Source organism: Tenuifilum sp. 4138str (assembly GCF_041102575.1).
GTDB lineage: Bacteria > Bacteroidota > Bacteroidia > Bacteroidales > Tenuifilaceae > Tenuifilum > Tenuifilum osseticum.
The window spans coordinates 1-57,671 of sequence record NZ_JBGCUE010000011.1; the positions used below are offsets into that span (position 1 = coordinate 1).

At 42.0% G+C, this 57,671-nt stretch carries 40 protein-coding genes (1 of these 40 running past the window's edge); 18 read left to right on the plus strand and 22 right to left on the minus strand.

Translation table 11 applies throughout. From position 1 onward, the window contains the following. Positions 1-268: 268 nt before the first annotated feature. Positions 269-730: an Lrp/AsnC family transcriptional regulator gene (locus tag AB6811_RS10480; protein ID WP_369490412.1), complete on the minus strand. Its 462-nt coding sequence runs from the start codon at positions 728-730 to the stop codon at positions 269-271. Positions 731-918: 188 nt separating this feature from the next. On the opposite strand from AB6811_RS10480, the gene AB6811_RS10485 reads away from it, so the two are divergent. From AB6811_RS10485 to hydA, 6 genes are all read left to right on the plus strand, one after another. After that, entirely contained in the window at positions 919-2,397 is a 1,479-nt protein-coding gene (locus tag AB6811_RS10485) for a pyridoxal-phosphate dependent enzyme (RefSeq protein ID WP_369490413.1), read from the plus strand. Positions 2,398-2,408: 11 nt separating this feature from the next. Beyond that, positions 2,409-3,644, plus strand: coding sequence for a threonine synthase (thrC, locus tag AB6811_RS10490; protein WP_369490414.1), 1,236 nt, complete (start codon positions 2,409-2,411; stop codon positions 3,642-3,644). 107 nt (positions 3,645-3,751) lie between these two features. Further along, on the plus strand, positions 3,752-6,310 hold the full coding sequence (gene xdh, locus AB6811_RS10495) for a selenium-dependent xanthine dehydrogenase (RefSeq protein ID WP_369490415.1): 2,559 nt from the start codon (positions 3,752-3,754) through the stop codon (positions 6,308-6,310). A gap of 25 nt (positions 6,311-6,335) precedes the next feature. Beyond that, positions 6,336-7,601 carry an amidohydrolase family protein gene (locus tag AB6811_RS10500; protein ID WP_369490416.1) on the plus strand — a complete coding sequence of 422 codons (1,266 nt, stop codon included), beginning with the start codon at positions 6,336-6,338 and terminating at the stop codon, positions 7,599-7,601. Positions 7,602-8,475: 874 nt separating this feature from the next. Continuing rightward, positions 8,476-9,099 (plus strand): hypothetical protein, encoded by a 624-nt coding sequence (locus AB6811_RS10505; RefSeq protein ID WP_369490417.1) that lies wholly within the window; start codon positions 8,476-8,478, stop codon positions 9,097-9,099. Between the two features lie 9 nt (positions 9,100-9,108). Further along, on the plus strand, positions 9,109-10,539 hold the full coding sequence (hydA, locus tag AB6811_RS10510) for a dihydropyrimidinase (RefSeq protein WP_369490418.1): 1,431 nt from the start codon (positions 9,109-9,111) through the stop codon (positions 10,537-10,539). A gap of 105 nt (positions 10,540-10,644) precedes the next feature. Here the strand turns inward: hydA and AB6811_RS10515 are convergent, their stop codons facing one another. From AB6811_RS10515 to AB6811_RS10525, 3 genes are all read right to left on the minus strand, one after another. Further along, positions 10,645-11,091 carry a hypothetical protein gene (locus AB6811_RS10515; RefSeq protein ID WP_369490419.1) on the minus strand — a complete coding sequence of 149 codons (447 nt, stop codon included), beginning with the start codon at positions 11,089-11,091 and terminating at the stop codon, positions 10,645-10,647. A gap of 254 nt (positions 11,092-11,345) precedes the next feature. Further along, positions 11,346-12,533 carry a knotted carbamoyltransferase YgeW gene (gene ygeW, locus AB6811_RS10520; RefSeq protein WP_369490420.1) on the minus strand — a complete coding sequence of 396 codons (1,188 nt, stop codon included), beginning with the start codon at positions 12,531-12,533 and terminating at the stop codon, positions 11,346-11,348. Positions 12,534-12,812: 279 nt separating this feature from the next. Next, positions 12,813-14,000 carry a YgeY family selenium metabolism-linked hydrolase gene (locus tag AB6811_RS10525; protein WP_369490421.1) on the minus strand — a complete coding sequence of 396 codons (1,188 nt, stop codon included), beginning with the start codon at positions 13,998-14,000 and terminating at the stop codon, positions 12,813-12,815. A 213-nt stretch (positions 14,001-14,213) separates the two neighbouring features. Between AB6811_RS10525 and AB6811_RS10530 the strand changes: the two genes are divergently transcribed. Beyond that, positions 14,214-15,173: an XdhC family protein gene (locus AB6811_RS10530; RefSeq protein WP_369490422.1), complete on the plus strand. Its 960-nt coding sequence runs from the start codon at positions 14,214-14,216 to the stop codon at positions 15,171-15,173. Positions 15,174-15,175: 2 nt separating this feature from the next. Here AB6811_RS10530 and AB6811_RS10535 read toward each other — a convergent pair whose 3' ends face one another. Beyond that, positions 15,176-15,853 carry a head GIN domain-containing protein gene (locus AB6811_RS10535; protein WP_369490423.1) on the minus strand — a complete coding sequence of 226 codons (678 nt, stop codon included), beginning with the start codon at positions 15,851-15,853 and terminating at the stop codon, positions 15,176-15,178. A 200-nt stretch (positions 15,854-16,053) separates the two neighbouring features. Between AB6811_RS10535 and msrB the strand changes: the two genes are divergently transcribed. After that, positions 16,054-16,440, plus strand: a complete 387-nt coding sequence (gene msrB, locus AB6811_RS10540; protein ID WP_369490424.1) for a peptide-methionine (R)-S-oxide reductase MsrB — start codon at positions 16,054-16,056, stop codon at positions 16,438-16,440. Between the two features lie 3 nt (positions 16,441-16,443). Then, the gene (locus AB6811_RS10545; protein ID WP_369490425.1) at positions 16,444-17,046 is read left to right on the plus strand and encodes an LON peptidase substrate-binding domain-containing protein; all 603 of its coding nucleotides are present in this window, start codon (positions 16,444-16,446) and stop codon (positions 17,044-17,046) included. Here AB6811_RS10545 and AB6811_RS10550 read toward each other — a convergent pair. The 5 genes from AB6811_RS10550 to AB6811_RS10570 form a co-directional block, all read right to left on the minus strand. Next, positions 17,043-18,362 (minus strand): serine hydrolase domain-containing protein, encoded by a 1,320-nt coding sequence (locus AB6811_RS10550; RefSeq protein ID WP_369490426.1) that lies wholly within the window; start codon positions 18,360-18,362, stop codon positions 17,043-17,045. The two genes, AB6811_RS10545 and AB6811_RS10550, sit on opposite strands and share 4 nt — an antisense overlap. 254 nt (positions 18,363-18,616) lie before the next feature. Next, the gene (locus AB6811_RS10555; RefSeq protein ID WP_369490427.1) at positions 18,617-19,657 is read right to left on the minus strand and encodes a threonine aldolase family protein; all 1,041 of its coding nucleotides are present in this window, start codon (positions 19,655-19,657) and stop codon (positions 18,617-18,619) included. Between the two features lie 48 nt (positions 19,658-19,705). Then, the gene (locus AB6811_RS10560) at positions 19,706-22,141 is read right to left on the minus strand and encodes a DUF5916 domain-containing protein (RefSeq protein ID WP_369490428.1); all 2,436 of its coding nucleotides are present in this window, start codon (positions 22,139-22,141) and stop codon (positions 19,706-19,708) included. A gap of 286 nt (positions 22,142-22,427) precedes the next feature. Beyond that, positions 22,428-22,682, minus strand: a complete 255-nt coding sequence (locus tag AB6811_RS10565; RefSeq protein WP_369490429.1) for a hypothetical protein — start codon at positions 22,680-22,682, stop codon at positions 22,428-22,430. Positions 22,683-23,172: 490 nt separating this feature from the next. Next, entirely contained in the window at positions 23,173-24,189 is a 1,017-nt protein-coding gene (locus AB6811_RS10570) for a LacI family DNA-binding transcriptional regulator (RefSeq protein ID WP_369490430.1), read from the minus strand. Between the two features lie 293 nt (positions 24,190-24,482). Here AB6811_RS10570 and AB6811_RS10575 point away from each other — a divergent pair, with 293 nt between their 5' ends. From AB6811_RS10575 to AB6811_RS10600, 6 genes are all read left to right on the plus strand, one after another. Further along, the gene (locus tag AB6811_RS10575) at positions 24,483-27,407 is read left to right on the plus strand and encodes a SusC/RagA family TonB-linked outer membrane protein (RefSeq protein ID WP_369490431.1); all 2,925 of its coding nucleotides are present in this window, start codon (positions 24,483-24,485) and stop codon (positions 27,405-27,407) included. A 20-nt stretch (positions 27,408-27,427) separates the two neighbouring features. Further along, positions 27,428-29,071, plus strand: coding sequence for a RagB/SusD family nutrient uptake outer membrane protein (locus tag AB6811_RS10580; RefSeq protein WP_369490432.1), 1,644 nt, complete (start codon positions 27,428-27,430; stop codon positions 29,069-29,071). Between the two features lie 21 nt (positions 29,072-29,092). Beyond that, positions 29,093-30,145: a SusE domain-containing protein gene (locus AB6811_RS10585; protein ID WP_369490433.1), complete on the plus strand. Its 1,053-nt coding sequence runs from the start codon at positions 29,093-29,095 to the stop codon at positions 30,143-30,145. 15 nt (positions 30,146-30,160) lie between these two features. Further along, positions 30,161-31,684 (plus strand): SusF/SusE family outer membrane protein, encoded by a 1,524-nt coding sequence (locus AB6811_RS10590; RefSeq protein WP_369490434.1) that lies wholly within the window; start codon positions 30,161-30,163, stop codon positions 31,682-31,684. Positions 31,685-31,744: 60 nt separating this feature from the next. Further along, complete coding sequence (locus tag AB6811_RS10595) at positions 31,745-34,537, plus strand: alpha-amylase family glycosyl hydrolase (protein WP_369490435.1); 2,793 nt, start codon at positions 31,745-31,747, stop codon at positions 34,535-34,537. A 122-nt stretch (positions 34,538-34,659) separates the two neighbouring features. Next, on the plus strand, positions 34,660-35,724 hold the full coding sequence (locus AB6811_RS10600) for an acyloxyacyl hydrolase (RefSeq protein ID WP_369490436.1): 1,065 nt from the start codon (positions 34,660-34,662) through the stop codon (positions 35,722-35,724). A gap of 245 nt (positions 35,725-35,969) precedes the next feature. Here AB6811_RS10600 and AB6811_RS10605 read toward each other — a convergent pair whose 3' ends face one another. The 9 genes from AB6811_RS10605 to ligA form a co-directional block, all read right to left on the minus strand. Next, the gene (locus AB6811_RS10605) at positions 35,970-39,272 is read right to left on the minus strand and encodes a DUF8740 domain-containing protein (RefSeq protein ID WP_369490437.1); all 3,303 of its coding nucleotides are present in this window, start codon (positions 39,270-39,272) and stop codon (positions 35,970-35,972) included. A 114-nt stretch (positions 39,273-39,386) separates the two neighbouring features. Next, complete coding sequence (locus AB6811_RS10610; RefSeq protein WP_369490438.1) at positions 39,387-40,214, minus strand: DUF3108 domain-containing protein; 828 nt, start codon at positions 40,212-40,214, stop codon at positions 39,387-39,389. Next, positions 40,204-41,178: a DUF368 domain-containing protein gene (locus AB6811_RS10615; RefSeq protein ID WP_369490439.1), complete on the minus strand. Its 975-nt coding sequence runs from the start codon at positions 41,176-41,178 to the stop codon at positions 40,204-40,206. Before AB6811_RS10615 ends, AB6811_RS10610 begins: the two co-directional genes overlap by 11 nt. 10 nt (positions 41,179-41,188) lie before the next feature. Then, positions 41,189-41,959, minus strand: a complete 771-nt coding sequence (locus AB6811_RS10620) for a phosphosulfolactate synthase (RefSeq protein WP_369490440.1) — start codon at positions 41,957-41,959, stop codon at positions 41,189-41,191. A 122-nt stretch (positions 41,960-42,081) separates the two neighbouring features. Next, on the minus strand, positions 42,082-43,482 hold the full coding sequence (locus AB6811_RS10625) for a tetratricopeptide repeat protein (protein WP_369490441.1): 1,401 nt from the start codon (positions 43,480-43,482) through the stop codon (positions 42,082-42,084). Between the two features lie 202 nt (positions 43,483-43,684). Further along, on the minus strand, positions 43,685-44,671 hold the full coding sequence (locus tag AB6811_RS10630) for a dihydroorotate dehydrogenase-like protein (RefSeq protein ID WP_369490442.1): 987 nt from the start codon (positions 44,669-44,671) through the stop codon (positions 43,685-43,687). A gap of 130 nt (positions 44,672-44,801) precedes the next feature. Next, the gene (gene dapA / locus AB6811_RS10635; RefSeq protein WP_369490443.1) at positions 44,802-45,686 is read right to left on the minus strand and encodes a 4-hydroxy-tetrahydrodipicolinate synthase; all 885 of its coding nucleotides are present in this window, start codon (positions 45,684-45,686) and stop codon (positions 44,802-44,804) included. 10 nt (positions 45,687-45,696) lie between these two features. After that, positions 45,697-46,254, minus strand: a complete 558-nt coding sequence (locus AB6811_RS10640) for a DUF6913 domain-containing protein (RefSeq protein ID WP_369490444.1) — start codon at positions 46,252-46,254, stop codon at positions 45,697-45,699. Positions 46,255-46,322: 68 nt separating this feature from the next. Beyond that, complete coding sequence (ligA, locus tag AB6811_RS10645) at positions 46,323-48,332, minus strand: NAD-dependent DNA ligase LigA (protein ID WP_369490445.1); 2,010 nt, start codon at positions 48,330-48,332, stop codon at positions 46,323-46,325. A 229-nt stretch (positions 48,333-48,561) separates the two neighbouring features. On the opposite strand from ligA, the gene AB6811_RS10650 reads away from it, so the two are divergent. Beyond that, entirely contained in the window at positions 48,562-50,739 is a 2,178-nt protein-coding gene (locus AB6811_RS10650; protein WP_369490446.1) for a RelA/SpoT family protein, read from the plus strand. A 221-nt stretch (positions 50,740-50,960) separates the two neighbouring features. Beyond that, a complete protein-coding gene (locus AB6811_RS10655) occupies positions 50,961-51,578 on the plus strand; it encodes a hypothetical protein (protein ID WP_369490447.1) in 618 nt (205 codons plus the stop codon). Positions 51,579-51,682: 104 nt separating this feature from the next. Here the strand turns inward: AB6811_RS10655 and AB6811_RS10660 are convergent, their stop codons facing one another. Continuing rightward, positions 51,683-53,788, minus strand: a complete 2,106-nt coding sequence (locus AB6811_RS10660; protein ID WP_369490448.1) for a M3 family metallopeptidase — start codon at positions 53,786-53,788, stop codon at positions 51,683-51,685. Positions 53,789-53,861: 73 nt separating this feature from the next. Next, positions 53,862-54,308, minus strand: coding sequence for a MarR family winged helix-turn-helix transcriptional regulator (locus AB6811_RS10665; protein WP_369490449.1), 447 nt, complete (start codon positions 54,306-54,308; stop codon positions 53,862-53,864). A 103-nt stretch (positions 54,309-54,411) separates the two neighbouring features. Between AB6811_RS10665 and AB6811_RS10670 the strand changes: the two genes are divergently transcribed. After that, complete coding sequence (locus AB6811_RS10670; RefSeq protein ID WP_369490450.1) at positions 54,412-56,934, plus strand: M1 family metallopeptidase; 2,523 nt, start codon at positions 54,412-54,414, stop codon at positions 56,932-56,934. Here the strand turns inward: AB6811_RS10670 and AB6811_RS10675 are convergent, their stop codons facing one another. Continuing rightward, positions 56,935-57,671: the 3' portion of a DNA cytosine methyltransferase gene (locus AB6811_RS10675; protein ID WP_369490451.1), read on the minus strand. It continues 418 nt past the right edge of the window; 737 of the gene's 1,155 nt are visible here — the last part of the coding sequence; its start codon lies off the right edge, out of view; its stop codon occupies positions 56,935-56,937.

Consider the following 57,671-nt stretch of genomic DNA (forward strand, 5'->3'; position numbering starts at 1 on the left):
TGCTATTTAAATGCAATTAAAATTATTTTTGCACAATTTGATTTATATTTTTTGCACAATTTGATTTGACGATTATAAAAGGGATAGCTACCGTTCCCAAGCGCCTGTGCTTGCACAAAGAATTGAAAACGACTTTGGAATAAATAAAACAACCCATAGAATAATTGAGGTTTACTCAAGCACCCTAAAATCAAGAGGTTTGCCTAACAGCAAACAGTTATACTCTTAAAAATCAGTATGTAAAAATAGTTCAACTTATAAAGACCGTCTACAACTCATACTTGTAGGTTTGCTTTGATTCGGACATAACAAATGAGCTGTAAAACTGAGTAATATTCTTTATCACTGAAAATTTGTGTATCACAAAGTTATGGTAGTCCTCCATGTCGTTACACTGCACTTTTAGCAGGAAATCCCAGTTGCCGGAAACGTAGTAACACTCCATAACCTCGGGTAGCTTTTTAACTTCATGCTCAAAGGCATCAACCACCTCCTTGGTGTGACTCGAAAGCGATACCGAGATGAAAACCGTAAGCTTTTTTCCTAATGCCTTAGGGTCGAGCAGCGTGATATACCGCTTAATGTAACCATTCTTTTCCAACTTTTTAATTCGCTCATGGATGGGTGTTGTTGAAAGGTGTAGCCTTTCAGAAAGCTCGCGAATGGTAACACGGCTATTGTCCTGCAAAATGTTCAGAAGCTTGCGGTCTATTTCGTCAATATTTCTCATATTTAGTTAAGTTTTAGGTTAAAAAATCAGTAAATTGCAATACTATTTTTCTTATTAGATAGTATTATCTTTTGCAAATATAATATATTTCTATAAAAAACAATATATCTAACAATATTTTCTATATTTTAAGAAATACCTAGAAATTTAAGACAGAGTTATTACTTTTATTGAAAATTTTAAAGGCTATGATTGAAATTATTGATAGAATTACAAACCCCAAGGCACTAGAGAATGCCGTAAAGCGTTTTCGTGAAAAGGGTATTATTCTACCCACCTTTCACCAGCAGCAGAATCCAGATCAAGTTCCCGATAAAATCAAGGTAAACCTAAAAGATGTTGGGTTATGGGAGATAAACCCAGTAAACCTTTTCCGAATCACATGGAAGAACGAGCCAAAGGAAAAAGGAGGATTATTCGGCAAGGTTAATTACATTGAACTACCCAAGGAGCTAACCGGGGTAAATGCCCGAATTATACTACTGCTTGGCAAATGGTTTCCAACAGGTGCGCACAAGGTTGGTGCTGCATACGGATGCCTTGCACCCCGCATTATTACTGGTGGCTTTGACCCTACAACCCAAAAAGCGGTGTGGCCATCAACCGGCAACTACTGCAGGGGCGGAGCATTCGATTCTAAGCTAATGGGGACTGAGTCGGTGGCAATACTACCCGAGGAGATGAGCCGTGAACGCTTTACCTGGCTGCGCGACTATGTGGGATCTGAGGTTATTGCAACCCCCGGTTGCGAGTCGAACGTTAAGGAGATATATGATAAGTGCTGGGAAATTCGTAGAACAAAACCCGATTACGCTATTTTTAACCAGTTCGATGAGTTTGGCAATGCCGCATGGCACTATAATATCACAGGGAAAGCCATTGAGGAGGTATTTAACGAGCTGGGCGGAAAGTCAAATCTTGCCGCGTACGTTTCGGCAACCGGCTCTGCAGGAACCATTGCCGCAGGCGACTACCTGCGAACCTTAGCGCCACACATCAAGGTGGTAGCCTCAGAGGCAAAACAGTGCCCTACCATTCTGATGAATGGCTTTGGTGGCCACCGCATCGAGGGAATTGGCGATAAGCATGTACCCTGGATTCATAATGTTAAGAACACCGATGTTATAACCGCTATCGACGACGAGGATTGCATGCGAATTTTCAGGCTCTTCAATGAACCAGAAGGTGTAAAATACCTTGTAGAATCGGGAGTACCTGTAGAAATTGCCAATAACCTGAAACTTCTGGGTATATCGGGCATTAGCAATATGCTCTCGGCTATTAAAACAGCCAAATTCTTTGAGATGACTTCAGAGGATGTGATATTCACCATAGCAACGGATTCGGCCGATATGTATGGATCGAGGCTTGAGGAGTTAAGGGAGGAACGCGGTAGCTATAGCCAAACCCAAGCCATAAAGGACTTTGAGAAATGTATCCTAGGTGCTACTACCGACTGGATGAGGGAGCTAACCTACCACGACCGCAAAGCCATTCATAACCTGAAATACTTTACCTGGGTTGAACAACAGGGCAAAGAAATTGACGATTTGAACAGGCTCTGGAACGACAGGGAGCTTTGGCCTAAACTCTTTAGCCAGGTTAAACGGTGGGACGAACTTATTGATGAATTTAACGATCGGGTTGGTCTGCTTAAATCGCTATAAATCAATTTTCTATGAACGGAAAGTTCATACTTACCTGCTCGGGCTGTGGCAAAACCTTTGCGCCATCGCCTGAGCTTTACCTTTGCCCGGATTGCAGCAGGAATAATGATACCGTAAACCCACCAAAGGGAGTGCTAAAAGCAGTATACGACTATGAAATCCTGAGTAAACATAAGGAAGAGGTAATCACAGGAAATTTTTGGGATCTAATCCCGCTGCTTAAAAAGGAATCGTTACCCAAGCTAAGAATTGGCGAAACACCATTGTATAGGTTTGATAGAATTGATGGTGAAACGCTTACATTTGAGCTATACCTGAAGGATGATTCGCAAAACCCAACCTTTTCGTTTAAGGATAGGGCATCGGCGGTGGTATCGGCCTATGCCAGGGAAAATGGCATTAGCACAATAGTTGCTGCATCAACCGGAAACGCAGGCTCTTCCCTTGCCGGTATATGTGCTTCGCAGGAGCAAAAAGCCATTATTATTGTGCCCAAGAGCGCACCACATGCTAAGCTCACCCAAATTGTGATGTACGGAGCCACAATTGTTCCGGTAAACGGCACCTACGATATGGCTTTTGACCTTAGCATGGAGGCAACCAAAGAGTTTGGCTGGTATAACCGAAACACAGCCTTTAACCCGCTAACCATTGAGGGGAAAAAGACCGTTTCGTTTGAGCTGTTTAAACAGCTCAGCAGGGCTATACCCGATTATATCTTTGTTCCCGTTGGCGATGGTGTAATTATTTCGGGGGTTTACAAGGGATACGAAGATTTGCTCAAAGTAGGGTTGATTGATCGTATGCCCACCGTTGTTGCAGTTCAGGCAGCCGGCAGCTCAAATCTAATCGAAAATATTGGAAAACCCGATTTTACCATAAAACCCAGCAATACCCTTGCCGACTCCATCTCTGTAGATATTCCACGAAATTTCTTTATGGCTCAATACTACCTGCTCCAATACAAGGGTGAATGGCTCTCAGTAACCGATGATGATATTGTAAATGCTTCAAAGATCCTTGCGCGTAACACTGGAATTTTTGCTGAACCTGCAGCTTCAACAGCCTTTGCTGGAATGCTTTGCTACCAAAAGAATCAAAAATTGCTTTCAAAGCAAAGGGTAGTTGTGTTGCTTACCGGGAGCGGTTTAAAGGACCTCAAAGCCGTTTCATCGGTTATTAATATTCCAAATGCCATTGACCCTACCGTTGATTCGTTGAGGAAAAACGAGTGGATTAAATTTTAGAATTTGAAATCCTTTAGGTATAAGTTAATGGTGTTTTGTGTATAGAATCCTGAAATCTGTTTTGCGACTTCTACCCTATTCCAAAACATTTTACCTTTGTAAATACTATGATACGATTCAACTTAAACGGTAAAACGGTAGAGTATAATGGCGATATAAATCGTTCGTTACTCGAGTATTTGCGGAACGACTTGCACCTAACCGCAGCTAAGGATGGCTGCTCAGGTCAAGGGGTGTGCGGTGCATGCTCGGTAGAGGTTAACGGTAGCATTAAAATGGCTTGCCGCATAAAAATGTCCGACCTAAGTGAGGCTATCGTATACACCCTGGAGGGGCTGCCAAATAATTTCCGCGAAATACTAGCCCACCACTTTGCCACCCAGGGAGCAGTTCAGTGCGGATTCTGCTCGCCTGGTATGATAATGCGTGCCAGAGGGTTATGGTTATCGAACCCAAAAGCAACACGCAGCGATATCATCAGGGCTATCGCGCCAAATCTTTGCAGGTGCACAGGCTATGTCAAAATAATTGATGCCATTCAGCATGCCTTTGCCGAGCTAAATGGCCAAGCTTTGCCAAAGAATAATACAGGAGCCAGGATTGGCGAACGCTATCCAAAATATCAAGCCAAGGAAACAGCCCTAGGCCAAAGGCCTTTTGTTGACGATATGTTTGTTGATGGGATGTTATACGGAGCCTTAAAGTTTTCCGACCATCCACGAGCAAAGGTTTTAAAAATTGATACCTCTAAAGCCTTGTCGGTGCAGGGTGTGGTAAAGGTAATAACCGCAACGGATATTCCGGGTGAACGCTACATTGGGCTGATTTTTCAGGATTGGCCTGTAATGGTTGCCCAGGGCGAGGTTACTCATTACATCGGTGATGTTATAGCCGGAGTGGTGGCAACATCGGAGGATATAGCCAGGTATGCCGCTTCATTAATCGAGGTTGAATACGAGGTATTAGAGCCTGTTACCGATATCCATCAGGCCATAAAACCCGATTCGCCCCAGGTTCATCCAAATCGGTCAAATGTGTTGGAAACATGCACAATTCGGTTTGGTGAAGTTGATAAGGCTTTTGCTGAAGCAGCTTACGTTTCGTCCGATATCTACGAAACCCAGCGTATTGAACATGCATTTCTGGAAACAGAAGCTGCACTTGCCCTACCCAATGGCGATGGCATAAAAGTTTTCAGCCAGGGACAGGGTGTTTACGTTGACCGAAAGCAAATAGCAAAAATCCTAAACCTACCCGAAAGTAAGGTTAATGTGGTTCAGGTTCAAAACGGTGGTGGGTTCGGTGGAAAAGAGGACTTAACTGTTCAGGGCCATGCAGCTCTAATGAGCTATATTACCCAAATGCCCGTAAAGGTTCACCTTACCCGCGATGAAAGCATAAGAATGCACCCCAAGAGGCATCCGGTTTGGATGAAAATGAGCCTTGCCTGCAACTCCGAGGGGAAATTTACTGCTCTTAAACTTGAGGCCATAGGCGATACAGGAGCATATGCATCGGTAGGGACTAAGGTGATGGAGCGTGTGGTTGGACATGCCACGGGTGGCTACACCGTTCCCGCTGTAGATATCTCGGCTAAAACCGTTTATACAAACAATATCCCATGTGGAGCCATGCGTGGTTTTGGTGTTCCACAGGTTACCTTTGCCATTGAAAGCTGTATCGACGACCTTTGCCGTCAGGGTGGTTTTGACCGCTGGCAAATTCGCTACGATAACGCCCTTGAGGAAGGCGCCAAAACTGCAACCGGTCAGGAACTACATGGGGTTGGACTAAAGAAAACCCTTATTGCAGTAAAGGAGCAATTTAAGTCGGCCAAGTATGCAGGCATAGCCTGCGGCCTAAAGAATACCGGTGTTGGTAACGGAATGGTTGACGATAGCGAGGTTATAATCAAGGTTGTTAGCCCAACCAGAGTTGAAATTCACCACGGATGGACGGAAATGGGTCAAGGCGTTCACACCATGGCCATTCAAACGCTTCACCATGAAACCGGTATTGAACCAAGCTGTATAGAGGTGATAGTTGATACCGATGCGGAGATTCCAACTGGTATGACCACTTCGTCAAGGGCTACAGCCCTGGTTGCCAATGCCCTTATCAACGCTTCGCGTCCCCTGAGAGAAGATTTAAAGACGGCCAAACTCGAGAAACTGGTAGGCCGGGTTTACCGTGGTAAATTTGTTTGCGATTGGACATGCAAGCCCGGCGCTAAAACTGATAAACCGGTAATACACTTTGCCTATGGCTATGCCACACAGGTTGCCATTCTTAACGAACAGGGCAAGCTATCGAAAATAATTGCTGCCCACGATGCGGGCAAAATCATGAATCAGATGCTTTTCGAGGGTCAAATTGAGGGTGCTGTGCATATGGGAATGGGATATGCACTAACAGAGGATTTACCCATGGAGAATGGCTTTCCCGTTAGCTTTAAGTTTAAGGATATTGGGATTATCCGCGCCAACCAAATGCCCGAAATTGAAGTTATTGGAATTGAAGAGCCCGACCCAATCGGCCCATTCGGTGCAAAGGGTATTGGCGAAATAGGCATGGTGCCAACCGCTGCAGCCATAGCCAATGCGCTTTGGACTTTTGACGGTGTAAAGCGAACACGCCTACCCATGATGAGGAGCAAGTCAGAATAATGTTTAACCTCCAAATTCTTACCCTATGATTTTACTTTCCAATGCCACCTATATCGACTATCAAACGCTGGAAATCAAGAATTGCGATATACTGGTTACCAAAGGTAATATTGAATTCCATCCACCCAAAACATACAGGGGCAAAGCCACTGAAACCATCAACTGTTCCGGAAAGCTGGTTACGCATTCGTTTATTGTTGGCCATCACCATGCATACTCAGCATTAGCCCGAGGAATGGGTGCACCCAAAAAATCACCTGAAAATTTTTACGAAATCCTTAAATATATTTGGTGGACACTCGATAAATGCCTCACCACCGAAATGGTAGAGTATAGCGGTTTGGTTACCGCTATGGCTTGTGCAAAGGCTGGGGCTACATTTGTTATTGACCACCATGCTTCCCCTTATGCGGTAAAAGGTTCACTTGAGACACTTGCCAAAGCATTTGAAAGGGTTGGCCTATCGCACCTACTCTGCTACGAGATTAGCGACAGGGATGGTGATGAAATTGCCCAACAAGGACTTGAGGAAACCGATAGCTACCTGAAAAACTATCAGGGACTGGTTGGCCTACACGCATCGTTCACCCTAAGCGATAGAACCTTACAGGCAGCAGCAGAACTAACGCAGAAGCACAATTCGGGTGTTCATATCCATGTAGCTGAGGACAAATACGACCAACAACATTGCCATGAAACCTATGGTAAAACTGTGATTGAAAGGCTTAACGACTTTAACTTCCTAAACTCTAGCAAATCGATTCTGGTGCATTGCCTGCACCTTTCCGAAAAGGAACGTAACCTTATTGGTCAATCGCCCTGCTGGGTAGCACAAAACACTGATAGTAACCTGAACAACAACGTTGGTTATTTCAGCAGTAAAAATCTGGGTGAAAATATCATGCTGGGCACTGATGGTATGCACAGCGATATGCTACAAAGCATGAAATCGGCTTACTTTGTTGGCCAAAACCTTGATCCCATGAGCCCTGCGCAAGCATACAAACGACTAAGAAATGCTCACCACTACATAGCCCAAAATGGCTTCAGCGGCGATGGCCCCGATAACCTTGTGGTTCTCGATTACGATTCCCCCACACCCGTTACCGCTGAAAATATTCCTGGACACTTTATTTATGGCATCAATCAGTCGCATATAGAACATGTTATTTCCAATGGAAAACTCATAGTCAAAAGCAGAGCGATAACCACCGTTGATCAGGAAATCATTCTTAAAGAATCGCAAAAATTAGCGCTAGAGCTTTGGAAAAGGATGAGAGGGGAAGGATAAAGGATAAAGGTTTAAGGTTGACCCGTGACCCGACGTGAAATATTGGGATAGACTCCACCAAAGCATTTCTTTATCATGCTAAGCTCACAGAGGCATCTCTTTGCTCATTTTTCCACTTGGCCTTGCATGAGATCCCGCGCACTTCTTGGTGTGATAAATGGAGTTGATGGTTGATTGTCATAAAATAGAACGCATATTACCCTGATTAAATTGATTTACAAAGGTTAAATTAACCAAACACCAAGCACTAACCACTAAGCACTAAACACAATCACCCCTATACACTTCACACTGAACACTGTAAGCTAAGAATATGTACTTTCGGGCGTAATGGACAAAATTCAGGCTATTTTTTAGGTAGTTTGTTCTAATTGACATTTTTCAGGCTTTTTATTTTAATGTTTTTCGAAAGAAGCAAATAGTATTAATAGATTTGTATGTCAGGTAAGCAGAAACAGGCTCTGCTGGAGAGCAACCTGTCAGGAATATCCTGACCGACTGGAATGGTCATAAAGGCTGACACTCGTCAGCCTTTATTTATTGACAATTCCAAGAGCAGATGCCTTCGAAAACTCATTTAATAGTTTTTTTTCAGCTTGACACTTTGCAAAAAAAGCAAATTTTCCATTCAAGGCTTTCAAATTCTCCAAAGTTCGATATTTATTGGAGTTAAACACTATGCCAGCCTGAAAAATGTCTATTAAGCCTACTTTCGCTATACTAAGGATGACAGAAAAGATTGATAACCGATGGTTGATTGTTGCACGTAAAAACTGACAATATAATCATAATTATCATTTTAGTTATCCAACAACATTACCGAGCAATAAATTCCTCTTTTTATGCTTATATTTGCCCTTTAAAACAAATTTAGATGAATCAACAAGTATTGGAATGGATTGGGTATAGCGCTTCGGTAATCATTGCGCTATCAATGACGATGAGTTCGATAGTTAAGTTCCGTTGGATAAATCTAACAGGAGCATTGATGTTCTCAATTTACGGTTTTCTGATTGGAGCATGGCCTGTGGGCATTTTAAACGGTTTTATTGTGCTTACCGATGCTTACTACCTTTTTCAAATCTATTCGAAAAAAGAGGTGTTTGAGATACTTGAGGTTCGCCCCGAGAACCGTTACCTGATGCGTTTCCTTGATTTTCATCAAAAGGATATACATCGTTTCTTTCCTGGTTTTGTCTATACCCCCACTGAAAATACAGTTAGTTTCCTCATACTGCGTAACATGGCAATTGCGGGGGTATTCATTGCCCAACGCAACGAAACAAAAGCGCTTGAGGTAGAGCTTGATTACGTTTTACCTGAATACCGCGACTTTAAGAATGGCAAGTTTGTTTACTACTGGCTTAGCCAGAAATTTACCGAAACCGGATATACCCGGGTGTGGGCAAAGGCATGCAATAAGAGCCACAAAAAATACTTGCAACATTTGGGCTTTACTGAATCGGGCGGTAACCATTTTCTGAAAATACTTGAATAAGAGTAGGAATTGAGAATATTAATTACAAACGGTAGGATTGTAACATCGGTTGGCGAGCAAATTGCCGACCTGTTGGTTGTTGATGGGAAGATAGCGGCCATTGGTAACCAGTTAGAAGCTAATGCTGAAACCACAATCAACGCACAGGGTATGCTAGTGCTGCCTGGGGGTATCGACCCACATGTTCATTTGCACCTACCTACACCCGCCGGTTTTTCATCGGACGACTTTCATTCGGGCAGCATTGCTGCCCTTATGGGCGGAACAACAACCATTATCGATTTTGTGACCCCATCACGGGGTCAATCAATGGTTGAAGCGCTAAAAGCACGAATGGATGAGGCTGCTTGCTCGCTAGTTGATTACACATTTCATGTGAGCCCTATTGAATGGAATAAAAATACTCCCAAAGAGATTGAGGAATGCATTGAAATGGGATTTCCATCGTTTAAAGTTTACATGGCCTATAAAAGTTCCGTTGGAATTGATGACAATGCCTTATACCATGTAATGCATACAGTGGCTCAGAATGGTGGTATGGTTACTGCTCACTGTGAGATGGGTGATGATATCGATACTTTAAGAGATTTTTATGCCAGTCAGGGTCTTACAGCCCCAAAGTACCACATGCTCTCGCGTCCACCTCGATTTGAAGCATTAGCTGTTAAACGTGCTATCGATCTTGCCGATCAAACCCAGTGCCCCCTTTACATTGTTCACGTTTCGGCGGCTGAATCGGTTAAACATATTATTCAAGCCCAAAAAAGTGGCCAACCGCTTTATGCCGAAACCTGCCCTCAGTATCTTCTACTCGATGAAGCCCTGTACGATTCCACTTTGCCCGAAGCAATAAAGTATGTTATAAGCCCACCGCTCAGGCAAAGTATTGACAGAGATACCCTCTGGAATGCCATCAATAATGGAAATATACTAACGGTTGGAACTGATCATTGCCCTTTCAGTCTTGAGCAAAAGATGGTGGGCAAGGACGATTTCCGCAAAATACCAAACGGAGCAGGCGGGATTGAACATAGGCTTGCGCTACTATACACTTTTGGTGCATTAACCGGTAAGCTAAGCCTTAGCAAATTGGTTGATGTTTTTGCAACACAACCGGCTAAAATATTTGGACTATACCCTCAAAAGGGTGAACTTGCCATTGGTGCCGATGCCGATATTGTGATTTGGAATCCAAACGTAAAAGGCTCAATTTCTTCAAGTAAACATCACTCAAAGTCCGACATAAGCATTTATGAAGGCTTTGAGACTACTGGTGAGGTTGCTTTTGTAATCAAAAGCGGAATTATTGCAGTTTATAACGGAAAATTGAGCAAAAATCTGCCCAGCGGTCAGTTACTTAAACGCCGGTCGACGAAAACAACAGGCCACTACTACAAAAGAATGGATAATTCAGGTTCCTACAATTGTGGTAGGGTTTGAAACAGGTTAATTAAAGCCAAGTTATAAGATACTCATCAAACTCAGCACCTTTGCTTTCCTCCTTAACTAAGTTAACCTGAACCCCATACACCTTGCATTTTCTCACTAGGGTATCGAGCAACCCCACCTGAATATGCGTGTTAAATAGTTGGGTTTTTCCATTTGAATGGACTTATCAGTGTGTGAAACTATTTCCCAACCTCTCCGTTTAGGATCTTTTACACCTTTCTGCGCTAGCAAAACCAACGCTTTCAATACATCCAACGGCTTACTTTCGGTATTAACCATGTTGGTTTCAAGCATTAGACTGTAGGTTGATTCACCAATCCGGCGGCCAATTTTAATTAGGTTAAATTGTCCCAGCTTCTTTTCAATCCAGCTACATAGCTCCACGTAAACCTTGAATGGAATTTTGTTGGTAGGTTTCGACAGGTCATAACCACTAACTATCTGAAATAAATCGGGGTAATCGGCTTTTTTATCCTGATAACAGCTAATTATATCATTGATAGCCCATGCATCAATGAATATCTCCTCAATCAACTCTTTCATTTTTATATCTTTTTATCACAATAAAAATAATACATGGCATAGTTTAATACCAACATTCACATCATTTTTAGAAATTATAAACAATAATTAATTAGTCTTTAGAATATTCAAACAAATGATTAGTCAAAAGTATAATTCTAAAAGATATACCTGAAGGGAAAGGCATTTTTAGCATAACATTTATTCTGTTAAAATACATAATAAAGCAAAAAAAAGCAGCACCTTAAGGTGCTGCTTAAATATAAAATGGGTTACTACTTTATAACTCTTGGTGTGTTCCTTTCAATAAGTTTCATTAGAATATCAGCGGGATTTTGGAACCTATTGGTAAGCATCAGAGCAGCAATAATATACGGTTTGAAACCCGCTTCCTGGTAAGTTTTAATGCGGTAACGCTCAAAGGTTTCCTTACTTACCTCACCCTGAATGCACGATTCGCCCGAAATATCGGCTGGTAGGCAGTGCATGTAAAGAGCATCAGAATTCCTTGTTACCTTGCGAACCTGCTCATTGTACTCCCAATCCTTGTACTTGGCATTGTTAGCCAGGCAAACCTGCTCGAGCTCTTTAAGGCCATTCTTATCGCCATTCATAAGCAGCTGAGTGCGTTGCTGCATGATGTGGAATGGCGCCCAGCTTTTTGGGTAAACAATATCGGCATCGCGCATGGCATCGGTCATGCTGTGGCTAACCTTAAAGCTACCTCCGCTTTGAGTGGCATTTTTTCTGGCAATTTCAACAATTTCAGGAATAAGGTCGTAGCCCTCTGGGTAGGCTAACTCCACATTCATGCCAAAACGGGTCATCAGAGCAATAATACCCTGTGGAACCGATAGTGGTTTGCCATAGCTGGGCGAGTATGCCCAGCTCATCACAATCTTTTTGCCACGCAAAGCATCCAGTGAACCATACTCATTGGCAAGGTGAAGCAGGTCAGCCATCGACTGGGTTGGGTGATCCATATCGCATTGCAGGTTCACAATACCAGGCCTAACAGGCAAAACCCCCTTAGTAAAACCTTCATCGAGTGCTTCGCCAACCTGGCGCATATACTTGTTTCCTTCACCCAGGAACATGTCATCGCGAATACCAATGAAATCGGAAAGGAACGAAATCATGTTAGCGGTTTCACGAACGGTTTCGCCGTGCGAAATCTGCGATTTCTCCTCATCCAACTCCTGAACTGCAAGTCCCAACAGGTTTGCAGCCGAAGCAAACGAAAAACGAGTTCTTGTGGACTTATCCCTAAAGTTTGAAATAGCCAGGCCTGAATCGAATATGCGGGGTGAAATGTTTTCCTTACGCATCTCTTTAAGAATGGACGCAACCTGTAGCACAACCTTAAGGTCGTCGTCGCTCTTCTCCCATGTGAGTAAAAAATCTTTACCGCTAAGGTCTGATTTGTAGTGATTTAACTCCGCTATTTTCTTGATTAAATCCATATTTCAAAGTTTTTATTCGGTTTTAACTATGTTAGCTAATTAGGCGTTGGTAACAAATTTAAAATGAAGTTACAGCTTATTTTGTAAATCAACAATCGAAAAACCTGAATCAATGTCGTTTGGATAATAAGTCGGACTCTCCCTTTGTCATCCTGAGCGAAACAAAGGATCTCGATTTATCTATTGTTTTGAGATGTTTCGCTCCGCTCAACATGACAATTAACCTTAACTAAACGACTTTGATTCCTGATTCACAATTCAATTTTTGCAATACGAATCCTAAATCTCATATGCGAAGGCGGCATAAAAGGCAGCAGCTGCCACCAAATCGCTAATGGGAACCTTCTCATTGGGAGCATGAGCTAACACCTCATTGCCTGGGCCAAAACCAATTGTAGGAATTTTATAGGTTCCACAGGTCATAATACCATTTGTGGAAAAGGTCCACTTATCAACCTTTGGAGCATTGCCAAAAAGCTTCTGGTAGGTGCTTACGCCTTTCTGCACAATCTCACTGTCCTCAGGCATTTTCCACGTTGGGTAGTATTTTTCCATGCCGTATTCCAGTCCTGTATAAGCCTTCTCGCTATAGTTTAGCACTTCCACCTTGGCATTCATGCCTTTAATCAGCTCTTCAATCTCGGCAACAGCGCTCTCCTTGGTTTCGCCCCAGGTAAGGCGACGGTCGAGGTGAATGCGGGCATAGTCGGAAACTGCGCATAGCGAAGGACTACTGGAGGTGAACTCCGTAACAGTGATGCTTCCCTTTCCCAGAAACTCATCGAATTTTAGTCGTTCGTTTAGTTTTTCTACCTCCAAGGCCACCTTTGAGGCCATGTAAATGGCATTTTTCCCTCTTTCGGGTGCTGAGCCATGAGCGGAAACACCGTAAAAATGAACCTGCATTTCCATTCTACCGCGGTGACCCCTGTAAATATTGAGGTTTGTAGGTTCAGTGCTTATAACAAAATCGGGTCTTATTTTATCCTCCTCCACAATGTACTTCCAGCAAAGTCCGTCGCAATCCTCTTCCATCACGCTACCTACAAAGTATATGGTTAAATCCCTGTTAAAGCCAAGTTCCTTAAGTATTTTGCCAGCCGTCACAAATGCAGCAGGGCCACCTTTCTGGTCAACTGTTCCGCGACCATGTACATACCCATCGCGAATTTCGCCTCCCAAGGGATCGAACTCCCAGTTATCCTTATTGCCAATATCAACCGTATCCATGTGGCCATCGATGGCAAGAATACGTTTTCCGTTTCCAATACGACCAATTACATTCCCAAGCCCATCGATAAAAACCTCGTCAAATCCAGCCTCTTCCATTTGCTTCTTTAGCTCCAGCTGCACGTCGCGCTCCTGCGCACTCAAGGATTTAATCTGAACCAATCGGGACAGATTACGTGCAGTATAATCGGCATATTTCTCCGATAACTCCTTTATCTTACTATATACGTCGCTCATTTTACTTAGATTTTAGTACTCAAAATTATTTTTAATTCTACACATTAAAGCATTGAGTATTGATAATTTTTGTGATACCAATTAAATATAGATATTTTTTCTACATATTACAAAATTATTATACCATTAATCTTCGATATAACTAAATTGAAAGATATTTTTGCCTAAAAAATTCCTTACAGAATATCTTAATAAATTTACAAAAAATTTAACATGGGTATGATTTGGCAATTTATACACTCAAAAATTCAGCAGAATATTGACGTTTACCTAATTACCGTTGCCGAAACACAGGGAAGCAGTCCAGGCAAGGTTGGGTTTAAAATGGCTGTTGCCGCCGATGGTAGCCTTTACGGCTCAATAGGTGGAGGTGTAATGGAGTTTAACCTGGTAGAAATGGCACGCAAGAACCTGGCACAGGGAAATAAACAAAACTTCTTGAAGCGGCAGGTTCACTCACACGATGCAGCTGAAGATAAATCGGGGATGATATGTTCCGGGGAGCAAACACAAATCTTCAGCCTTTTCTCAAAAGCCGATTCAGAGCTTTTAGCTAAGGTTATTGAGCTTGAAAGCGAAAACCGTCCGGGAAAAATAGTTTTATCATCCAGTGGCGCGGAGGTATACGAGGGTGAATCGCATATTGGTATTAAAGGAATTGAGTTTCAAAAAAGCGATTCAAGCTTCCGCTACAGCGAGCCTTTAGGGGTAAAAGAAACTGTTTACATATTTGGTGCCGGTCATATAAGCGTTCCGCTTTCGCAAATTCTCGGTCTGCTTGACTTTAGGGTTGAACTGTTCGATAACAGGCAGGGGTTAACCACCTTTGAGGGTAATACCTGGGCCCACAAAAAACAGATTGTTGACTACAAGCAGGTATCACACCTTTTACCTGGAAACAATAGAAGTTACGTTGTGATAATGACCTTTGGGCATAAGTTCGACGAGATAGTACTAAAGCAGCTAATCGGTAAGCCTTTGAAGTACATTGGTATGATAGGCAGCAAAAGCAAGGTGAAAACCATATTTGAGAGCCTTATTGCGGAAGGTTATGGCAAGGAGAATGTGGAAAGGGTTTGCTCACCCATTGGATTACCCATTGGTGGACAAACCCCTGCAGAGATTGCTGTGAGCATTGCTGCCCAAATAGTTGAATGGCGCAACAAACGTTAAATTTACTGCTCAATAATGGTGGCGCCAACCAGTGTTTTAATCTTTTTCTGTTCAGGACTTCCGGTATAGGTTAGGCTCCCACCGGTGCTAACATTAGCTTCAAGGACCTTTGATGCGTAAACCTTAGCGCTAGCACCTGTATTTACTTTTACATATGTTTTTAGAGCAATTAGGTCTATTGCCGTTAAAACTCCTCCGGTGTTAACTTTTGCCTCATAGCTGCTTACGCTGCCCCTTATGCGTAGGATTGAACCCTGTCCAACAGTTAAATCGGCAGTCTCAGCCAATACTGCGCCATCAAACTCGGAGCTGGTATTAATGTTAATTGAAATATTAGTTGCTTTGAGGGTATCCTGAAGGCTTACTGCAGCCGCTGCCGATACCGATATCTCTCTTAACTCCCTGTAGGTTAAGTAAACAGTGGCGTTTACCCTATCATAAAGTTTTCCTTTGAGTTTCACCTCAAGTGTATTGCCATTTACATCTAGCGCAATGTCCGATGCAGGAATGCCTTGTGTTTCAACCTTGGCATTAAGGGAATCGCCTTTAACAAGAAATACCTTAAATTCACCCCACACCCGAAGTTTATTGAACTCCTTTAACGAGTAAACTGCGGTTTGCTGTGCATAACCTATTGCCGAAACCAGTAAAACACTCAGGGCTAGAAATATTTTTTTCATAGTTATTTGTTTTAATCCATTTTGTCAAAAATAGCAATCAAATTCCATTCCAAATAGCAATTAACCTTTTTTATCGGTCGAACAAAAGGAGACTATTTATTGTTTTTATCAAAAGACTAAACAAAGTGAAAGCTTACATATCAATATTGATTACACTAATTTCATTAAGCGCTTGCGCTCAAAACATTAAGGATAGTACGATGAAAAGTGATGATTTACGTAATAAATTAACCGATATACAGTTTTACGTAACCCAGCAAAAGGGAACTGAAAGGCCATTTACTGGCGAGTACTGGAATCATTTTGAACCGGGTTTATATGTATGCGTTTGCTGTGGGGCTGAGCTTTTCCAGAGCGACACAAAATTTCATTCCAGCTGCGGGTGGCCAAGTTTCTTTGATAGCAAGTTTTTAGATAATATAAAGTTTCAGAAAGATTTAAGCCATGGTATGGTGCGAACCGAAGTGCTTTGCAAAAATTGCGGTGCACACCTGGGGCATGTATTCAACGATGGCCCAGAGCCAACCGGTATTAGGTACTGCATCAACTCGGCTTCGTTAAAATTTGTACCTAATAAAAAAGAATAGTTCATGGGCAGCACCACAAAATATATGGCAATGTTTCCACTTCCGGTGTTTCTTCTACCAGGTGAGGAAATTCCGTTGCGTATCTTTGAACCCCGTTACAAGCAGTTGATTAATGAATGCAATGAAACTGGCGACACTTTTGGCATACCATACGTGAGTAACGACAATATTAAATCCTACGGTAGCGAGGTTGAACTGGTTAACATTGTAGCCAAGAATAGCCTAGGTGAGATGGTTATTCTTATTAAGGCAATCGCAAACTTTCACCTTTTAAACCTAAAGGAGAAACTACCCAATAAACTTTATGGTGGTGGAATAATTGAGTATATTGACGATAGGTTCACTACAACCAATCCAGAGCTGGTAGTACTTGTTAAGAAGCTGAACCTTAACCTTGACCCTGTAATGGGATCGCTTATTACTGAGGACTCAGTAAACCTTATGAATGTTGCAAAGGCCATACAACTCGATTCTGACGAAAAATTCGCATTTTACTCCCTACGAAACGAGAAGCAAATGGTTAACTACCTGATAAAAAGGTTAAAGTTCATTGAGCATATTCAATTGCAGGAAAAATTGCTGGAAAATAATTTTAGCCTAAACTAATATTTTCCTTTATCTACATTCAGCAGGTTATGGTCTGGAATGGATTTAATATACTTGTTAAAAATCCTCATTAAGGATCTATCGACAACATAAGGGAAACGGGCACCTTTCCAGTGACTCTGATTGGAAGTAAATGTTAAGGTGTAGCCATCGGGGCGCGAAATAACAAGTGCCGATGTGCCTGCCATGGAACCTGAGCGCCATAGCGTTCCATCCTTCCTAACCCAACGCCAACCCAACGGCTGAAACTTCCCATTGTATGTTTCCTTCATGATATCGACAGACTGCTTTGAGAGAATGTCAGGAAAATCGGTTCTGCCATCAACAGCCATTACAAACCGGGTTAAGCTAATGGGCGAAATCACCCAGCCTCCGGCTGCACCCAGTGCACGCACATCGTTTCCGCCCCTCGATTTTAGAACACTCTGCTTTGAGCCATCAAAGGAAATTACCTTTTCAGCCTCTGGCACCTCGTAGTATCTAGCTTCGTTATCGTACTTTAAACTATCCCAGTTATTGGCCAAATGGGCATCGTAAATATTTAATGGTTTAAAAATTTCATTCTTTACATAGCTCTCATAATCCATTCCCGAGGCCTTTTCAATTACCCTTTGCAGTATTACAAATCCAATATTACTATATGAGCTACGGCTTCCGGGCTGAAAGTGAAGTCGTTTTGATAGGGCAAATACAATATAGTCATCAACATCCAAAGGTAAATCCTTATGAAGCTCGCGAGCAATAACATCTTTAATAAAAAGGTGATCGCCCCACCGGGGAGTCCATCCGCCCGAGTGATTTAGAAGGTTATGAACGGTTATCTCCTCTACCCTCTTATCCTTATAGCTCAGGAACTTTTCATCGTTTAGAATACCATCAGGGCCAAAAACCCTGTCATTAAGCCTCAGCTTACCCTCCTCAACAAGTTTCATAACTGCTGTAGCCGTTATAAGTTTGGAAACGCTAGCCACACGCATAGTATGGTAAGGCTGCATAGCCAGGCCTTCCTCTTTATTAGCCATGCCAAAACCACGTGCGTAAATAATCTTACCCTTATGGGCTATGCAAAAGGTTGCACCAACCAAATCCCATTTGTTCACAAACTGCTCAAACTGGCGATTGATAGATGAATACTCATTGGTGTTTGTAAGAGCATTGTTTACACTCAGCAAATCAACCTTTGCGTATTTTGATGACTCAGCAATTGGTAAAGCCAGAGTCCTATTATTTTTTTTCAGGTAGATACTAAAGGAAAGAGCTAAGAAAACAATCAGAATTGCCGAAAGCAGGATTATCAATTTCCTTTTGTTAACCATTACTATTTATATGAAACTTTGCGCTGCGAAGATATAAAAAACATATTAGTTGATGGTTGACAGTTGATAGTTGATGGTTGACAGTTGATGGTTGGCAGTTGATAGTTAAAGGTTGAAATTGATAAAAATCAATCCTCATTGCTCATATATAAATGATTACCACATGTTTGGAGTTTGCATAACACCAATCACTATACACCAAACGCTAAACACGAAACACTCCCCCCCCTGATCACAGAACTCCCAATGCTTTACTATCGCTTAACAGTTCGCATAAGCTCTTCAAGTAGCTCGCAAAACCGGTCAATATCCTGTTCGGTAGTGTCCCATGAGGTCATCCAACGCACCTCGGAACGATCCTCGTCCCAAACATAAAAGAAGTATTCACTTTGAAGGGGATGGATGAGTTCAGGTGGAACGATTGCAAAAACTGCGTTGGCCTGAACAGGCTGTGTGATTGTAACACCCTGTATAGCCGAAACCTTTTTGGCGAGCAGCTGAGCCATAGCATTTGCATGACGAGCGGTTGAGTCCCACTGACCATCCTCAAGGTAGGCTAGGAACTGGGCCGATATATATCTCATTTTCGAGGCCAACTGTAAGCCCTGCTTGCGGGTGTACATGAAATCATGCGCTAACTGTTGATTGAAAAAGACAATGGCCTCGCCATACATCATGCCATTCTTGGTTCCTCCAAAGGAGAGAACATCAACGCCTGCATCGCGTGTAAATTCCCTGAAACCCTTCCCGAGCGATACAGCAGCATTTGCCAAACGAGCACCATCCATATGCAAAAGCATGTTATGGGAGTGAGCAAAATCGGCCAGGGTCTTTATCTCATCAACGGTATAAACAGTTCCAAGCTCACTAACCTGCGATATAGAAATAACTTTAGGTTGAGAGTGATGTTGAAAACCGAAACCGTGCATATGCTTTTTAATACCGTCAATGGTTAACTTACCGTTTACGGTTGGAACGCTTAACAGCTTACACCCGGTAAACCTTTCAGGTGCACCACACTCATCTACGTTGATATGGGCAGTTTCAGCGCAAATTATGGCATTGTGGGGTTGGGTTACAGCCTTTAGTCCAAGAACATTAGCCGCAGAGCCAATGAACACAAAGAAAACCTCAATATCGTTGCCAAAAATCTGCTTGAATCTATCAATTGCTTTCTGCGTAATTGGATCATCACCATAAGCAATGGTGTGACCATGATTTACATCGTTAATTGCTTCAAGAATCCTAGGGTGTACACCCGAATTATTATCGCTAGCAAATCCTCGTGAAAACATAATGTAGATTTTTTCGGTAAAGTTAACTTTTTTATGGGTTAGCAGCCATTACGATTTGAATTTTCGGATCATTTGGTAATCAATATAGTATAGAATTTTGATGGAAAAACTATTATTCTGTGGACTATTCCAAATCCCTTCAATGTTTTTAAAATAGCGGTACTGGGGATTATCTAACAGCTCTTCGGCCTGATTTTTCCATGCAAAAACCAGTTCGCTACCCGGTGCAAAGTGCCATTGGTAAAACATATCGATATTGAAAAGGTTATAGTTGCGGTTTTCCGGATTGGTTATTGAATTGGTTTGCTCTAGCAAGCCGTCATTTTTTAAGGTAAAAAACTCATTGTACTTGAAATGCCTTATGTAGTGGCGAGCCCTTATGCTTAGGAACGATTTAGCTGTAAATGCAAACTGAATACTTAATGTATTTGTAATAGTAACCAGTTTACGGCTACCAAAAAATATGTTAGAACCATCGTAATCGTAGTATCCAATGTTGTTGCGTTCCGACTGATATGCCCAGCTGTAGATGGTTAAGAGTTTATCGGAAAATCTTATTCGAGGGCTAATGCTGTACATGTAACCCTTTTGATTGTACATATCGGCGTACCAAAACGAGAATCTATGATCCAGTGCAAATGTCTTGCGATAATCGGGTGAACCCCACCATTGCAACCATAAAACATGAGGTGTTAGAAATTTGCGACCCTCAACCCTTGGTTCATAGTAATCATAACCATAACGGGGATTATACGATGCATTAAAACCTCCAGTAAAGTTGTTGGTGTTCGTAAACTTTGCCTGAAACTCTATTTCTTGGCTCTGGAAAACTTTAGGATTGTATAACCGGCTGTTTGAGAACTCAAGACGAGCCTCCAGGTTCAACAACTTCCAGAATGGCTCAAAAACTTTATAAACAAGGGCCGCTCCTGAAGAAATCTCATTGGGGCTACGCAGATAACCTAAATCATTTGGGTTATAGTGCTCACTCTCAATGTTTGCCCAAATATACCCCTGAATATTTCCACTAATTTTTGAAATTGACAGGTTAGTCTTGAATCCATGCTGAACAGAATCGATAAAACGTTGGCTTAGTGCCCCAACCCCACTAATGCCAAAGGATTGCTTTTTATTTTTTAGATTAAACTCCGTAGCAGTAACATTTGAAGTAAAGCTATCGACAGGTCGGTAAACATTGGTATTTATTAAGCTTACATACGAGTTATTCGGTAAATTCTGGTCGAGTACGGTAATGTTATAGTTGGTGAAACCCTGTGTTAATAGCTTTCTCCTATTACCTGAAACAGTATCGAGTATTTCAGCATAGGTATTTTCAGTCATGGCATTGAAAAAACCAAAACCAAGGCCATTGGCAAAACGCCCCGATAGCTTACTGGCATTAACCATTTTGGTCTCAAGTGGATTCTTATCAACAATCTCGTTTGTTTTCAGCGAATCGTAAGCTGTATCGTAAAAGGCAGGGGTTCCGCCTATACGTCGGGAGTAGAAAATGCCTGCCTTCCCAAAAAGTTCAGTTCCCTCAGTAAAGAACTGACGGGCCTCATCGTACTTAACCTCAAAAGGGGTAAGGTTTAGCACCTTATCGTCGGAACGGACCTGGCCAAAATCAGGAATGAGGGTTACATCAAGGGTGAAACTCTGGGCCAAGCCCAACTTTAAGTCCATGCCACCCGAAACTCTTGAGTCCAATCCCTTTGTACCTGCATACTGGTCAACATAACCGGAAATATAGGGCAGAAACGACAAACGAAGTGGTGGTTTCACCCCCGAAATCCCTTTAAGAATGCCAGACTGGGTTATAAAACCCGCTTGAGTTTTGTCAACAAAGTTCCAGGTGCTTACTTCATTTTTACGCTTGATTAACCGTGAAAAATTGATTCCCCATACCTGATTAATATTCTTTGAGAATCGTAAAGCACTGTAAGGTATTTTCATCTCAACGATCCAGCCCAAGCTATCGAAACCTACAGCACTTTCCCAAACCGCATTCCAGTTCCTATCGCTTTGGTTTGAGGTAATTTTAATATCGGTTTGAACGCCCGAAGCCGAAACAGTGAACTGTAAATAGTTTACTCCATCGTTATATGTACTCAGGTAAACACTGAAAGCATCGGAACGCAACCTATCGCTGTTATCGCGCTGCCCAAGTTCCCTGAAAATGCTATCGGGAGAGGTATCGTAAAGTCGGGCTCCAATGTATATGGCAAAATCGTCGTATAGTACACTAACCTCTGTCTGTTGGAATGCCTTTAGCCCATTGTATGGCTCATAAATGGTAAAATTGTTGGCAAAGTCGGATTTGCCCCAAACATTTTCATCGAGCCTACCATTAATATAAATGTGTTCAGTAGCCCTAATGGCATAAATTTCACGTGTAATCCTTAACGAGTCCTTATTACGACCTCCTAAAGCAATATTTCCCACTATAAAAGAAAGGGAAAAAAGCAAAATCCACCTTTTCATTCGTAAAAAAATCCCAGTTTGTTTCTTACATGTAAGAGTATAAAAGGTAAAAATGGTTTAAGTCATTACAAAAAAAATACCCCATAATGGGGTATTGCTATTAGGAGTATCAATGTTGTTTAGTTAAAGTTATTTGTCATGTTGCGCGCAAGCGAAACATGACGCTGCCGTGTTGAGTCCCGATTTATAGGGATAGACTTCACCGAAGCATCTCATTGCTCTTTTCTCTACAATCCTTTGAAGAGATCCCTCGACTTTGCTCGGCATGACAAAAACCCTATCTTCCTTACTGCTCCCTTGTCATGCTGAGTCCCGATATTTCGGGATAGACTTTGTCGAAGCATCTCTTTGTATTTTCATTCCTTATGTTAATGAAATTCCTCAACCCAAAAGGAATGATATTAGCAGAGGCATAAAAGCCTGACCCGGCAATGGGTCGGGGGTGGAACGTGGCGGTGGGCCTAGTAAGCGATACCATATGAGCCACGCTGCAGGTGTGGCGAATTGTATCGCGTGGCAGTTCCACCCGTGGGGTACCCATCGGGTCGGGCTTTTCAGCCTTGATTTTCTTTGGTTCTTTCTTGTATCAAGACAAGAAAGAACATGTAAACCGCTCTTTGCCATGCTACTTTGGTGCGATGCAAAGTTACAGGGTCGTGCTTAGGAAAAGGTATTGCGTGCATCGCAATACATGTGGGAGTAGCCATGGAGTTACAAATATTTAGCCCCTACGGGGCTGGAAGCGTAGTTTGTGAAACTATTGTCATGTTGAGCACAAGCGAAACGTCGCATGGGGTCGATTAGAGATCCTTCGCTATGCTCAGGATGACAAATGAAGTCATTCGTGTAAGTTACTCGATGTTCGTTGTTCATGAAGCTATTGTCATGTTGAACTATAAGAAACGTCTCATGAGGCCGATTAGAGATCCTTCGCTCCCCGCTAGGGCGGGACAGGCCGCTCAGGATGACAGTCATGTATATTTTTGTTAACTATACGACATTGATTAGGTGTATTACTAAGTAAATGGGTTTTACTTTACTCTGGATGATTCCCTTACAATAAGTTGAGTTTTGAGTATTTCAGTGACAGGAGGTTCAGGTTTTGACTGGGTAATCCTACGGATAAGCTGCTCCATGGCCTTTTTACCCATCTCAAATCCGGGTTGGTTAACAGTGGTAAGAGTGGGCTCAACCATCAGTGAAGTTTGATCGTCGCCAAAACCAACAACAGCAATATCAGTTGGAATCTTATACCCGTTACGCAGTAACACCTTCATGGCTCCTGCAGCTGTAAAGTCATTTACAGTGAAAATTGAGTCGAACTTTAACCCGCTATCAATAAGCTTTTGGGTTTCAACAAGGGCCGATTGAAAGGTGTCGCATGGAATAATGAGTCGCTCGTCAATAACTACCCCATTGTCGCGCATGGCTTTTAAATAACCGTTAAGGCGATTTTGACCAATCAACCTGTTTTGCGGTCCTGCAAAATGAACAATTTTACGACGGCCCTGAACAATGAGGTGTTCAGTAGCCTGGTAAGCGCCATCAAAATCATCAATAATTATCTTATCGGCCAGGATTTCATCAACAGCCCTGTCGAAAAAGACAATGGGGATACCCTCCTCCTCAAACCTATGGAAGTGGTCGTAGTTAGCCGTTTCCTTTGATACCGAAACTAAAATACCATCAATAATGCCATTTAGGAAAGTATCGCATGCAGCTACCTCGCGGTTATAGTCCTCAACAGATTGACTAATCATAACGCTGTAACCATGTTCGTTAGCCACCTCTTCAATACCACTGATAACCGATGAAAAAAAGTAGTGCACAATTTCAGGAATAATAACCCCAATTACGTTGCTACGCTGATTGCGAAGGCTGAGGGCAATAATGTTAGGTTTGTAGTTGTACTTTGCGGCAAGCTCGTTAACCAACCGCTTGGTTTCCTGGCTGATGTCGGGGTGGTCCTTTAGGGCACGCGAAACGGTTGATGGGCTAATTCCCAACTCGCGGGCAATGTCCTTGATGGTAACCTGGCTCGATTTCATTTTCAAAGCATTTGAACTAATTGATAAATAGGTTGTTATTTACTTATTGCTATTGTTACATTCCTAACAAATATACTACTAAAAACAAGCAATAAAAGCCACTCGCCCAATGTAATATTTTTTTATCAAAATACAAACGTTTGCGGTATCGTTTGCATGTTTTTTTGGTTCAAAATCGCTAAAAATCACATAAGGTAGAGTTAACATTTAATAACTTTCAGGTGGAAAATTTTAACCTAACCATAAACATAATTTATATGAAAAACAAAAGTTTTTTGAGATCTATGTTTGTCATGTTGACCCTTTTAATCTATCAAGGGTTAGCATTTGGACAAGGCCTAACGGTGACAGGAACCGTTACCGATGCGGCCACAAAAGAACCCCTGCCAGGGGTATCGGTATTTGTTAAAGGTACTACAATTGGAACAACTACCGATCTTGCTGGTAAATATTCCATTAAACCACAATCGGCTAACGATGTGTTGGTTTTCAGTTTCGTTGGGTACGAAACATTTGAAGCACCAATTAACGGTCGTTCAACAATAGATGTTGAACTAGTTGTATCCACAAAGGTGATTGATGAAGTTGTGGTAATTGGCTACGGTACCGTAAAGAAAACTGACTTAACCGCCTCGGTAGCATCGGTTAGCTCCAAAGATTTTAACAAGGGTGCTATTACCTCGCCCCAGGAATTACTTGTTGGTAAGGCTGCTGGTGTTGTGATTACCACAAGCAGTGGTGCGCCAGGAAGCGGAGCCACCATTAGGATTCGTGGAGGATCATCTCTCAACGCATCAAACGATCCATTGCTAATTATTGATGGTGTACCCATTGATAATAACAATGTTTCAGGTAGTAGCAACCTGCTTTCATTCTTGAATCCAAACGATATTGAAACAGTAACCATACTTAAGGATGCTGCTTCGGCTTCAATTTATGGTTCAAGGGCATCAAACGGTGTAATTCTTATCACTACTAAGAAAGCAAAAGAAGGATCACCTTTCAGGGTTTCGTACAACGTTAACACCTCTCTTTCCAGTGCAATCAAATTCATCGACGTATATTCAGGTGATGAGATAAGGCAGATTGCTTACGCCAATCGTGATCTCTACGGTGCCGATAAGTTACTGCTTCTGGGTTCTGAAAATACAAACTGGCAGAAAGAACTTTTCAGGACTGCCTTTTCGCAGGACCATAGTATTGCTGTAAGTGGTTCTACTAAGTTTTTGCCCTACCAAGCAACAATAGGTTACACAAACCAGAGCGGTATCATGAAGAATACCGACATGCAGCGTGCAACCGGTTCAATTACTTTAAATCCATCGTTCCTAAATAACACCCTAAACATTACTGTTAACGCTAAGGGTATGTCGACCAAGCATAATTTTGGCGATGAGGGCGCGCTTGGTTCAGCCTTGAACATGGACCCCACACAACCCATATACGATGGCAATGAACTATCAAAGGGATACTACCAGTGGGAAAACTATGGTGCTAACCTTGGAACTCCAAACCCCGTTCAACAGCTAATGGATGTTGATAATAAATCCGATGTAGTTCGCTTCATGGGTAACTTCCAGGTCAACTATAAGCTTCCATTTATTGAAGGATTACAGGCCAACTTAAATATGGCTACCGACTACAATAAGGGGGAAGGACACAACAATAGGCCTTACTATTCACCTAACACCCTTCGTGGTCAGTACCTTGGTAGGCTAAACGATTACAGCAGTACTAATAAGAATAACCTGTTAGACTTTTACCTTAACTATAATACTGAGCTAGGATTCCTGAGTAGCAAACTTGATGCTACCGCCGGTTACTCATGGCAGCATTTTGAGAGAGAGGGTGACTCGTTCACACGAAGCCAGCTAGTTACCCCTTCATGGCCATATAAGGAAGAAAAGAGTTCATACATCACTGAGAATTACCTTGTTTCTTTCTTTGGTCGCGTTAACTACTCAATCCTTGACAGATACTTACTAACTGCAACCGTTCGTTACGACGGTTCATCGCGTTTTGCCGAAGGAAACCGTTGGGGTTTATTCCCATCAGCAGCTTTTGCATGGAAAATCAAGGAAGAGTCGTTCCTGAAAAATGTTGACCTAATCTCTGACTTAAAATTCCGTTTAAGCTGGGGTGTAACCGGTCAACAGGATATTTTCAATGATTACCCTGCACAGGCTAGGTATATCGCTTCATCTGAAGGATCATACTACCCAATTGATGGCGAATTCCGTCCAACTTTAAGACCAAACGCCTACGACCCCGATATTAAATGGGAAGAAACAACTACTCAGAACGTTGGTATCGACTTTGGTTTCATGAATAACAGAATCAATGGTTCATTTGATCTCTACAAACGCGAAACTAAAGATATGCTCAATGTAGTTGATATACCTAGCGGTAGCAACTTCTCAAACGTTCTTCTAACAAACGTAGGTAGTCTTGAAAATAAAGGTTTTGAAGTAGCCCTAAACGTTGTTCCTGTATCAACAAAGGACATGAACCTGACCATCGGTTTCAACCTAACCTACAATAAGAACAAGATTACCAAACTTTTAATGTCCGATGATCCAAGCTTCATTGGTATACTATACGGCGATGCCTTTACAGGTCAAAAACAGGTTACACGTGTGGGATACCCTGCCTACTCATTCTTTGTAAATAAACAGGTTTACGATGCTAACGGAAATCCTATCGAGGGTCTTTACGTTGACCTTTCAGGTGAAGGTGGTGTAGTAAACGGCGACAATGCTGATAAGTATATCTACCATAACCCTAGCCCCGATTACCTAATGGGATTCAACATCCGCTTCAGCTACAAGAATTTCGACATTTCAACCTCGAGCCGTGCTAGCATAGGTAACTATGTTTACAATGGTTTAGCTGCAGGTGCATCGTACGACCAAATGTACCAAATTGGATACTGGAAGAATTTCACCACTCAGCTTAGCGACACTCGCTTTGTAAAACGTCAGTTCACCAGCGATTACTTTGTTGAAAATGCCTCGTTCCTGAAGGTTGATCATATTACAGCAGGATACAATTTCAACAACATTCTTAACAAGGTTAACCTCCGTGTTAGCTTCACTGTTCAAAATGCTTTGACTTTTACAAAGTATAAAGGAATTGATCCTGAGGTAAATGGTGGTGTTGACTATAGTTTTTACCCAAGACCTCGCACTTTCATGTTAGGACTTGGTTTCACATTTTAAAAATCAAAAACATTATAGATATGAAGAGAGTTAAAATATTGTTCGGAATCTTTCTAGCATCGTTAGTAATTACCGCATGTGTGAAAGATCTTGATGTGAAGCCTAAGGATCCCAATACAATTCTTTCAGGGAACCTTGGCGATGACCCTGTCTACATGAAACAAGTTCTAGGTAAAATTTATGCTAGCTACATAATTGCAGGTCAAGGTGCAAATGGTGGTGCTGATATTAGTGCCCCTGACGAGAACTTCTTTACTACTTGCCGTGCACTTTGGAATCTACAGGAAATTACTACTGACGAAGCAATTTGTGCTTGGGGTGATGTGGGTATTGCTGACCTTAATACACAAACCTGGAGCGCTCAGAACCCATTCCTTACAGCTCTGTATCAACGCTTGAGCTTAACAATTACTTACGCTAACGATTTTATCAAGTTAACTAAAGGTAGTTCCGATCCCGATGTTCAACGCTACAACGCTGAGGCTCGTTTTCTAAGGGCACTTGCCTACTACTACCATATGGATCTTTTTGGTAATCCTCCCTTCACTACCGATAAGGATGGCGTTGGTAAGTATTACCCAAAACAGCTTGATGAAAATGTAGTTGAAGCACGTAAAAAACTGTTTAACTACATTGTATCTGAACTTAAAGCAATTTCACCCAAGCTATCAGCTCCCGGTGGTGTTTCCACACAGGCTAACCGTGCTGCTGCATGGATGTTGCTGGCCCGCACTTACCTTAACTCCGAGGTCTATACAGGAACAGCAAAGTGGGACAGCTGTAAAATGTATTGCGACAGCGTAATTTCATCAGGTGCCTACTCATTAGCTTCAAACTACCGTCAAAACTTTAGTGCAGATAATAATTTTCCTGCAAATCCGGAGATGATTCTTGCATGGGAACAAGATGGTATTAATACCCAGGGTTATGTTGGCACAACTTTCATTATTGAATCGAGCAGCGATGCTACTTACATCAGAGCTGAAGATTATCATGGTTTAACATCAAATACCAACTGGAATGGCAATCGCGCTCGTTTGCAATTTGTTGAAAACATGTTGGGAATTTCTGACCCGGGTTGGAGCGAAGGAGAAGATCTTCGTGCACTTTACCCTGCCGATACCCGTGTTTACCTTAAGGTTAAAAAGCAAACCGACATACCAGCTGCTTCATCTAGCGGTGACTATGGCATTGGCGTTTACAAGTTCACAGCACTAAATGTTGATGGTTCTCAGCCTGCAAATTATAACCCAGCTTTTGCCTGCACTGATTTCCCTGTATTCCGCCTTGCCGATGCTTATATGATGCGTGCTGAAGCCAATTTCCACTTAGGTAGTACTGCTGCTGCACTTGATGATATTAACTATATTCGCGACCGGGCTTATCAAGGAGGTGACTTTGGTGCTACACCAACTAATACCTACCGTTTAACCTCACTTACACTTGATGATATCTTAAAAGAAAGAGGACGTGAGTTTTACTACGAAGCTCAACGTCGTACGGACTTGATCCGTTTCGGTAAGTTCACAGGTGGATCATATGTATGGCAATGGAAGGGTGGTGTTAAGGAAGGTACTGCTACCCCTGATCACTTAAACCTTTTCCCAATTCCTGCTGCTGAAGTTTCAGCTAACCCATACATTAAACAAAACCCCAATTACTAATTTTTACAAAAAGTGAATGCTATGAGAAATAAATTAATAAAATATTTTGGGATAGTTGGATTGCTGGGCTTATTGGCCAGCTGTGAGAAAGATGGTGAAAAGATTACCATGCTATCCGATCCAAATCCTCCAACTATCGTTTCCATGCCCGAAATGAAATTCTACCGTACAGGAGACCCTAATCAAGTTGTTGAATTTAGGTGCACTCCTGTAGATCCAGGCTTTAATGCTTCAGCCACCTACTTTCTGGAAATTGCTCCTGCCGGTAGTGCATTTGCAAATCCAGTTCAACTTTACTCCGGTCCACAGGATACGCTAATTACATTCAAAGTAAGCGAGCTAAACGCTAAACTATTAAGTGTATTTGATGGCGATGTTGAAACGAATGCTGAAGTTAGAGTTAGAGCTATTCTAACTGTTGACGCAGGTACAGGGGCTCCAGGAACAGGGGCTAATGCCTTTGCATATACATCTGCTTCTTCAGCTACAGTTGTTAGACCATACGGTTTACCTCGTCTTGACCTTATTGGCACAAGCTTTGCAAACTGGATTGAATCACCCAATGCCGACGGAATTTACAGTGGGTTCGTAAAGCTAAGTTCATCTGAACCCTTTACCCTCAAAAACCCCGACGACAATAAGGTATATGGCTTAAATGCTGGGGGTACTGCTTTCGAAGAAAATGGTAGCAATAGCCTAACTTCGCCCGACAATGGTTGGTATAAGTTGACAGTAAACCTTAACGACGGATCCTTCTCACTTGATGCTCACATGTATGGTGTTGTTGGATCAGCTACTCCAAATGGTTGGGGCTCTCCTGACATAAAAATGGATTACAATCGGAAAAAGGGTTACTGGGAGGTTACCACTGATCTTAATGAAGGCGAAATTAAGTTCCGCAAGAATGATGGTTGGGCCTGGAACCTTGGTCTGGATGGAACTGAAGGTAAGTTGAAGCACGATGGTCCTAATATTCCTGTTACAAGTGCTGGTAGTTATTACATAACCCTAACAATTACAGAATACGAAGGACCAAACGAAGCTGGTGTTTATACAATGACTAAACTTAACTAATTTAAATTGGTACCGATGAAACGAAATATAATTACAAAATTATCTGCCCTCGCTTTAGTACTTGCTACAATTGGTTTTGTAGCCTGTACCGAGGAAACATCAGATAATAGGTTAGCCCCAAATCTTGCCACTACTCAGGTAATTGATGTTACTAGTAATTCTGCAACTGTTGTGGGCTACATAATTGCTGGAACTGAAAAATTCTCTGAAAGGGGTGTTTGCTACAGCACAAGCCCTGACCCAACCATTGATAATGATACCATTCATTGGATTGACAATGGCGAAAAGAAAGCAACATTCCAGGTTACAATTAGCGGGTTAACCCATGTAACTACATACTATGCAAAGGCCTACGCTAAACTAGGTAGTGAGGTTAAGTATGGCGAAGAACTTTCGTTCACAACTCTACCTATTCCACCAACGGTTACCACAGCCGATATTACCGATATTACCAGTTCATCGGCTAAGGGTGGTGGTAATGTAACCGATAATGGTGGTGCCACTGTAACTGCCAGAGGCGTTTGCTGGTCAACATCACAAAATCCAACCATTGCCAATGCAAAAACTACCGATGGAAACGGTGATGGCTCCTATAATAGCACTATTACTGGTTTGATGCCCAACACTACTTACTATGTAAGAGCATACGCAACTAATAGCGCAGGGACCTCTTACGGTGAACAAAAAGAGTTTACCACCCTTAACATCACTAAGTTCTGGGTAGTAGGCGACTATAACGGATGGGATAATTCCGATAATGCCAAGTATATCATTTCCTCATTAACTAGCGGAAACCAGGCCGAAGGTTATGTTTACCTTACTGCTGGCGGTATTAAACTGGTGACCGACCATAGCTGGAGCGACCCTGCTACTTTTGGCGATGATGGTACAAATACCGGCAAACTAGCAAATCCAGGTAATAACATTACAGTAGCATCGGATGGCTATTACCGTATCCGCGGTAATAGGGTTGATATGGCCTACGAATTGCTAAAAACTGACTGGGGTGTAATTGGTAGCGCAACACCACTTGGATGGGGCGACGAAACTCCTCTCCAGTATAACCAAACCTTAAGCCAGTGGATTGGTGCAATACACCTCACCAACGCTGAATTAAAATTCAGAGCTAACCACAGCTGGGACTACAACCTTGGCGGCGACAAAAATGCATTATCGTACGGTGGCGACAATATAGCAGTTGACCTTGAAGATGATTATGCTATTACACTTGATTTGAGTACACCAAACGAGTATAAGTGTAGCATAAACCGTTGGGGCATTATTGGCAGTGCAACTGCCGGTGGTTGGGGTTCCGACCAAAATATGGCATGGGATGCTGTTAATAGTGTATTTAAAGCAACTATTGATTTAGTTGTTGGTGAGATAAAGTTCAGGGCTAACGACGATTGGGCTGTAAACTTTGGTGGACCTCTTAATGCCCTTGAACCCGGTGGAGCTAATATTCCAATCAATGAAGCAGGCAACTACACCATAACCCTTAATCCATGGACTAAGGTTGCTACAATTACTAAGAACTAATTAATTCAGAAACCATAAGGCTGCCTCTAACTTTGAGGCAGCCTTATTTATAATCAAACTATGAAAAGGTTTTATTTATCTATTCTTTTTATTTATTCGGCATTAGGCCTTATGGCCCAACCCATTACCGTTACCCCTGCTCTCCCTACCGATGCCGATGCGGTAACAATTGTTTTTGATGCAACAAAGGCTACCCGAAGCGATCTGGTAGGATATACAGGCGAGGTATACACCCACACCGGTGTTAAGGTTGAAGGTAACCCTGACTGGCAGTATGTTATTGGAACATGGGGAAATAATACTACTCAGCCCAAGCTAACCCGTACGGGTACAAACACTTACCAGCTAACCATTTCGCCAAGCATTAGACAGTTTTATGGAGTGCCTGACGATAAAAAGATAACCCAGATGTGCTTTGTGTTCAGAAGTGCCGACGCCACAAAGCAGACCGAGGATATCTTCTACAATGTTTATGAACAAGGTCTTTCGGTTAGCATAACTAACCCCTCGCAAACAAAGCCTATATATGAGCTAAACGACAATATCAGCATACAGGTTTCGGCAAATAGTTCAACCTCACTAAAGCTTTACATCGATAATGCTGAGGTTGCCAGTACAAATCAAACAGCAATATCTTTCCCCTACACTGCCGATACATACGGTAAGCATTGGATTAAAGCCGAAGCATCGGATGGAACAACAACCAAATACGATTCAGTTTATATCTTGGTACGCACGCCTGTAGATGTTGCAACCCTACCAAATGGCATGCGCCCAGGAGTAAACATCTTGAATGATAATTCTGTTACCATAGTTCTATATGATCCTCCTGCAAAAAAGAATTATACTTACCTTGTAGGTAGCTTTTCCGATTGGTTGCCCGATGAGCAGTACTACATGAAACGCACGCCTGATGGTAAGTATCACTGGTTAACACTCAACGGACTTGAACCAAATAAGGAATATGCATTCCAGTTCCTAATTGATGGATACCTACGTATTGCTGACCCATTCACTAACAAAACACTTGACCCAAACGACCAGTATATACCCTCCTCAGTGTATCCTAACCTGATGGCATACCCAACCGGAAAAACAAATGGAATTGCATCGGTATTCTCAACCAACCCAACCACCTATAGCTGGCAAACAGCTACTTTCACACCTCCAACAAAGGAAAACCTTGTTATTTACGAGTTACATATTCGCGATTTTGTAGGCGATTCCTATATTCAAACAGTTAGAGATTCGCTCAGCTACCTGAAAAAGTTAGGGATTAATGCAGTAGAGCTCATGCCAATCAATGAGTTCGAGGGCAACGATAGCTGGGGATATAATCCATCCTTTTACTTTGCCACCGATAAGGCCTACGGCAAACCCAATGATTACAAAGAATTTATTGATGAAGCCCACAGCATGGGCATGGCAGTAATTATAGATATGGTACTAAACCATTCATTTGGCCAATCGCCACTGGTGCAGATGTACTCCACTTCCGATGGTTCAACCCTAGGCACTCCAACAGCCGATAATCCCTGGTACAATACTACATGTCCTCACCCGCCCTACTGTTGGGGATACGATTTTAACCACGAAAGTGCCGAAACTCAAAAGTTTGTCGATTCGGTTCTCACATACTGGCTAACCGAGTATAAAGTAGATGGATTCCGTTTTGACTTCACAAAAGGGTTTACCAATACTCCCAATGCAGGATCGGCATACGATGCTGCACGTATTGCGATTCTGAAACGCATTGCCGACAAAATTTGGTCAATTAACCCCAACGCTTATATCATTCTTGAACATTTCTGTGATAACAGCGAAGAAATGGCACTTGCTGAGTATCGTAGTAGCGAAGGGAAAGGTATGCTAATATGGGGTAACATGAACTACGCCTATGGCGAGGCAACTATGGGTTGGGTTTCAACATCCGATATATCGTGGGTTGCAGCCAAACAACGTGGTTGGAGCGTGCCACATGTTGTAGGATACATGGAAAGTCATGATGAGGAGCGGTTGATGTACAAAAACCTTCAGTTCGGCAACTCGAGCAACTCAGATCATAACGTGAAAACATTGCCAATTGCCTTAATGCGAATGCAAACCGCAGCAAACCTATTTATTCCATTTCCCGGACCTAAAATGATTTGGCAGTTTGGTGAACTTGGTTACGATGTAAGCATAGACTATAACGGTCGCCTTGGCCGAAAACCATTACACTGGGAATACTATCAGGACGATAATCGCAGAGAGATATTCAACACCTTTGCCCACCTAAACAGGCTTAAGCAACAGTATGAGGTTTTTAAAACAGATAACTACGATTATAACCTCTCCGGAGCAATTAAGTGGCTAAAACTAAATAGTAGTGCAATGGATGTGGTAATTGCTGGTAATTTTGATGTAAACCAGAAGAGTACTACTATCACCTTTAACAATACGGGTTGGTGGTACGAATACTACAGTGGCGATTCCGTTCAACTATCAACAACAAGCTACCAGTTAACCCTTAATCCAGCGGAATACCGCATGTTTACTTCTAAAAGGATTAAACGCAACGATATATACGTTGGCATAAATCAACCCAAATCAAGCAAAGCAGAGATAATGGTTTGGCCTAATCCTGCCTCTGAAAATATCTTCATAAAATACTTCCAACCCAGCAATGGCCAAGTAAAGGTTGATATGTACAACTTAACCGGTCAGCTTGTTTATAGCGAGACGAGGCATAACTTTTCAGGAGAAAATACAATCGGAATTAATATTCCAAATGAATTACCCAGGGGGCTATACATTCTCCGAATATCGTCAAATGGGTTTGTAAATTCATCAAAAGTAGCCATTGAGCAGTAGTTGGTTTAGGTTTTAGGTTTACATTTTTGGTGTAACCTACTCGGATTATTCGGGTAGGTTACTTATTTTTGGATATGTTTAGAGTAAGATTTCACTATATCACCCTTTTAATTCTACTTTGTTTGGGTTTTGAATTAGATGCTCAGAACGCTGAACATTGGGCAAACATTTATAGTTCATCCTTGTCAGGTTTTATGGGGAAAGTATTAGCACACAGCGATACCCTTAAGCCTCTAACTAATGGCATTGTAAAAGGATTTCGATTTTCAGTATCACAGAAAGCTAATGGGGGAAAAGCTTGGCACAACCGCCATGGAATGCCTTATGTTGGAATTGCTTTAACCGGTATCGATTTAGGGAATAAAAGGGTTCTGGGAAATGCCTGGGGAATACAACCCTTTATTTCGTACCAACTACTTCAATTTAAAAATTTCTCAGTTAGAACCGATTTTGGGTTAGGGTTGGCTTACATAACCCGGAAATACTCCCCTGCCCATAATCCAACCAATGTGGCAATATCAACCTCCATTAATTACTGGGCAACAGCAAATCTGACATCTACCTTCAAATTCTCAAACCGATTCAACCTTACTGCAGGCATTGAGTCCAATCATTTCTCAAACGGAGCAATAAAAAAACCTAACTATGGTTTAAACATTGTTGGGTTTTCGTTTGGCTTTACCTATACACCTGAAAGGGATAAGATAGATAATTGTAAGAAAGATGTCAACCTTGAGAATTCAGACGGTAAATCGCAACTAGGAATAGTAATTTTAGCGGGAATCAAGGAGACTGGTCCTGCAGGCGGGGAAAAGTACTACCCCTTTTCAATATCCATAGAATACCTAATGCCACTAGCCCAAAGCTACCCTTTGATGGCTGGATTAGATATTATGTTCGACAAATCAGCACGGTTTCACATCGAGCTAAGCGGAATGCACTATAGCCCTGTTAATGACGATTTTCAGGTGGGTATAAAAACAGGACTGCTAATTCCTTTCAACCGATTATCGCTACATGGGCATTTTGGATGGTACCTTTACAACAAAAACCCACGTTTACCGCTATACTACCAGAAGTTAGGAATCCGCTACCGGCTTTCAAGAACCTCTCAAGTACTGCTAGAGCTAAAAACCCACCTCAACACAGCCGACCATGTTGGGGTGGGTTACATTTTTACCCTCTAAACCAATTCGTCAATTTAATCTCCTCTAAAAATGTTTCTGTATCCACATTTTTATTTGCCTGGTTGTATATGTTAATGCATAGACATGGTTTAGCCGTTCACTTTTTGCTATTCCTCTAACTTCCTCTAGCTCCCTCTAACTCCATCATATTCTGTCTATTCCGACACATTCCGATTCATTCCGACTCATTCCTCTAAAATTAGCCCGGTTGTATTTGTTAAATCATGGAACTTCGGTTAAATTATTTAGTATTTCATGTAATGGCCAAAAACTTTGCCATTTGAGTATTGCAACCAAACTGAGCAGTAACTGCTTCCATCCTCAATTCCAAAATGAATTTCCATACCCTGGCCATTTGCAGTAAAAGGAGTTAGGTCCTGGTAGCTGCCAACAGGATTATTAACCACAATTGAATTACCAGTTAGAGTTGAACCCTGCTGAGCTTGCCACCAAAGGTGTACATAAGTGCCAGTATTATTGGTTAGCCTCAACTGTCCTCCTGTTTTGGTAAGTACAATATTTCCATTAGCCGCAGTAATTACTGTACCATCGCCTGAAAGATATATCTTACCTAAAACTACACCTCCTATATTACCTGCACTTCCTGAAACATTTCCTGTTACATCGCCGGTGACGTTCCCGGTAACGTTAGCATTTATGCCAGAAGCCATAATTGTTCCTGATACGGTTAAATCACCACCCACATTAAGAGTACTGGTAAGGGCTTGGGTATTTATTCCGAGTTTTTTAGAGGTAAAATCCCCGTAAATCAATGGTGGGTTTGTGCTGCTATTAGCAATATATAGCTTGCCGGTTGCATTAGTTTCTGAATATCCCGCCCTGTATCCTATAAAAACGTTATCGTTTCCTGTAAGCAGATTACGTCCGGCTTGGCAACCTAAAAAAGTATTCCTAAAAGTAGAGTATCCATGATAATTATTTGGGTCATCGCCACCTCCTCTACCTGCATCGATACCCACTATGGTGTTAGAGTTACCGCTCTCAAGCATATAGCCTGCATTGGTGCCAAGAAAAAGGTTTTCCTTACTCGATTGAATCTTGTATCCGGCATTAATACCTACAAATGTATTAAACGAACCATCCCAGCCCAATGAATTCAATCTGTACCCTGCAGATGTTCCAATCATTACATTATACTCCTGATTAGTATGATTAAATCCAGCGCTGGTTCCAATCAGGGTATTGTTATTACCAGTTGTTAAGTTGAACCCTGCACTTTCGCCAATTGCGATATTGTTGTTACCTGTTGTGTTTGAACGACCTGCCGCTACTCCTAAAAATATGTTTTTCCCCCCAGTTGTATTTGAGTAACCTGATTCATACCCTATAGCAATATTCTTTGAACCGTTCATTGAATAACCCGCTGACTCGCCAATCAGCACATTCTGTTCGCCATTAGGGGCATTTGCACCAGCCTTACTGCCAATATATACATTTCCCCCTTTATTCTGATGGATCAGACCAGCCTGATAGCCTATGAAAGTGTTGTCGCTCCCTGTATTATTTAATCCAGCTTGATAACCTAAAAACGTATTCCAATTACCTGCATCGTTACTTTTGCCTGACTGAAAACCAAGAAATGAGTTATATAAACCGGTTGTTATTGATTTACCGGCCTCATAGCCAATAAGGTAGTTCTCTTTTGTTAGTTGAATAAGTTGTGCGGTACTTTTTCCGTTAGTGAGTCCACCTACTGCGAAGCCGCCCTTAGCGCCCTTACCTGGGTTCTCGTTGATGTAAATTCTAGCCGAGTCAGGATTGACAAAGAGTAGATCCTGCGATACAATCTCTTTGGCTCCGGTCAATCCTCCCACAGCAAAGCCACCCTTTGCGCCCTTGATACCTGTGTTCTGATTGATGTATATCCTAGCACTATCAGGTGTTATTCGCAGGTATTCTATTTGCCCTCCCTTTGCACCGGTCAGGCCACCAACTGCAAATCCCCCTTTAGCACCTTTGATTTGGCTATCGGCGATATTAATCCGTACTCCTTCCTGATAAACACCAAAAATTACATCGCCATTGCTGTTCTTCACCTCAAATATGGGGTCGTCGGGGTTTGCGGTTGGATTTCCTTGAACTACTAGGCTATTACTGAATGTTAAGTTGGGCAATGCTGTTAAAGAGGTGGATCCATTCCAAATAGCCATATTACCTGAAGTTCCACTACCGGTTGTCCAGTCGGGTGTTTCCCAAACAACACCGCTCGAACCTCGCTTAAGTACTTGCCCCAAAGTTCCAGATGAATTACTGTAATCAAACATATAACCCGACAATCGCATATTTCCATTTACATGTAGAAGCTGTGTAGGTGATGTTGTATTTATTCCAATCATAGAACCATCGTTAAAGAGAGTGCTGCTTGCCACCCATGTTGTTCCATCATGCCGAAGTGTTTGCCCCGTTGTTCCAGATACTTGGGGACCCGGAGGCCCCTGTTCGCCATCCTGTGCCAGTATCTCCCACGAGTCACCATCCCATACAAACGATTTTTTCTCAACTGAGTGGTAAAAAGCTTGATTTAGCTGAGGGCTGCCCGGATACGTAGTGTATGTTCCTAACCATTGAACCGATATTCCCGGATCACCTTTAGGGCCTTGAGGAGCCTCAAATTCTATCCAGTTGGAACTATCCTCGCGGGGTGGTACAGTGGAAACTATTGAATCGGATGCCTGCATGATCCACATGGTATTTCCCGTTTGAGCGGTGTTCTCCGCAAAAACGTAGTCGTTGGGGCCATACTTTGTTCCTGCAACCCAGTCCCCCTGGTTGTTCAAACCTGTTCCTGCAGGCCCCTGAGGTCCTTCTGGTCCTACTGGACCTTGAGGCCCAGGTATTCCATCCTGCGAAATTATCTCCCATGAGTCACCATCCCAAATGTACGAAACCTTTGACAATGTATTGTAATACCCCTGGTTAAGCAGTGGATTAGAAGGAGGAGTACTAAGGCTACCCAGCCATTGAATAGATATTCCATTTGTCCCCGCAGGGCCAACCTCGCCCTGGTCGCCTTTTTCACCCTTTCTCCCAACTATAGGAATGGGGGTTGTGTAACTGGTTTGGTCGGTAAAGTTAAGGGTTAAGGTGCTATCTGAATTAAGCACTGCATCGGCAATTCCCACTCCCTGTTCGCCCTTATTCCCATCCTTAGCAAAAAGCGCATAGGGAACTGAAAGTAATTCTTTTGACCCTAAGTCAACCCATTGGGAATTTTCTTTAATCTCCATTTTTAAATAAACGCTCCCACTTTCCCAACGAATAGCATCAAAACTGCCCTGGGTATTTGCACCATTGCCTAACTCTACACTAACCAATCCAAACTGATTGGTTTGGACAGCATGCTCTTCAACATAGTAAACCGTGCTACCCTGTTGATTGGTAAAACTAAACTTAAGTTCAACATTTGTATTAGCCCTTACATTACCCTGAGCATCGCGAACTACTGCCTGGTAACCCATTTTATTGGGTTGTGACTTAACAGCAGTAGCTATAAGCAATAAAGTAATTAGGTAGATTAACTTTTTCATAGCAGTAATATTTTAAAATAATAATCAAGTTACTGCAACAAAAAAGTATAAATCAAGTTAATGCGTAAATTTTTGATAAACGAATTAAATATGACTCCTAAAATACATTTTTTGTCAATCAATCTTATAGTCAAACAGATAGGCCTTAACTGCTCCTATCAGGATTTTTGCTTCAACTACAATGGGAATCTTTTTTTCATCGCGCGAAACCCATACAATCATATCTTCACCACCCTTGAAAATAGTACCCTCAACCAGTTTAACACTAAACTTATAGGTGTCATATGAATTGCCATTGCGGTGCTTTATGTTTTCTGGGCCCAGGTAACGAATATACAAGTTGTAAACTCCATCATCAACAGCCATTGTCAACGGAACTAAATCGCCCTTATTCAATCTTTTAAAATCGATAGTTCTACAGTAATAAATGGCAGTTAGAACATCGAAAATGGGTTTATCAATGGTGAAAGTATTCTGTTTATATGGGCGGTTGGAAGTATAGCTATCAATAACCAGCTTAGAGTTGCTATAGCTAAAGCTATACCGGTTGAATACTTTGTAGCCACCCTCATAGCTTTCGCGTATAAACCATAATGGTGCAAGGCTCTCCTTTTTTGCTATTGATTCAAACCTTTCCCGTACCTTAAAAAACCAGTCGTAACTATTAAGCGAAGCTCCTAGCGATTTGAAATGGTAAGCCGGTACTCCATTAACCAATGTGTCGTTTATGTAAAATTCTGCAGTCCCGGCATTTAGCCAAACAAACTGCCAGTTGTAGTAGGCGTTGTATTTAACTACCTCACCCACACGGAACGGATACACCAAGGGTTTTTCCTGAGCATATACACCACATGAAACGATAAAAAAAATGAAAAGGATTGCTTTTACCTTATTTGGTAATAGCAATCCCTTATAACCAACAATTTTAGTTTTACAAACCAAGTTTCTCTCTTAAATCAACCTCCTTAGTAACAGGTTTAGAAAAGAAACGTTCAAATAGAACAATAATTATTGCACCAAGTATGGCAAAACCGATAGCACCAAGAAGGTATGGCTCGGCCTTATTTTCAATAAGATAGGTAGATGGTAAAACATTTTTCTCGATCAGTGGACGAACGTTACCCTGAGCATCAATAAAGGTTTGGGTGGCCACTTTCCATGGCCATACTTTATTTAGTGAACCAAGCATAAAACCAGCAAGAACAGCAATAGTAGCAGCATGGAAATGGTGGAGTAACCACGATAAAAAGTTTGAAAAGGCCAAAATGCCAATTGCAGCACCCACCAAGAAAACCAAAATTATTGGAAAATTAAAACTGCTGAGAGCCGACATCATGTAGATGTACTTTCCCATAAGAAGAAGAATAAAACTTCCGGAAATTCCAGGTAAGATCATTGCACAAATAGCCACGGCACCGCAAATAAAAATAAACCACAAATCATTAGGAGTTTCGGTTGGGGTTATGGTAGTAATGGCAAAGCCAAGAATAATACCAATAATAAAAAACAAGTATGTTGAAACATTCCATTTCTCAATAATCTTGGCCACAAACCAAACCGATGCCAAAATGAGCCCGAAAAAGAACGACCAAACAAAAATGGGATGATTGGTCAATAGGTACTGCATCAGCTTGGCCAGTGAGAGAAAACTAATAGCAATACCACCAATTACAGCCAAAAGAAAATCGGCGTTTATGGCTTTAAAATAGCTAAGTAGTGAGAGTGACTTAAGGTATTTTAATGATTCAGGCGCAACTGCGCTTTTAATTGAATCGATAAGTTCTTCATAAATACCTGTAATAAAGGCTATTGTACCACCCGACACTCCAGGGATTACATCGGCAGCCCCCATTCCAATTCCCTTTAAAACTAAAAGGATGTAATCCTTTATTCCTCGCTTTGTCATATTTAATCAACTATTTTAGCTCGTCAGGTAGAAACTGGAAGAATGTATCGCCTCGTAATCCAAGCCTTAGGGTTTCCAGAGAAATAACTTCGTTTGGAGCTATATTCCCAAGGTTAACGTTAGCGCCTAGCATCTTTATAAACCAAGCCTGTTGGCTTTTAAGTGGGGCTTCCCAAATTACATTTTCAACCTTTACATGCCTAACAATATCGTCAATTAGCTTTGTGTTGGCTGAATGGTCCTGGTTGTAAATGCCAATGTTTCCACTTTCGCGCGCCTCGGCAATAACCTTCCAGCTACCAGCCGAAAGCTCATGCTTCATCATGTTTATCCACTCCTCGTCAGGAATGTGAACATCGGCACGCTTTGATCCTACCTCCGAAATAACAGTATACCGTTTGGCTAGCTTACTGATATAATCGCACTTAACATGATTATCAAGCTCCATTGAGCCATCGGAAACCTCAACCAGGTCGAGCTCAAGCTCATCGACAAACTTTACAAAGTCGTCGAACATACCCCTAATGATAAAGATTTCGAATAGAGTACCTCCAAGGTAAGGCCGAAGGCCTGCATTCTTATAAAGCTTTACTTTCTCCTTCAAATTATTAGTTACCAGCGATGTTCCAAAACCTAACTTCACAAAATCGACATATTGACCGCTACTTTCAATCAGGCTTTGTGCCTCGGACATACTTAAACCCTTATCCATTACCATGGTTAACCCGTATTCACGGGGCTTTGGGGTTCGAGCTGGAATGAACGATAAGTTATAATTCATAGCAAAAATTTTTTGTTTAAAGCCAAATGTATGATTTTTAAAATAAAAAAGCTGCATTTACATGCAGCAAATTATTAACAATACTTTTTCAACGGAAAAGTTAACTTCCGTAAAGGTATGATTTAAAGTTTATTGATATTTTCAATGAATTCCTTATCGGCGTCAGGATTAACCAGGTTTATGAAGTCGTCGATTGATGAGGGGTCGATACTTTTTGCATCCTTGAGAATATCAAGAGCTTCCTTGGGCCTATGCGATAGGTACAGGGCAGCCGCATTGATTATTTTGATTGAGACATTTGAGTCAAACTTGTTGCCCAGGCCATCAATGAGTTGCTCAACCTCCGTAAATCGTTCCTCGTAAAGTAAAACCTCGGCAAGTGATAGGTATGCATCGGGCAAATCGGGGTTTAGGCTTGTTGCCTCACGGTAAGCCTTTAGGGAGTTCTCAAAATCGTTTGTTTCAAAGTAAACCCTACCCAATCCCAACCAAAAATCGTACTCTTCAGGGTTTAAAGTGATAGCCCTCCTAATGAAATTGAGGCTAAGGTCATACTTTTTACGTGCTGCCAGCACAACCCCTATGCCATAATACCCCTCAGCAAAATCAGGATCAATTACTATTGATTTATTGTAGGCCTCAAGGGCTTTGTCGAACTGCTCAAGTTTCTCGTAACACTCGCCAATTAGCGCAAACACCCTTGGGTTTTCGGACTCAAGTTCTGCTAACTCATTAAATACCTTTAAAGCATCGGCATATTTTTCCAGCGAGGCAAGTGTATTACCCTTATTATGAAACGCTGAAGAGTACTGTGGATCAACGGCAATACAAAAATCGTAACACTCAATGGCCTTATCAAATTCACCGAGCTTGGTATGAACTATTCCTAAGTTGTACCAAGCAGGAGCTGAAAATGGGTTAATATCGAGGTACTCATTATAGTACTTGACACTTTTATCGAGCTCATTTAATCGCTCAAAACAGTAACCCATGTCAAAAAGAACGGCTAAATTGTTCTTCTCCTTGTTGTATGATATCAATAAGTATTTCAGCGCAAGATTTATTTCCTCGTTTTCCAGGAAATAGGTTGAAATGCGATGTAGGAGCTCAATATTATCGTCAGCGTCAGCTGTAACAGCTTTATCGAAACACTCCACGGCAGCATTTAACCTTCCGAGTTCAAAAAGCACTTCGCCTTTTACGTATAACAGGTCTGCATTAAATTTTTCAATTTTTTCAACCTCAAGAATGAGCTCAAGGGCTTTTTCATTGTCTCCGGTAAAATGGTAGTACTCCGCCCACTTGTATTTAATTTCAATTGAACCAGGGTAAATATTCTCAGCATGTTTTAATGCGACCAGTGCCTTTTCATCGTCCTCATGAGCGATGTAAAAATCAATAAGTTCAACAAACTCATGAACATCGAAAAACTGAGCCCGCCCGCTTTGAATACTTTCATCAAAACGTTCAACCAAATTAAATAGTTCCTCAAAACTCAGATAATCGCTGCTCTCGTCCTTCATGCCGTAAAAATAATTAACCTACAAACATACTAATAAAATGAATGTCGCCCTTAGTAAAGTTAGTTAAATTAAGTGTAAATACCTAAAATAATCACCCAAAAAGGGTAATAACTTATCAACACCAAATGTATCTTATGAACACGGTTGATTAAACCATGCAAAATGCAATAGATAATGGTGAAATAAAGGTTAAAAAGGGGAACTAAAGATCATGAAAGTACTTCATGAATTGTACCCTTTCAAAAGCAGCAGGATTGTATGTTTTTTTCTGGCTCATCTTGCCACGGAATTCGTCAATAGTTTTATATCCATTAGAATTCATCCACTCCTCAAACTGGCGAATGATAAATGAGGCTTGTTCCTTGCCATTACGATAAAAAGTTGAACATGCCTGAACAGCATTAGCACCAGCCAGAATTTGCTTGACCATTGCATTGCCATCGTGTACACCGGTTGATGCAGCAATATCGCAGCTAACCCTACCGGACATAATAGCTACCCAACGGAGCGAGGTGGAAATCTCTGAAGGAGTGCTAAAAACACTCGCCGGAGTGAACTCCAAGGTGTTTACATCAAAGTCGGGATTATAGAACCTGTTAAACAGAACCAATGCTTTTATTGGAGTACTACTCAACCTCACAAGGAAGTTTGCTAGCGCCCCATTGAAGTAACCAACTTTCATGGCTACCGGTAGCTTAACAACACTAGTAACACGTTCAGCAATTTCAAAGTAAATACGCTCATTCTCTTCGGCTGAACGGTCAGGGTCAGAAGGCAATGAGAAGACATTCAATTCAAGTCCGTCTACCCCAGTATCCTCAATGCGTTTGGCAAAATCGATCCAACCCTCGGATGTAACACAATTGATGCTGGCAAAAATGGGTATAGATGTTTCTCTTTTAACCTTTCTCAGGAAATCAAGATAGTTAGATATGGGGTCTTCCATACTGTCATAATCAAAATACTCCATGGTTTCGGGGTAAATGAATCCTGATGCCTGCATCTTGTTAAGATTATCATGGGCTTTGGCAATAATCTCCTCCTCAAAAATTGATTTAATTACAACAGCTCCAGCACCACGCGCTTCAAACTCAACTATATCATCGATATTTTCAGTTAAACCTGAACTTGCAACTATTAATGGATTGCGCAGGTTTAAGCCCATGTAGGTTGTTGATAGATTTGCCATAGCCGAAAGATTTAATTAGTAGTTGACTAACAATAAATTTTTTAAAGAGTTCACTAAATGTAAGGCAAATTAATTAATAAAGCAAAAAGGGAAGCATGTGGCTTCCCTTTTATTCAATCAGAAAGGTTGATTATAGCTTTTCAATTTCCTTTTTAATCTTATCGTAGGTTGAATCGCTTACAGGCGCAAGGGGCAGACGAAGCACATTTTCAATTAGGCCCAGTGCATTAAGTGCAGCCTTCACTCCACCAGGGTTACCCTCAACAAAAAGTAAATCTATAAGCTCAATCAAACCCAGGTGTAATTTAGCTGCATCGGTAAAGTTGCCCTGAAGGGCAAGGTTAACCATCCGTGAGAACTTAGCAGGAGCGCAGTTGCCTAAAACCGAGATTACGCCATCGGCTCCCATTGATATTTGCGGTAGCGTTAAGCCGTCGTCGCCAGAAAGGACTAGGAAGTTGGAAGGCCTATCGCGGAGAATATAACCCATTTGGGTTAGGTTGCCCGATGCTTCCTTAACCGCAACAATTTTACCCTGGAACTCATGGGCAAGCTTAAGGGTGGTTTCGGCTGTCATATTCACACCAGTTCTACCGGGAACGTTGTACACAATAATGGGTAAGTGGGTATTTTGAGCAATGGTTTTAAAGTGAAGGTATATTCCCTTCTGCGTGGGTTTATTGTAGTATGGTGTTACTGAAAGAATAGCATCGATTCCGGTTAAATCAAACTTTGCGTAAGCTTCAATTACTTTATGGGTATCGTTACCACCAATACCTAAAACAATGGGTACCCGGCCATTTACCTTTTTAACAACGTAATTGGCCAACTGGCGCTTTTCAGAATCGGAAAGGGTTGCCGTTTCGGCAGTTGTTCCCTGAACTACAAGGTAGTTAACCCCATTGCCAATTAAAAACTCAATAAGCTTATCGAGTGCAGGGTAATCAATTTGATAGTTGGAACTGAAAGGGGTAACCATTGCCACCCCAAGACCTCTGAGTTTAGCGGTGTCCATAAAAATATTTTTAAACTGTTTGTTGGGCAAAACGGTTATTTAAAACCTCAAGGGTGTTATAAATCTGTTGAGTGAGGTACTCTAAACCCAACGATTTATCGACTGTTACTATCAGGTCAAAAGGGTTATTGAAGTAATTTAAAGCACCAACCTTGAACTTAGCTTTGGAAAGCGATGAAACCCACCGGAGCGGTAAAACCTCATCCTGGGTTAAATCAATTAGAATATCAAAGTCTTTTGCTACAAACTCCGATACGACTGGTGATTGGGGCTTTTTATACCAATTAAGTTCACCCATTGAGAAAACCTTTATTCCCTTTTCCATGGTATAAAGCTGTGGTACCTCCTTATCGTTAAAGTAACCAACTGCTTCCACAGTAATGGGAATGCGTTCAAGTATGGACTTAAATCCAACCACTACATCAAAAACCTTAGAATCGGTAAGGTTGAAAACTATACCAACATGGCGGGCAGTAGTTAAATTGTACATCTGTCGTTGGCGTTTCAGGAATTTAGTTAGCTTGCCAAGCTCCTTTAACGACTTATTATACTTGAGATTATCGAACATCTATCTAGGTTTATGTTGAAACGCAATTTTACAAAAAAAACAGTGTAAATCAAAAAAAAGCTTATAGCCTACCCCTCAATAATCCTAAAAAATTCTTCCTCATCAATAATTTTTATTCCCAGCTTTGTGGCCTTCTCGAGTTTTGCCGGTCCCATATTTTCACCTGCCACAAGAAGCGATGTGGAGGCTGAAATGGAGCTAACATTTTTACCGCCATGCCTAGCAATTAACTCCTTAAGCTCATCGCGTGAAACTCGGGAAAATGTGCCTGAAATCACGATTGACATTCCCTTAAGCCTATCGGACAACAGGCTAGTATCAGCAGAGCTAACAGCCATTTGAACACCTGCTGCCTTTAACTTATCGATGAGCATTCGGTTACGTTCATCGCTGAAAAACTCTATAATACTCAAAGCAATACGGTCGCCAACATCCTCAACTTCAACAAGTTGTTCAACGGTAGCAGTAGCAATAGCATCGATACTTCCAAAGTGTTGCGCAAGCTTTTTTGCGGTGGTTTCACCAACGTATCGTATTCCAATGCCAAAAAGAACTCGCGGAAAAGGAACTGACTTTGATTTTTCAATGCTCATAATTGCATTATCGGCCGATTTATCGGCAAACCTATCCAATGCTAAAAGTTGTTCGCGGGTAAGCGAGTATAGGTCGGCAGCATCGCGAATAAGGTTGTTATCGAAGAGCAAGGCAACCGTTTCCTCACCTAAACCATCGATATTCAATGCTTTTCGGCTGATAAAGTGTTCAATCCTACCCTTTATTTGCGGTGGACAGCCATACTGGTTCGGGCAGAAATGGCGGGCTTCACCCTCAGGCCTAACCAATGTAGTTCCACATTCAGGACACGCACCCGGAAAATCGATTGGTTTACTGAAAAGTGACCTTTTCGATTGGTCAACACCAACAATTTTGGGAATTATTTCACCACCCTTTTCAACAAAAACCCAATCGCCAACTCTAATATCAAGCAGCTGAATTTGGTCGGCATTATGGAGCGAGGCGCGCTTAACCGTGGTTCCAGCCAGCTTTACCGGCTTTAGGTTGGCAACGGGCGTTACAGCACCAGTTCGTCCAACCTGAAAATCGACCGAAAGCAATGCGGTTGAAACCCTTTCAGGCTTATACTTGAAAGCAACAGCCCACCTTGGTGTTTTTGCAGTAAGGCCCAGTAGGTTTTGCTGCCGATAGCTGTTGATCTTAATAACAACCCCATCGGTATCAAAGGGCAATTTCTTCCGCGCCTTATCCCAGTGCTCAATGAAATGCTGAACTTCTGTTAAATTCTTGCAAAGGGTCATATGATCCGACACCTTAAAGCCCCATTCCTTGGCCTTAAGCATATTCTCGTAATGGTTGTCGGCAGGAAGGTTCTCGCCCAATAGGAAATAAAGAGTACAATCGAGCTTACGGCGAGCCACCTCAGCAGAGTTGAGTAACTTTAATGTGCCGGCAGCTGCATTCCGTGGGTTGGCAAAGGGTGTTTCACCAATATCCTCGCGTTCACGGTTAATTTCTTCAAAAACATTTCGGGGCATAAATATTTCGCCCCTTATTTCGAACTCCTCGGGGAAATCGGCCCCATGTAACTCAAGGGGAATGGTTCTAATGGTTCGAACATTAACGGTAACATCGTCGCCCATAGTTCCATCGCCACGAGTTACGGCCTGAACTAATCGCCCATTCTTATAGGTAAGACCAATGGCAACCCCATCGAACTTTAGTTCGCAAACGTACTGAAAAGGTTCCGGTAATGCCTTACGGATACGGTTATCGAAATCAGTCAGTTCAGAGTATGAATATGCGTTGGCCAATGATAGCATTGGATATTTGTGCCTTACCTGAACGAACTCCTGCGAGATATCGCTACCCACCCTACGCGATGGAGAATTGGGATCGTCAAATTCAGGGAATTGCTTTTCTAAATCAATTAGTTCGCGCAGGAGCTGATCGTAATCGTAATCGCTAATTTCAGGCTGCGCCTTCACATAGTAAAGGTAATTATGCCTATTCAATTCATTTCGCAAAAATCTGATTCGCTCCAAAGCCCTTTGACTATCCATTTTTAAATAGTTTATGAATTCAAATTTAGGCTGAAAATTGATTGAATGAACTAGGACAGTATCTGAGTTATTAACAAAATTGATTTATGCAAAAAAACTTTGGACTAGACATCCTTTATCCTTTATCCTTTATCCTTTATCCTTTATCCATTACCCTTTACCCTTTCAATATCCCCTTGCAATAGATTAACTAAATGTCGTATTTTTATGGAAAAGCAAATTAGGGCAGATGAAAAACAATGATTTGAATTTCAAGGCATTCGAATTATCCAAGAGTTCGTTATTGAAGAGCATACAGGAACTTCAACCTGACAGTAAGGCCAATCAGGTTGTTGAGGCTCTTGATATGGCAAAATCGATTTATGAAAAACATGGAGAGTGGACCGATTCTATTGCTACACATCTTGTTAACGTTGCCCAAATCTGCTTGAATGAAATTGGACTTGGTACTACTAGCTCAATTGCCGCGTTGTTACACGAAACTATTGAACGCAAATGGTTAACCCCGGTTGAGATTGAGAAAAAGTTTGGAAAAGCAGTTGCCTCAATAGTGTTGAATTTTACTCAAATTTCAGGGCTCGACCCAAAAGATCCAAAAACACAAGCAGAGCTTTTCAGACAAATGCTAATCAGCCTATCGTCCGATGCACGGGTGATACTGATAAAATTAGCCGACAGGCTCGATACCATGCGAAGCCTTAGCAAGGAGCAGCCCGATGTCAGGCTAAAACGTTCATGGGAAACATTTCATCTCTATGCCCCACTTGCACACCGCCTTGGCTTATACAGGCTAAAGTCCGAAATGGAGGATTTAGCCATGAAGCACATCTACCCCAAGGAGTACAAGTACATTATAAAAAGATTACAAGAAACCACAGCCAGTCGGAACAGATTCCTACAAAGCTTTATGGCTCCTATTGAGGAAGAGCTCAGAAGGAGGGGGTTTACATTCACCATAAAGGGAAGAACCAAATCCATATACTCCATTTTCAGAAAGATGCAAAATCAGGAGGTTGATTTTGATGAGGTTCACGACATTTTTGCCATCAGGATTATACTTGATACCAAACCCGAGAACGAAAAATCCGATTGCTGGCAGGTTTACTCCATTATTACCGATAAGTACACACCCAATACGGAACGCTTGCGCGATTGGATTTCGGTTCCTAAAAGTAATGGTTACGAAAGCCTTCATATCACAGTACTTGGACCCGAAAACAAGTGGATAGAGGTTCAAATCCGTACTGTGCGAATGGACGAAATAGCCGAAAAAGGTCTTGCGGCACACTGGAAATATAAAGGAATAAGGCAGGAACAGGGAATTGACGAATGGGTTGCCCGCGTTAGGGAAATACTGGAATCGCCCGATACTTCGCCAGAGGATAAGGTTGAGCAATTCCAGATGAACCTTACCAGCAGCGATATCTATGTTTTTACACCTAAGGGTGATATACGAAAACTACCTGCAAAATCGACGGTGCTTGACTTTGCCTTCGATATTCATACCGAAGTTGGCTCGCAGTGTATTGGAGCCATTGTAAACGGTAAGAATACCACTATCAAGCAGGAACTGCAAAACGGCGATGTGGTTGAAATCCTTACCTCAAAGAGGCAAAAGCCCAAAAAGGACTGGCTAACATTTGTCATCACCTCAAAAGCTAAAAGTAGGATAAAGCAGCAGCTCCGCGATATTGAGAATAGTGAAATACAGGAAGGGAAAGAAATACTGCTACGTAGGCTAAAGAACTGGAAAATTGATGATGTTGATGAGGCTTTACGAAAGGTAAACAAACATCTTAAGCTAAAGAAACCTACCGATATCTTTATACTCATTGCCCAAGGTAAAGTTGACCTAACGGCCATTAAGACCCTACTAACCGCCGAGGAGGAAAAGCCTGCCGTTAAGGAAGATATCCCAAAGCCCGAAGCCGAAAAGGCTGAGGTAAAGGAAAGTTCCGATTACCTTGTAATTGACGAAAAACTGGTGAACATTGAGTATAAACTTGCCAAATGCTGCAACCCAATATTTGGTGACGATATTTTTGGCTTTGTGACAGTAAACGAGGGAATAAAGATACACCGAACGTCATGCCCAAATGCGGGTCAGCTAAACCAGCGTTGGCCATACCGTGTGGTAAAAGCACGGTGGAAAGGCTCGTCAAAAGCAGGTGCATTTCAAACAACCATTAAGGTTACCGGAACCGATGAAATTGGAATTTTGAACCGTATATCGGAAGTTATCAGTAAAGATTTACGGGTAAACATGCGTAACCTGAATGTTAGCTCCCGCGATGGTCTGTTTGAAGCTCAAATACAACTATACGTAGAGGACACCAAGCATCTTGAAATGCTGCTATATCGTCTTGGCAGAGTGCAGGGTGTACACAAAGCAATTAGAATGAAATGATTTGCACAAAACCATTAACTAAAAAAGTACCACAGAGTTACACTGAGTACAACAGCGTTGCAAAGTGTCAAACCCTTTGTATTCACTATCAACCATTAACCTATTCTTTAACCTTTATCCTTTATCCCTTTTTCACCTTTCCCCTAAACTTTTTTTAACCAACCCCATTTATTGTTTTCGCATTTTTTGCATTATATTGGTGGCAGGAAATTTTAAAGGTTATGAGAAAGATTTTTTTAACAGCAGCAATAGCATTATATGCGATAAATTCTTTGCAGGCACAGCTTGTTCAGGATTTATACAGAATTTACGAGCCGGTTTATAGAAGTTCTGAGACCGACTCAACTGCTGTGTTTACCCCATTTGGAATAGTTAAGCCCGGAATAAATTACGGTTTAAGCATGGGAACAGGCTATTCCTTTTTGGGCAACGGGATTGGTATGTCCGGGAGCTATATAGCCCCAAGTGTAACCTACTCAAATAACCGCTTACAGGTAGTTGCAGGTGTTACTCTCTCACACACAAATATGCATGGATTAAGACCCGATGGTGCCAATTTTGCTCAACCTTATAGCGGTGCAAATCCATATCAGGCATGGGCATACACTCAATACCAATTCTCAAACCGTTTTAGCGTGTATGCCATGGGAGCGGTATCGCAAAACCAAACCTTATTCTCACCCTTTAATAGCTATATGGGAACTTTTAATAGCCAACAATTTGGTGTTGGATTTAATTACCGTTTAGGTAGTAAAACAACAATAGGAGCTAGCTTTAACTTTGTTAACCGCAATCCGAACAATCTCTTCTTTAACCCAAATTCTCCTTTTGGTTGGTAGAGTATAGAAACTCATATTTTGGGAATACTTAAAAATTTTTCATCGAAACATATTGTAAAAAAGGCTGCTCGCTGAGCAGCCTTTTTATATTAACCCCAATATCGCTATTTCTTTAATCCGCTACGTTTCAGTAACGCATCGATTGTTGGTTCCTGACCACGGAAACGCTTGTAAAGGGTCATCGGATGTTCGCTGCCACCTCTCGATAAAATATTCTCTCTGAAGCTCTGAGCAACCTCACGGTTAAATATTCCCTTTTCCTTAAAAAGCTCAAAAGCATCGGCATCGAGCACTTCGGCCCATTTGTAGCCGTAGTATCCGGCGGCATATCCACCCTCAAAGATATGGCCAAAGGTTACGCTCATATTTGTGCCTTTTACCGGGGGTAGAACATCCAGGGGATTAAGTACCTTTTTCTCAAATCTGTCAACATCTTCAGTTACAGGCTTAGTAATGGTGTGCCATGCCATATCGAGTATTCCAAAACCTAACTGACGTAGCGAAAAGTAGCCTGCCTGAAAATTACGGCTATCAATAATCTTTTGAACAAGCTCCTGCGGGATTTTCTCGCCGGTTTGGTAGTGTACCGCAAATAAGTCGAGGTATTCCTTTTCAACTGCAAAGTTCTCCATGATTTGTGATGGCAGTTCCACAAAATCCCTATAAACCGAGGTTCCGCTAAGCGATGAGTAGTTGCAATCGGTTAGCATACCATGCAGTGCATGACCAAACTCATGAAGGAAGGTAGAAAACTCATAGAAAGTAAGCAACGATGGTTGTTTGTCGGTTGGTTTAGTAAAATTGGTAACAATTGAAACAATTGGGCGAATGTCCTTGCCTTTTTCACGGTACTGTGAACGGAACGAGGTCATCCATGCACCTCCACTCTTACCCTCGCGAGGGAAAAAGTCGAGGTATAGGACTGACATGAAACGTCCGCTACCATCGTACACCTCGTATGCTTTTACATCGGGGTGGTAAACAGGGATGTTAGCGTTAGGTAAAAAAGTAAGTCCGTACAGCTTATTGGCCAGAAGGAAAACACCATCGATAACCTTCTCGAGCTGGAAATAAGGCTTTAGCTCCTCCTCGTTATAGCTATACTTTGCATTCTTAAGCTTTTCGGAGTAATACGACCAATCCCAACGTTCAAGTTTGCCCTTAAATCCCAGCTGGCGGGCAAATTCCTCAACCTCTTTAACCTCCTCGCGAGCAGCAGGCAACGATGCGGCAACCAACTGGTCAAGGAATTGATTAACTCGCTCAGGAGTTTCGGCCATGCGGTTCTCAAGGACAAAGGTGGCGAAGTTTGGATAACCTAGAAGGTTTGCCAATTCTAACCTAAGATTTGCGATACGTTGAGCAATTTTTTGGTTATCGTACTCATTGCCCTTGAAACAACGATTACCGTAAGCCATATAGAGCTGTTTACGGAGTTCGCGGTTATCGGCATACTTCATAAATGGGCCATACATGGGGTAGTCAAGTGTAATAACCCAACCCTCGAGCCCTTTCTGTTTAGCTGTATAGGCAGCAGCATCAATAAGGCTTTGGGGTAAGCCCGCCAAATAGGCCTCATTGGTTATATGTAGCTTATAGCTGTTAGTTTCAGCCAATACGTTTTGGTTAAACTTTACTGTTAACTCGGAAAGTTCACGGCTAATGGCACGATACTTCTCCTTATCGGCCTCGCTTAGGTTGGCCCCATTACGCACAAAACCTTTATAGGTTTTATCGACAAGCATCATTTGTTCAGGAGTGAGCTTCAGGGAATCGCGCTTTTCCCAAACCGCCTTAACCCTTTTAAAGAGCTCAGGGTTAAGGTTGATGTCGTTGGAGAAATCGGTAAGCTTTGGTGAGGCCTCAATCACTATTTGCTGAAGAACGCTATCGGTTTCAGCCTCATTTAAATTGAATAGAATATTGGAAACATCGGCAAGCAGCTTACCGCTATGGTCAAGGGCCTCAATGGTATTCTCAAAGGTTGGTTCTTCGGTATTATTAACTATTGCATCAATCTCACGACGAGCCACTGATATAGCCGAATCAAGCGCCGGCATGTAGTGCTCATGCTTTATCTTATCGAACGGTGGTGTCTGATACGGTGTATCAAACTTACTCAGTAATGGGTTCTTATCGGCTTTTTCCTGACACGATACTGCAAGTAATACTAACATAATGCCCAGAATTGATTTTGATTGTTTTAGCATAACTAATTAATGTTTTTAAAATTTGGTGTCAAAAGTAATTCTTTTTGTACAGATTAATCTTGATTTCGAGAATTTAACCCTTGGTGATGTTTTCGAACAGCTGACCAAGCATTCGGTTTAACTCAATAACCTCAATTGGCTTAAGGTTATGCATGACCATCCCTACTGCTTGTAAGACTATCCTCTCCCCCTCAGGTTTAAAGTTGATAGCAGTTTTTGTAGGTGAAATTAACTCCTTTCGTTTGTCGAACGGCTCTGCCATTTTAGTTACTAAGTCAATGCGTTCCATGCAGGCTATTGTTCGGGAAAGCGAAGCCCTATCGCGATTGGTTAGCTCAGCTAAACGACCTTGTGTTAAAGGATTCTCCTTAAAAAGGTGATTCATAATGAACCAGTAATCGGCAGTAAACTCCTCGCCAAATGCCTCGGTTAACCTTCTTGTAATTTCCCCCCTTATGGCTATTGCAGCCCGGTATAAGTTTTCGGGCAGATTTAGTATCTCAACATTAAATTCATTCATCACAGAATAATTTTTTGGTAGTGCAAAAATAAACCTTAAGCTTTTCCGTTAACACAAATTAAGTATTTTCGCAAAAGTTTTGCATTTTAGTAATTGTAAATAAATGAACCGCAAATTAGCCTTACTATCTATATTTGGATTATTACTTCTTTTGGCTTGTAAGGAAAAGATTGAACCTGGTGTAAGCCAACAGCTTGCCAACCAACGTAAACAAACCCTTTCAAATATTGAGTATAACATTTATATTGATATCCCTGAAAGCGAAAATGCTCCAGTTCCCGGACGTGTTGAGTTGATGTTTGAACTAAATGAGCGCTACAACCTACCAATCGATTTCAGGAATGCCGATAGCTGCCTTTTAAATTTAACCGTTAACTATCGCCAGATTAGTGCCAGGGTAAATAATGGTCATGTTATAATTCCTAAAAGTTACCTTTACCAAGGGCAAAATAAAATTGCAATCGACTTTTTGGCTGGAAAAACCTCACTCAACCGCAAAGGCGATTACCTTTTCAGCTTACTGGTGCCCGACAGGGCATCAACCGTTTTCCCTTGCTTTGACCAACCCAACCTGAAAGCAAGTTACAACCTAACCCTCCAAACCCCTAAGGATTGGGTAGCCGTGAGCAATTCCCCTGTAATTAACAAAATGGAAACTGACACCTCTACCCTTTGGATATTTGACAAGACCTACCCTATCAGCACTTACCTTTTTGCCTTTGCAGCCGGCAAGTTTAAAGCTATTGACTTTGTAGCGGATAGTTTTAAAATGACCATTTACCATCGCGAGACCGATACCCAAAAGGTAGCCAGAAATATCAAAAAAGTGTTTGAGTTGCACCAAAGCGCTATCAAATGGCTCGAAGACTATACCAGAATCAATTACCCCTTCCAGAAGCTCGATGTGGTTCTGATTCCCGATTTTCCATACAGCGGCATGGAGCATCCGGGAGCAATATTTTACAGGGATAGCCGTATTTTACTCGACGAAAATCCCTCGGTTACCCAACAGCTAAACCAGGCGAACCTAATTGCTCACGAGGTTTCGCACCAGTGGTTTGGGAATCTGGTTACCATGAACTGGTTCAACGATGTTTGGCTTAAGGAGGTATTTGCCGGACTTATGGCCGATAAAATTGTTAACCCTCAATACCCCAGGCTAAATCATCAGCTCAGCTTTGTACTCTCACATTACCCCAGAGCCTACTCGGTGGACAGAACAGGCGGCGCAAACCCTATCCGCCAAAACCTCGACAACCTTATGCTTGCCGGGACACTTTACGGCGATATCATCTACCATAAAGCACCCATTGCCCTCCAGCAGCTTGAGCTGATGCTAGGTGAAAATAAATTCAGGGAAGGCCTAAATATCTACCTGAAAAAGTATGCATACAGTAATGCCGGTTGGAATGAATTGATTGAGATTTTCGATAACCTCTCGTCCGATGATATTAAATCGTGGAGCAAACGTTGGATTGATGCACCTGGGATGCCTGCCATATATGTTGATATGGTGAGCGATGTAATCAATATTAGCCAAACCGACAACTGGCTCCCCATGGAGTTTGAGGTTATGATACCTACCACTGCAGGATACCAGACAGAGAAAGTTAGGCTTAATGAAAAGCATACCGAAATTCCGATGCCAAAAAATTTCACGGGGTTAAAAGCAATCATTCCTAACAGTAATGGTTTGGGGTATGGACTTTTCGTTTCTACCGATCGCGATCTAACTCTTTTACAGCTCAATGAATTAGCAAACAACGATGTGGCTCGCGCTTCATTCTTCATCAACCTACATGAGCTTTTTCTAAATCATTTAGTTGATACCGATACATACTTCCGTTTCCTGGCCAATGCCCTTAGCCGAGAAAAAGACCCTCAAATAAGAAACTACCTACTAGGCAATCTGGAAACTGTGTGGTGGCAATTCCTTGACCACACAAACCAAATTATACTTTCGCAAACCCTGCAGGAAGCCTTACTGGGAATATTTAACAACCCAAAAATACCTGCCGATGAGCGCAAACCTGCTTTCCTAACCTATTGCAGAACGTCTATCACTCCTGAGGCTGTTGAATTCATTGAAAATATTTGGGCAGGTAGAGTTCAAATCAAAGGGATTTCAATAAGTGAAAACGACTTCATAGACCTTTCGTTCCAGCTTGCGGTAAGGGAAGTTCACAATGCCGATAGCATTCTGCAGGTGCAGGAGGAAAGAATTCAGAATGCCGATAGGTTAGCCAAGTTCAGGTTTGTAAGGCGTGCTGCCACACCCGACGAAGCCCTACGCGACGACTTTTTCCACAGCTTGCTGATTGCTCAAAACCGTAGGCCTGAGCCATGGGTTGCCGAAGGGCTGCGACTCTTTTTTCATCCCCTTCGAGCCAACCATTCCATCCATTACCTAAGCGCTGCACTTGACCTACTGCCCGAAATACAGCAAACCAACGATATATTCTTTCCAAAAATTTGGCTCGATGCGGTGCTTTACGGTCATAGCTCTACCGAAGCAGCAAAAATTGTAACAAAGTGGATTCAGGAACACCCACAACTATCGCCCAACCTAAAAGGCAAGCTAATGCAATCGGCCGACCTGCTTTTCAGAGCTGCAGGTAGCAAGTAATTATGCTTGCATAAACAGCTGCTTGGCAAGAAACTCAACCACCTTTACGTTTACGGCATTGCCAAACTGTTTATAGGCTTGCTGGGCGTTGCTGTTTATGATGTAATTTTCAGGGAAACTCTGAAGGTTAGCCACCTCACGCGGCGTTAGCCTGCGTTTTTCCCACCCAACAACCGGGATATGCACCATGGCTACCAGTGCTGGAAATTCCGTAGGACGCTTAACCCTTATACCCGAAGGGCGAAACTGAATTATTCCCTTCCAAACCGTATCGATATGTTCACCGGCTTGCCACTCAAACTTGGTGTGGGTTTGAACAAACTCCGAAAGGTAATTGTACTTTTTCAACCATTTATCGATAAAAACTTTGTTTTGGCTGTAAAGCATGCGGTTCTTCTGTACAAAACCAGCCTTCCATGTGGGCAAATTGCTTAAATCATAGACTTTTCCAAACTCATTGGCCCAAATGGGAAAGCCAAGCTTAAGTCTGCCTACACCTTGAATAAATTCATCCCATGCCGATAGCACATACTCCTCGTAATTGCTGATAGCAAACCGTCTATCGGCCTTGCCGTTCAGCACTATTGCCCCATCTGTTTGATTACGATGCGATGGAGGTATTTCAAAATGTAGTTTCCTTAGTTTTGTGGCTGACGAGTGAATCCCAAGGATGAAAACCCTCTCGCGAAGCTGGGGAACCCCAACCTGATGCGGACTAACAATGAGCGGCTTTTCAG

Excerpts from the sequence above, each read along its gene's own strand:
- AB6811_RS10480 (WP_369490412.1), bottom strand. The coding sequence starts at position 730 with ATGAGAAATATTGACGAAATAGACCGCAAGCTTCTGAACATTTTGCAG.
- AB6811_RS10485 (WP_369490413.1), top strand. The coding sequence starts at position 919 with ATGATTGAAATTATTGATAGAATTACAAACCCCAAGGCACTAGAGAAT.
- thrC (WP_369490414.1), top strand. The coding sequence starts at position 2,409 with ATGAACGGAAAGTTCATACTTACCTGCTCGGGCTGTGGCAAAACCTTT.
- xdh (WP_369490415.1), top strand. The coding sequence starts at position 3,752 with ATGATACGATTCAACTTAAACGGTAAAACGGTAGAGTATAATGGCGAT.
- AB6811_RS10500 (WP_369490416.1), top strand. The coding sequence starts at position 6,336 with ATGATTTTACTTTCCAATGCCACCTATATCGACTATCAAACGCTGGAA.
- AB6811_RS10505 (WP_369490417.1), top strand. The coding sequence starts at position 8,476 with ATGAATCAACAAGTATTGGAATGGATTGGGTATAGCGCTTCGGTAATC.
- AB6811_RS10515 (WP_369490419.1), bottom strand. The coding sequence starts at position 11,091 with ATGAAAGAGTTGATTGAGGAGATATTCATTGATGCATGGGCTATCAAT.
- ygeW (WP_369490420.1), bottom strand. The coding sequence starts at position 12,533 with ATGGATTTAATCAAGAAAATAGCGGAGTTAAATCACTACAAATCAGAC.
- AB6811_RS10525 (WP_369490421.1), bottom strand. The coding sequence starts at position 14,000 with ATGAGCGACGTATATAGTAAGATAAAGGAGTTATCGGAGAAATATGCC.
- AB6811_RS10530 (WP_369490422.1), top strand. The coding sequence starts at position 14,214 with ATGGGTATGATTTGGCAATTTATACACTCAAAAATTCAGCAGAATATT.
- AB6811_RS10535 (WP_369490423.1), bottom strand. The coding sequence starts at position 15,853 with ATGAAAAAAATATTTCTAGCCCTGAGTGTTTTACTGGTTTCGGCAATA.
- msrB (WP_369490424.1), top strand. The coding sequence starts at position 16,054 with ATGAAAAGTGATGATTTACGTAATAAATTAACCGATATACAGTTTTAC.
- AB6811_RS10545 (WP_369490425.1), top strand. The coding sequence starts at position 16,444 with ATGGGCAGCACCACAAAATATATGGCAATGTTTCCACTTCCGGTGTTT.
- AB6811_RS10550 (WP_369490426.1), bottom strand. The coding sequence starts at position 18,362 with ATGGTTAACAAAAGGAAATTGATAATCCTGCTTTCGGCAATTCTGATT.
- AB6811_RS10555 (WP_369490427.1), bottom strand. The coding sequence starts at position 19,657 with ATGTTTTCACGAGGATTTGCTAGCGATAATAATTCGGGTGTACACCCT.
- AB6811_RS10560 (WP_369490428.1), bottom strand. The coding sequence starts at position 22,141 with ATGAAAAGGTGGATTTTGCTTTTTTCCCTTTCTTTTATAGTGGGAAAT.
- AB6811_RS10565 (WP_369490429.1), bottom strand. The coding sequence starts at position 22,682 with ATGGGTACCCCACGGGTGGAACTGCCACGCGATACAATTCGCCACACC.
- AB6811_RS10570 (WP_369490430.1), bottom strand. The coding sequence starts at position 24,189 with ATGAAATCGAGCCAGGTTACCATCAAGGACATTGCCCGCGAGTTGGGA.
- AB6811_RS10575 (WP_369490431.1), top strand. The coding sequence starts at position 24,483 with ATGTTGACCCTTTTAATCTATCAAGGGTTAGCATTTGGACAAGGCCTA.
- AB6811_RS10580 (WP_369490432.1), top strand. The coding sequence starts at position 27,428 with ATGAAGAGAGTTAAAATATTGTTCGGAATCTTTCTAGCATCGTTAGTA.
- AB6811_RS10585 (WP_369490433.1), top strand. The coding sequence starts at position 29,093 with ATGAGAAATAAATTAATAAAATATTTTGGGATAGTTGGATTGCTGGGC.
- AB6811_RS10590 (WP_369490434.1), top strand. The coding sequence starts at position 30,161 with ATGAAACGAAATATAATTACAAAATTATCTGCCCTCGCTTTAGTACTT.
- AB6811_RS10595 (WP_369490435.1), top strand. The coding sequence starts at position 31,745 with ATGAAAAGGTTTTATTTATCTATTCTTTTTATTTATTCGGCATTAGGC.
- AB6811_RS10605 (WP_369490437.1), bottom strand. The coding sequence starts at position 39,272 with ATGAAAAAGTTAATCTACCTAATTACTTTATTGCTTATAGCTACTGCT.
- AB6811_RS10615 (WP_369490439.1), bottom strand. The coding sequence starts at position 41,178 with ATGACAAAGCGAGGAATAAAGGATTACATCCTTTTAGTTTTAAAGGGA.
- AB6811_RS10620 (WP_369490440.1), bottom strand. The coding sequence starts at position 41,959 with ATGAATTATAACTTATCGTTCATTCCAGCTCGAACCCCAAAGCCCCGT.
- AB6811_RS10625 (WP_369490441.1), bottom strand. The coding sequence starts at position 43,482 with ATGAAGGACGAGAGCAGCGATTATCTGAGTTTTGAGGAACTATTTAAT.
- AB6811_RS10630 (WP_369490442.1), bottom strand. The coding sequence starts at position 44,671 with ATGGCAAATCTATCAACAACCTACATGGGCTTAAACCTGCGCAATCCA.
- dapA (WP_369490443.1), bottom strand. The coding sequence starts at position 45,686 with ATGGACACCGCTAAACTCAGAGGTCTTGGGGTGGCAATGGTTACCCCT.
- AB6811_RS10640 (WP_369490444.1), bottom strand. The coding sequence starts at position 46,254 with ATGTTCGATAATCTCAAGTATAATAAGTCGTTAAAGGAGCTTGGCAAG.
- ligA (WP_369490445.1), bottom strand. The coding sequence starts at position 48,332 with ATGGATAGTCAAAGGGCTTTGGAGCGAATCAGATTTTTGCGAAATGAA.
- AB6811_RS10650 (WP_369490446.1), top strand. The coding sequence starts at position 48,562 with ATGAAAAACAATGATTTGAATTTCAAGGCATTCGAATTATCCAAGAGT.
- AB6811_RS10655 (WP_369490447.1), top strand. The coding sequence starts at position 50,961 with ATGAGAAAGATTTTTTTAACAGCAGCAATAGCATTATATGCGATAAAT.
- AB6811_RS10660 (WP_369490448.1), bottom strand. The coding sequence starts at position 53,788 with ATGCTAAAACAATCAAAATCAATTCTGGGCATTATGTTAGTATTACTT.
- AB6811_RS10665 (WP_369490449.1), bottom strand. The coding sequence starts at position 54,308 with ATGAATGAATTTAATGTTGAGATACTAAATCTGCCCGAAAACTTATAC.
- AB6811_RS10670 (WP_369490450.1), top strand. The coding sequence starts at position 54,412 with ATGAACCGCAAATTAGCCTTACTATCTATATTTGGATTATTACTTCTT.